The organism is Prevotella sp. P6B1 (assembly GCF_000702825.1).
In the GTDB taxonomy this organism is placed as follows: Bacteria; Bacteroidota; Bacteroidia; order Bacteroidales; family Bacteroidaceae; genus Prevotella.
The window spans coordinates 230,687-288,357 of sequence record NZ_JNKF01000010.1; the positions used below are offsets into that span (position 1 = coordinate 230,687).

Here is a 57,671-nt window from a genome sequence, read left to right on the forward strand (position 1 = left end):
AAGCCTGGTGATCCTAAGGTTGTAAATGTTTATACCGAAGACGATAAGATTCTGGCTGACGGCACACGCGTACCTGTTTATAACGACAAAGACCGTGTTTACCAAGGCACTACCCAGCCACCAATCTACTGGAATATGCGTAATGACTTCCAGTATAAGGATTTCACATTCTCTTTCTCAATGTACAGCTACATGGGTCATAAGAGCCGCGCTGGCTACTGGTTGAATGGCGACAACTCTGGTTCTATGTTTACACAGACTTGTAATACTTACAAGAAAGAATACTGGACACCAGAAAACCCAACCAACGACTACGCACGCTTGAATGCCGTAGGTCCTTCAGGAGTGACCGGTATTGAGAAGGTGTACAATCGCAGTTTTGTACGTCTTGACAATATCACACTCGGCTATACCATCCCACGCGACATTACAAATAAGTGGGGTATCCAGCGTGTACATGTAACTGCTGGTATCCACAATGCATTCACAATCGACAGTTGGGAGTATGGCGATCCTGAAACAGGAGGTTTTGCCAACCGTCAGTTCCAATTCGGTCTTAATGTAACACTTTAAAATGTAGAATCGTATGAAAATCAAAAAGAACAATATACTCCGCGGAGGACTCATGTTAGCCCTTGCGGGAACCATGGTAGGATGTTCGGACGGCTTCCTGGAGCAAGATCCACTGTCATTCTATGAGCCGGCAACTACCTATAGCACAGAGGCTGGTCTGCAAGCAGCTCTGGCACAATGCGACAAACAGTTGAAAACCTATCGTATCGATGGTAACTGGAACAACGTTGGTATCTTTACCAACTACCTGATGTCGGATGTTGGTATGTATGCAAAGACCGATATGGGTGGTGGTTTCCAAGACAACTTTGATGCCAAACTCACACCAACTTCTGGTATGGCAAGTGGTGGCGATGCCAACTACATGCAGCGTTTCTGGGATCAGGGATTCAGCATGGTAAAATACGCCAATACTATCCTCTCCTCCATCGATCAAGTAAAAGGTTTGGATGACGCTACTCGCGATGCCTATAAAGGACGTGCATACTTCCATCGTGCTTATGCCTACTACAATCTGGCTTTGCAGTTCGGCGATATTCCTTTGATAACAAAACTGATTAGTGTGCCCAAGCGCAATTATACATCTGCCAGCAAAGAAGCCATCTTCAAGATGCTGGTTCACGATCTGGAGTTCGCTGTAAGCCACGTTCCATCACAGGCAAATATGAAATATGTCGGTCAGGTCAATCAAGAGGCATGTATGCACTTGCTTGTTAAGTGCTATCTGACTGTTGGCGAATATGCCAAAGCTGAGGCTGTAGCCACAGATTTGATCAATAACCATGGATTGAAGCTGATGACCGATAATTTCGGAACTTGGCAGCCGTCAGGCGCAGAGGAAACCTGGAAGGTTACCCGTAATGTTGTGTGGGATTTGCACCGTACACCAAATATTGCCGACCCTGCCAACAAGGAGACAATCATGATGATCTCTAACTCTAACGACCAGGACTTTACAACTTACAATGTAATGCGTGCCTGTTTTGCTCACTGGAGCAATGGTATCATCCGCGATCCTCATGGATTAGGAGGCCCTGGCAAAAACATTGCCCGTAACAACTGGGAATATAATGCAGAACTCGACTGGGTGCGTGCTGCTGGACGTGGTATTGCCGTGAACCGCACATCATATTTCTACAACAAGACTATATGGATGTACGATGGAGAATATGACTGGCAGGACCTACGCCACAACCGTGAAGTAGGTAACTGGATGGAAATGGAAGACTTCAAATACAACAATAAGAGTTCAGACTGCTATGGCCAGAACTATCAGTTGTATGCCACAGAAGATTATACTGATCCTTCAGATCCCTCGAAGGTTTTGGTACACAAGGGCGACATTCTGTGCTCAGATACTATCCGTAGTTGGTATCCAACACCACTTTACCAGCTCTACATCCTTGATACACCTAATGAAAACAATGATGGTGCCAACCAGTTCCAAGGAGCATCGGGAAAGGGAGCTAATGGCGATATGTATCTGTTCCGTTTGGCAGAGACTTACTTGCTGCGTGCCGAAGCTCGTCTCTATCAAAAGAATGCAACGGGGGCTGCAGAGGATGTAAATGCCATCCGTAAGCGTGCCAACGCTAAGAAGATGTACACCACAGTAAACATCGGTGATATCATGGCAGAACGTGCCCGTGAATTGTATCTTGAGGAGTTCCGTCAGGCTGAGATGGTACGCGTCAGCTGGTGTCTGGCTCGTAGCGGTGTAGCCGATGAATGGGGTAACACCTACGATCTCAACACATGGGACAAGCAGGAAGGTACCGATCTGAATGGCGGAAGCTACTGGTATCGCCGCTGCACCACCTATAATGTATTCAACCACGACTACGGAAAAGGTCAGCAGGGCAACCAGACATTTGAGTACAAGATCAATAAGCACAATCTATTCTGGCCAGTTCCAAACTCTGCTATCACAGCAAACAACAAGGGACAGCTCCGTCAGAACTTTGGCTACGATGGCTATAGCGAAACGATTCCCATGTGGACTGACTGGGAGGAAGCCGTAGCTGATGAGGAGTCTGCTAATTAATCTATAGTTCATACATAATTAGGTTATAAGTTAGTATTTCTAAGGTGGAGGGGCGGTCTATTTAGTCTTAGACTGCCCCTTTTATTAAGAATTAACTTATTGATTCGCGTTTTTTATGAAGATATTCGTATCTTTGCAACGAAACTAAGACAAACGAAATGAGAAAGTTATTATTATTAGCGTGTTTGCTGAGTATAACTGCTATTCATGCACGACACTGGACAGCCAATGAGGTGAAGGATGTCATCCGGCAGGTAAACACCTACTGGCAGACAAACAATCCCGCTGAGGTCCGTTCCTTCTGGGACAATGCCGCCTACCATACAGGAAATATGGAGGTATATAAACTGCTGAAAGATCAGCAGATGCTGGACTATAGCATACGCTGGGCAGAACATAACCAGTGGAAAGGCGCCACTGAGCCCAATCCTGCCAACTGGAAATATAAGAATTATGGCGAAGGACAGGACTATGTACTCTTTGGCGACTGGCAGATATGCTTCCAGACCTATATCGATCTTTATAACCTGGCACCCGATGAGAAAAAAGTGGCACGCGCCAAAGAGGTGATGGGCTATGAGGCCAACTCTAAGGCGAACGACTATTGGTGGTGGGCCGATGCCCTCTACATGGTAATGCCCGCGCTGACTAAGATGTATAAGCTCACCGGCGATACAAAATACCTGCGCAAGCTCTATGATAACATTTGCTATAGCGACAGTATCATGCTCGACAAGGAAACAGGAATTTACTTCCGTGACGGCCGATATGTATATCCAAAACACAAGACCGAGGCAGGTAAAAAGGATTTCTGGGCGCGTGGTGATGGTTGGGTGCTGGCCGGACTGGCCAAAGTGCTGCAGGACATGCCAGAATCGTACGTACGCCAGCCTTTCTTCGTCGAAAAATATGTCAATTTGGCCCGTGGCGTCAAGAGACTTCAGCAACCCGAAGGATACTGGACCCGTTCGATGATGGATCCCCAACAGGCACCTGGTTACGAAACCAGCGGTACAGCTTTCTTCTGCTATGGTTTGCTGTGGGGCGTTAATCATGGTTATCTCTCAAAAAAAGAATTCGGAGCAACCATTGAGAAAGCCTGGAACTATCTGACAACCATCGCACTACAGAGAGATGGAAAGGTTGGCTACGTACAGCCTATTGGCGATCGTGCCATCCCTGGTCAGGTCATCAACGCCAACTCTCAGGCCAACTTCGGCGTGGGTGCCTTCTTGTTAGCTGCATGTGAATACGTAAGATATATTGAACGATGAATCTGTTATTGACGATAACCCTCAGTTTAGCCAGTCTGCTACCACAGGCTGAAGATGCCTTTTGGCGCGACTCCATCCCGCAAGAGATGAAACAGAGCTATATAGCATATGGCGAACAGTACCTGGGCAAAGCATGGACAGCCCTACCATGGACTGTGTTTGCAGAGAACAAGATAACTGGCAATCGCGTGAACTACGAGGGCATCTGCTTTGAGAAACGTCGTCATCTGGCAGCACTCGTTATGGCAGAGATTGTAGAAGGAAAAAAACGATTTACTTCCGATATCATCAATGGTATCGGAAGTTTCTGCGAAGAAACCTGGTGGGGTATCCCTGCCCACTATGGTAAACGAATCCCGCTGCAAGAACTCCAAGAGGTAGACCTCTTTAACGCCGAGACTGCCAGCCTCATCGTCTGGACCAGATATATGCTCGAAAAACAGTTGAACAACTTCTCGCCCGACATCTGTAAACGTATAGACCAAGAGATAGAAAACCGGATTCTGAAACCTGCACTTACCAAAGATTACTGGTGGAAGACTGCCGGCATGAACTGGAACCCATGGATATGCAGTAACTGGCTGGCTTGTGTGCTTATCTGCGAAAAGAACGAGGACCGTAAGGCCGAAGCCATCACCCAAATAGAAAAAGCCACTCAGGCTTTTATCGATGCCTATCCCGAGGATGGCGGTTGCGACGAAGGTCCTGGCTATTGGGACAGAGCAGCAGCCTCGATGTTCGAGGTGCTGAGGCTGCTACCTGACGGCTCATGTTTTGACGCCTCAGCTGATAAAATCAGAAAGATGGCTACCTATACCTATAAAACCTATATCGGTCATGACTACTGCGTGAACTTTGCCGATGCACACGAGAACAAAGCTGTGCAACAGGTCAACATTGTCTATCCATTCGGCTATTGGCTCAACGACAAGACGATGAGGGAGTTTGGAGCCTATCTGGGTAGAACTAAGCAAGTGCTGACCCAGCCTGCCAAGCTCTACGACAAGAGCGGGAACTTTCCTACATTGGGGCGCGAGCTGTTTTTCTTACGGGATATTCGTCATTTCATTGCAGAAAAACCTCAGGAGCCATTAATTAAGGACGCATGGTTGCCTAATCTACAAATCATGACCGCGCGACGTGGTGGCCTTTTTACGGCATTTAAAGGCGGACATAATGGTGAGAGTCATAATCATAACGATGTGGGCTCGTTTGTGGTTTATGCGGATGGCGAACCTTTGTTTATTGATCCAGGTGTAGGCGAATATACAGCCAAGACATTCAGCAACAGACGCTATGAGATTTGGACTATGCAGTCAGGCTACCACAATCTACCTCAGATTAACGGCATCGACCAGAAGGACGGTAAGGATTTTGCTGCCAGAGTCATTAGCCACAAAGATGGTCAGCTGACGCTTGACATCGCAGGCGCATACCCCGCAGAAGCAAAGGTTAAGACATGGAAGCGAACTATATCTGCGATGAAATCAGGTATTATTGTCACAGAGGACTTCGAACTTAACGAAACCACCGCTCCCACCCGTCTGATGCTGATAACCACCAATCGTCATGCATTGAAACATATCAGCTATAACGCCAATCAGCTGGAAGCCTCTATCGAGGATATCAGCAAACAACTCGATCCACTGCTGCAAGGCATGTGGGGACAAGAGATGTATCGCATCGTGCTCACGGTGAAATCATCGAAAACTAAACAACAAATCAGATATTGTATCAAATGAAAAAACTACTCATTACATTCATGCTGACCACACTGGGACTAAGTGCTCACGCTCAGCAAATCACGCTCTCTGTATCCAACCCTACCGACCATCAACGCCAGGAGGTGGTTGAAGCGAATCTACAAACAGTTCAAAACCTATTAGGCATCACCGCTCAAGAGTCGTTCGTCATCAAGAACGGATTCGGACAGGAGCAAGCCTATCAGAAATCGTACGATGGTAAGTTATTGCTGTACGTATCTGTTTTACCCAAGAGTAAAGCAGAATTCACAATTGTCAAGGGCTCTCCGTCAGCGTACAAATCGTTTGTTTTCGGAAAAGCTTATCCTGAACGCATCGATGATTTCGCTTGGGAAAACGATCGCTCAGCCTATCGTGTGTACGGCCCCGCCTTACAGCGCAACGGTGAGAAATCGTTTGGAACTGACGTATGGACTAAAAGTACACAGGAATTAGTAGTAGATAAGCGCTACAAACTACACCTATGGGGTGTGGGACAGCGAGACTCGCTGAAGAAAGCAGGTCACCCCAAGGAGGGCAACGCCATCTATATTGCCAGCTCGTTCCACCACGACCACGGCGATGGACTCGATGTTTATTCCGTTGGACCCAGTTTAGGTTGCGGTGCGCCAGCACTGATGAAAAACGGCGAACTGGTATTCCCCTATTGTTATAAAGACTATAAGATACTCGACAACGGCCCCATCCGCTTCACTGTAGAGCTTACCTACCATCCCAACAGCGACGGCGTTACAGAGCACAGATTAATCAGTTTGGACCGAGGCTCGCATTATAATAAGATAACGGTTTGGTACGATGGCATCAAACAACCTACAGCATGGGCATCGGGTGTTGTCATGAATGGCGACGGTCAACTGGCAATGGGACAGGACTATGTGCTTTATGCCGACCCTACCGACAACCCCAAGGTTAATCAATCACAGATATACGTCGGCACCTTATTTCCTGATGGTGTTGATGAAACTACTATGCTGAAAGGTAATAAGAGCCATGGCATAGGTATTGTCCGCAAATACAAGGGACTGCCATATACTTATTATTTCGGTTCGGCATGGAGTAACTACGATGTCAAGACTTTCGCAGAGTGGCAACTCCTGAGCAACAACTATCTGAAGAATATCAATAATCCACTAATAACAGTCATACAATGAAAAGAATAACAACCCTGTTGGTATTTGGACTTCTATTAGCCATACCAACGCAAGCCAAAAAGACAAAGACCACAGAACAGAATGACCGCCAATACTGGTGCTCGTTAGCTTACAAGATGGCTCAGCCCGTACTGGAGAATATGGCCAAAGGCGAACTGCAGAAGAACATGAAAACAGAATTCTCGCCATCATTCGATAATCGCGACCGTTCAGTAGTCTATATGGAGACCTTCGGACGCCTGATGGCAGGCATTGCTCCTTGGTTATCGCTGCCTGATGACAATACTGCTGAAGGCATACAGCGTCGTCAGCTACGCCAATGGGCTTTAGCAGCGTACAAAAACGCCGTTGACCCCACCTCGCCCGATTATCTCTGTTGGGGTAAGGCAGGTCAGAACTTAGTTGATGCGGCCTATATAGCCGAGTCATTCCTGCGTGCTTGGGACAACCTATGGCAACCACTCGACGAGATTACCAAGCAGCGTTACATCAAAGAGTTCCAAGCCCTACGAAAGATTGATCCACCTTATACCAACTGGTTCCTGTTCTCATCTACCATCGAGAGCCTATTGGCAAAGGCTGGTGCTCAGTACGATGAGTTTCGCGTAAACACCGCCTGCCGTAAGGTTGAAGAGTGGTACGTGGGCGATGGTTGGTATGCCGATGGACCTGTGTTTGCCTTTGACTACTATAGTAGCTATGTGTTCCATGCCATGTATCTTGAGACATTGCAGGCCATGGTCGATGCCAAAGCCAACACACGTATCGACTATCAGAAGTATTACGACCGCGCCTTGAAGCGTGCACAGAAGTTTGCTATCATCCTTGAGCGATTCATCTCGCCAGAGGGCACCTTCCCCGTGATAGGGCGTTCTATCCCCTACCGCACAGCAGCTATGCAGACTCTGGCCTTGATAGCCTGGTATCAGAAGCTGCCTAAGGAACTGAGTAACGGACAGGTTCGCGCTGCCCTTACCAAGGTGCATCACCGTATGTTCGACTATCAGCAGAACTTTAACGATGCCGGTTATCTTACTATCGGCTTCTGTGGCTCGCAGCCCGAAGTAGCCGACTGGTACACCAACAATGGTTCGCTTTATCTCACAAGCCTCAGCCTGATGCCTCTGGGTTTGCCAGCCAATCATCCGTTCTGGACTGATGCCCCCCAGCCTTGGACACAGGTAAAAGCCTGGAATGGTCAGTCTTTCCCCAAGGATCATCGTTGGAGTGATGACATTCGTACCCACGATAAGTGGTAAGCAATTCCAGTTATCCTTACTAAATACAGAAAGAAAAAACGGACCGCCCAATTGGACGGTCCGTTCGCAAATAAACTAACTAATCAATATTTAATCTCTGTATGCAGGGTTCTGATAAGCAATCTTCTCTTCATCACTCATCTCCATACCCTCAAGCTGGTCCTGTGGAATAGGTCGGATATAGTAACCTGCAGGAATTTCGCGCTTAACTGTTTGCAGATCCTTATCGGTGTAACCAGCACCAGCGATACGGTATGTACCAGCACGCTCAGCCCACTTCTGGGTACGAACAAGGTCAAACCAACGGTATCCCTCACCCCAGAACTCACGGCTACGCTCATCAAGAATGAAGTCTATAGTGATAGTGGCAGGAGTTGCAGCAACCATTTCTGCACTCTTATCAATAGAAACAGCAACATTGTCATTCTGATTGAAAGTCTGCTTACCAGCACGGGCACGGAGCACGTTAACCAGTGTCTTTGCATCATCGTTCTTGCCAATCTTAACAGCAGCCTCAGCAGCAATCAAATAGAACTCAGAGAACTTAGCAATGTTCCAAGGACGTGGGCTACCACCATTAACCTTTGAACCAAGACCTCCATCATTATCTGTGCGATAGATACCAATCTTCCAGTTGATGGGGTACTTCTTGCGACTGATGTGGTTAACAGCTACAACAAAGTCAGCACGGCCAGGCATTTCTCCGAAACCAAGCTTGTCATCAGCACCTGTATAGTTGATGTTTTCATCCTCGCTTTCAGGAATCCAACTGAAGTAAACATCATTTGGATAGACCTTCTCACCATTGGCACCATATACAAATGCATCGCTACCTCCTGCCTTATGCCAGTTGGTGTGATAACGCAGTGTGAAAGTTGCATCATAACGAGAGTCGATAGCCTTTACAGCATCTTCCCATACACCACCTTCCATGAAGTTGTCGGCGATAGGAGCCATACGTGTCCAAGGACGTCCAAGAGCCTGAACAGCCTCACGCTGAACGGGGTTGATATAAACAGTTTCACCCTTATCATTCTTTCTATCGGTCTTTGCAATCATTTCTGTATAGTTCCAGGTCTCCATCCAGTAAGCAAAGTTCTCAGGTGAGCCACCATTACCCCAGCCGTAACCAGCACCACCGTTACCAAACTTCTCATTCTCATTGTGATCAGCATAGAGCATAATCTCTGAGTTACGGTCGTTGGTAGCTACATTAACATCATAGAATGTGGGCTGCAATCCATAAGGGCCAGGATTGTCGATAGCCGCCTTGGCCATATCGAAAGCTTTCTGGAAGTAGCTCTGAGCCTGACCAGCGTCGCGGCTGCACTCAGGATAGGTAGGAATATTGTTTGGATTTTCCAACCACCATGCGTATGTCAGGTAAGCTTTTGAAAGGTACAAACGAGCCAGATTCTTGGTTGCAGAACCTGTAAGACGAGGATTATCAGGCAGATCAGACAGAGCCTTCTCCAGGTCACTGAAGATAACCTTATAAACCTCAGGAACAGTGTTACGTACAGAAGTACGAACAGTTGTTGTATTGAATTTCAGTTCGCCAGCACCCAGATCAAGGGGCACACCACCATAGGTCTGCACCAGGATAAAGTAGTCGAATGCACGGAAGAAATAAGCCTCAGCGAGCAGTGCATCGTCGATACCTGCAGCTGCACCATTCTCAATGATACCATTACAGGTATTGATATTTGCAAACAATGTGCCCCAAGCACCACCAGCAACAGTGCTGGTAGAAGTAACAGAACCTACACCAGAAAGGTCGGCATCCTTAAAGTTGCCATCGGCCGACTGGGCGTATGTATATTCATCGGTACCTGTCTCCAGTGTGTTCAGATAATAACCATTGCCATAGAAATAGCGCAGGTGAGCGTAGAGCGATGTCAGACCGCCCTCAATACCCGTCTTCGTTGTGAAGAATGATGGGTCGAAAGTGCTGCGTGGCTGCTCATCGAGCACTTCACTACAAGAGGTGAATGTTGTGGAAAGACCACAGCAAACCAAACCCGCAGCGAGAATAAATTTTATACTTTTAGTTTTCATAACTCTTTATTCTTTAATGATTCATTAGAATGTTACGTTTACTCCAAAGAGGAAGTTGCGGGTTGCAGGTGTGTTATAACCCACAATCGGCATCTTGTGCTTGCCAGAATATTCGCTATAGCCAACAGCAGTGTTCTGGTTAGCCCAAGAGTTGGTCTCAGGATCAAGGCCGCTCTCATTATTGAATGGTGAGAAGAGAACGAATGGATTCTGAACAGTAGCATAGAGGCGCAGACGGCTGATGCCGAGATCCTTAATAGCCTTCAGTTTGTCGAAGTTGTAACCAAGAGTGATGGCACGGATCTTCAGATAGCCAGCATCGAAATAGCCAAGAGTAGAACCGAACTTGGGGTTATCACCATCCTGAATACCACCTGGTTTGGGGTATTTGGCACCTGTATTCTCCTCAGTCCAGTAATCAACGTCAAGGTTGTTACGACGACCTGTCAGCATATTGAGGTAACCATTTGAAGAGTGGATAGCAGAAATCAACTTACCACCTACCTGGAACGCACCGATTACAGTCAGGTCGAAGTTCTTATAACCAACTGTAGTATTGAAACCTCCCATCAGTTTTGGTTCCATGCTGATGATCTGACGATCCTCTGGACCGATCTGACGAGTAGGAATGCCGTTTGCGTCATAGTCGCCAGTATACTTCACCTTAATCATTCCCACATTTCCACCTTTTACCAGAGCCTCGAGATTGGTCTTGCCATCAGGACCTTTAACGATATCACTCTCGTTCCACAGACCTTCATACTCATAGTCGTAGATAACATCGATTGGATAGCCAACGAACCAACGATTGCTCTCATCACGATCCTGACCAGAAGCCAGAGATGTCAACTTGTTACGGTTAGCGTAGAGGTTGATACCGGCATCCCAGCTCCATCCATTCTTGTTATCAATGATGATGCCATTAAGAGTTAACTCCCAACCTTTATTCTCAGTCTTACCAATGTTACCAGTATAGCTGCTTACGCCAGAAGTTGAAGGCATAGTTACATCGAGCAGGATGTCATTTGTTTTCTGAACATAGTATTCGAACGAACCTGACAGACGACCATTGAACAAAGAGAAGTCGAGACCGAAGTTCCATGTCTTAGAATACTCCCATCCAAGATCCACATTAGGCAGAGATGATACATAATATCCAGCCTTATAGGTGTCACCAAAGTTATAGTTACGGATTGAAAGGGTACCCAAGGTTGAATATGGGTTAATAGACTGGTTTGAAGTCTCACCGTAACCTACACGCAGTTTCAAGTTGTCAATCCAAGTAAGATTCTCCATGAACTGCTCACGAGAAATGTTCCAACCGGCACTTACTGCAGGATAGGTGTGCCATTGATGGCCCTTAGCCAGACGTGAAGATGCATCAGAACGGAGGGCTGCAGAAAGCATATACTTATTATCATAAGAGTACATCACACGACCCATCCAAGAGATAAGACCACTCTGCCAGTAACTATAGTTGTTCAGGTTAACTTCGCCTGTAGCGTACGACAGATTATAATACTGCATGTAGTCGGCAGGAATCTCCTGAGCCGAAGCACCTGTAGACTCATATGTAGTCTGCTCGGCAGAATACATAGCTACAACATTCAGGTTGTGCTTCTCAGCAAAGGTTCTATCAAAGGTCAACAGATGCTCAACAGCCCAGTTACGAGTCTGATTCTCTGAGATACTACCACTGTTAACAGCATTTGCATCCTTATTATTGACACCAGTACCAGTGAAGCTGCCACCCTTAGAGCTACGGAAGTTCAGACCTACATTTACACGATAGTTCAGTCCCTCTATCCATGGGCACTTAACCTCTGCAAACAACGTATTGTAAGAACCGATACCTTTGTTTTCGCTCAACCATACATCCTTATCGCGCTCAACAGTCTCTTTGGTTACAACAACCTGATCATCTGCAGGCAGAGTGTTGTAACGCTTCAGATTACCATTCTCATCGTAAGGACTTGAAAGTGGAGATGCGCTAAGTACATTATACATATTGTTTACACCCTGAGTCTTGCGATAGCTGTTATTGGTGCTTAAACCGAAACGGAAGTACTTTCCAACAGTCTGGTCGAAGTTACCACGAACAGAGATACGGTCGTAACCCTCAGTAGGGAGAACTGATTCATCGTGATAGTAACCTGCACCAAAGCTGTAGCTACCACCATTGGTACCACCAGCTACGCTGAGATCATGATTATGGCTTACACCTGTCTTGTAATACAGATCCTGCCAGTCGGTATTAGTATTCTCGTTCTCATCGAGTGAGTTCTTATACTTACCAGCATACTGACGGAACTTGTTGAACGTAGGACCATCCATCATAGGATACTTATGGAAAACCTTCTTAAAGCTTACATAGCCATTATAGGTAACCTTTGCAGGGGTACCCTGAGCACCCTTAACGGTTGTGATGATGATAACACCATTTGCACCACGAGAACCATAGATAGCGGTAGCAGAGGCATCCTTCAGGATATCCATCGACTTGATGTCGGCTGGATTGATATCTGAAAGCTGACCCATGAATGGAATACCATCGAGCACAATCAGGGGGTCGTTACTTGCACTCAGTGAGCGCTGACCACGGATACGGATCTGCATTTCATCACCAGGTTTAGAACCTGTCTGTGTCATCAGCACACCAGCTACACGACCCTGCAGAGCCTGAGCAGCGTTGGTTGCAGCAATCTGGTTCAGTTTCTCACCACCGATGTTGGCTACAGAACCCGTAACGGCCTCACGACGCTGGGTACCATAACCGATAACAACCACCTCGTTAACGATGTGACCGTCTTCCTTCAGATTAATCTTCAGGTTATCGCCGGCCTTGATTTCCTGCGATACATAGCCAACATAAGACACTACAAGCGTAGCACCTGGCTTAACATTAAGAGTGAAGAAGCCATTGAAATCGGTAACAGTACCATTGCTGGTACCTTTCTCCTTGACCGTGGCACCAATCAGTGGACCCTGTGTGTCGGATACATAACCGGTTGCCTGCTTCGTTTGCTGAACGGAAGCTACTGATTCGGTAGCTGCCGAAGCCTGCTGTGCGGTGACCATGCTAAAGAAGCACAATCCTGCAACTAAGGCTGTTTTCTTTGCTTTGAAACTCATACGTTTGGTTTGTTAGTTAATAATTAATTTGAACGATAAAAAAATCTGCCGCAAAGATAGGCAGATTCTTTTTTAGGGGCTTTAACGTATGTTTCGTTTCATTTCATTTTTGTATCAACCTTGATTTTTAGGCCCTTTTTGCTCCATATACTCAGTGGGGGAAAGACCAAACTGTTTGCGGAATACCGTTGAAAAGTGAGCCAGATTACTGAATCCTACGGTGTAGGCCACTTGTGTAACGTTGATTTTCTGCTCCTCCAAGAGACGCGCAGCTTGCTCTAAACGGATGTTTCTGACAAACTCGCTAACCGACAATCCTGTCATCTCCTTCATTTTACGGTGTAGCTGAGCACGACTGACGCCAACCTCTCTACTCAACATCTCGACACTGAAATCGCTATCGTCCAAATGTTCATTCACCACCTTCATGATACGTTCCATCAGCACCTCGTCGTTTCCTTTCACCTGTACCTCTTCCACCTTATCCTTCTGCTGCTGGGAACCTGAGTATTTACCTTTTAATCGGAGATTTTTACTAATCAGGTTGTTTATCACCATGTGAAGTTCTTCCATATCGAATGGTTTAGCCAAGAATGCATCAGCTCCTTTCTCCAAACCTTCCAAACGATTGGCTACGGCAGCCTTCGAGGTGAGCATGACAACAGGGATATGATTGATATTCATATTGGTCTTAATCAAACGCAAAAGCGTAAAGCCATCCATCTCTGGCATCATGACATCGCTTACAACCAGATCGAACTGCCTTTCTGCTTCAACACCTAACAGTATTCGGAGTGCATCGCGGCCACTGGTAACAGGTGTGATATGATAATAAGCACCAAGTTCTTGAGAGATATAGTTACCAATCTCTTCATCATCGTCGACAATCATGACCCGATAATTGGTTTGTGCTCTCTGTCGGGTTGTTTTTTCTGTCTCTTCAACTATCAGCATCTCTTCTTTCTTCAGATGCTCGTAGCCTAATGGTAAACGTACTGTAAAGACACTTCCTTGATCGTCAATGCGAGCAGCAGCCTCAATAGTGCCATGATGCATCTCCACCATCATCTTACAGAGATTCAGTCCAATGCCAGTGCCTTCTATATGCATACTTCGAGAGCTGTCACCCTGATAGAATCTATCGAACAGTCTGGTAGGGTCGCCTTTGATACCCATACCATTATCTATCACTTGCAGTACAGCAGTTGTTCCATGCTCTTCAGATACACGCACCTCAATCTCTCCTCTGTCAAAAGTATACTTGAAGGCATTAGACAGCAGATTATCAATTACCTTATCAATGGCCTTACGGTCGAACCACACATTGAGTTTATCAAGTGTGGGTGTATAGCGGAAGGTGATATCACGTTCCTTGGCAGTGTACTCATACGATTTCAACAGATTGCCAACATACTGCACCATATCCGTCTCCTGACATTGTAGCGTCATCTGCTGTTTGTCCAGTTTACGAATGTCGAGTATCTGAGTCACCAAGTTCTGTACACGCTGGGCATTATGCTCAATCGTTTTCAGATCGTTCTTCACATCTGGATCGAAATCGCGCTTCATCAACTTATGTAGCGGACTCATAATCAGTGTTAGCGGTGAGCGGATATCATGAGTAGCATTAATCAGGAACTTCATTTTCTCCTCATCCAGTTCTTGCCTACGACGGCGTAGATAGTTCCATACTAATGCTCCGAGTAATCCTATAACACCTAATATATAAATAAGGTACGCCCATGAAGAACGATACCAAGGGGCATGCACAATGATATGATACACCTCAACATCTGTATAGATACCGTTATCGTATGCCCTGACTTCAAGGATATATGAACCAGGCTGCATATGCGTAAACGACACCGTATTGCGGCCGGCATCCGTCTGTCCCCAGTCATGTGTGCCGTTTAAGCGGTATTCATAGATAACGTTTTCAGCATTGGCAAAGTTTAACGACGAAAACTCTAAAGAGAAAGTATTATCGATGAAATCGAGTTCGATATGTTTACTGCTTGGACGTGCCACACCACCTACATAGATGCCAGTGAGATGTACTTGTCCGATATCAGAATGAACCCGCTTAAGTGCTTCTGGACGAAAAGATGTGATGCCGTCGCTGAATCCGAACCAGATTCTGCCATCGACAGTACGCATATTCACACCACCCACGTATTCGCGACTGGCCAGACCATTGCCATACAGATAGCCCACGAACTGACGATCGGCAGTCTTGTACTGCCATAGTCCCATTGTGGTACTGATCCACAGGTCGCCCAAGAAATCCTCAACGATACCAACAACCACCTTATCGCTCATACACTTTTCGGCAGTGAAGGGTTTAGTCTGTTTCTCTTTTTCGTCGTAGATATAGAGTCCCGTATTCGTTCCAAAAAGCAACTGATGGTTACTTGTTTCACAAACCGATTCCACAGAATTATAGTCGAGGAGAACCTCCCAACCGTTTGAACGGAAGCTGTCTTCCATCGGATCGTAACAGTTGATGCCTGAAGAGGTACATATCCAGAGCTTACCCCTGCTATCCATCATCAACTTTTTTATCCAGTCGTTGTGTAAGCGCCCCTTCGGACCATCACCGTCATACATACTAAAATGCCTCTGCTCACCAGTGTTCGTATCAAGCAGGAAGAAACCTAAAGAATAGACAGAGAAAAACAGCCTTCCCTTGCCATCGTCGGTAATGGTATTAACAAAACCACTCTTGAATGACGACTTCAACTGTGACTGTCCGGTATAAGGATTATAGGCATAAAGTCCCGCATTGGTACCGATCCAATATTGTCCCAATCCATCGCGATAAATCAGATAGGTACCTTCTGGCGATTGAGGATGAGCAACGATACGCCCCTGTGCATCAAAGCCAAAAACACCATTATTCTGGACAGCACACCAGGTCATGCCATTATCGCCTGCACAAATAGACGTCAGCGAACCACCCGTGCTAATATGCTGATCAACAAACCGCCACGAACGGAAAGGCGACTGCTGCTGAGGAATCAGCAACAGGCCACGATTCTGACAGCCCACCCATAGGTTTTCCTGCTTATCCTGAAACAGAGCCCAGATGGTAGCAGTGTTCAAGTCCATCGAAGCCGTCTGATGGTCATAACGCTTCATCCTGCTCTCTCCCCGAGGCACCCACCACAAGCCGTTACCCATGGTTCCTATAAACAGATTCCCGTTTTTATCACACTTAGCAGTACGTAACAGCAGATCCTTGCCACGCAACTCACCTGGATCGATAAAGTCGGTCATCATTTTTCCATCCCGATAGTATAATAAACCGTGATTACAAACAATCAGCACCCCACCCTGATAACCAACGAATCCTGTCACCATACCATAAGGCGACATGAATTCCTCGAGTCTGCCTTTGGGCGAACGCCGAATAATGGAATTACCATGTCCTGATTTCCAGAAATAGCCTTTATTATCGATATAGATGTAGCTAAAGTAGTGGTTGTCCGCTTTAGCATAGCCTTCAAGCATCTTGGTGGAATTATCGCGTGTATCCAATCGGAACAATCCATAACCGGCAGTTCCAACCAGCAGATGATGGGCATCTTCCTGAACAATTGAATTGATTCTCGGTACACTGGTAGCCCCTTTCATCTCAACAGATTCAAAACGATTCTCATTCGGAATATAACGGTTCAGACCCAGCTGAGTTCCCACCCAGAGTGTACCGTCAGCATCTTCAAACAGATAAGAGATGACATTGCTGTTAATGGTATTCTTATTACCGCTCTCATGCAGATAATTGGTAAAACGATAACCATCATACTTATTCAGGCCATACTCTGTTCCAATCCAGATATAACCTTCCTGATCCTGACATATCTGAGTAATCTGGTTGCTCGACAGTTTCTCTGAGGTGTAGAAATGCGATTGGGCATGAACTGTCCAGGCAATAATGGTGGTTATAGTTAGAAGTAATTGACGTTTCATTAGTTTTGGTTTTAAGTTTCCATACCAATTGTTATAAATAGAATATACTCTCAGGTCCCATATTGAACAACAGATCTAAGACTGACAGATTCGGCAGGAATCCATGCTTAGCAGCATAAACCTGATAATAGGGTTTAGCCACAAAGTCTGGATCGGGTACCGGGTGTTTAGGGTTGATCATATCACGATAATCGCATACTGCAACATGAGCATAACTCTCCGTCATCGACACATGCGGACGTATATCGATGAGTTCACACATCTTGCTGCAGATAGCCTCATTGAAATCCTGAAGATAATCCCAACGTTTCTCAAAGAACGGATGGATATCATCCTGATAATACTCAAAGAAGGGCGATTCGCCATAAGCACTCTGCAAAGCCATCCAGTGCAGATGACGCCAGTTGCCATGATCGCTGATGCGGATGTCCTTGATAAGTGGTGAGTTACTACGCTCAACAGGTACCGTCAATGCCTGAACACCATTAGTTGTCGCTATCAGGCAACGATTGCGATAGGTTTGCTTTTGGAAGCTCTCCCATTGTTCTATCAGTACATCGTCAGCCCGATGCAGTTTCTGATACCACTGCACCGGGCCGAAGTAGGTTGTACTGAGCAAAACCTGCATAGGTCTGGCTTACTTAATATGATCAACAATATTGCCGATACGACTCCAACGAATGCCTGAGAAGCCATTGCGATCGGGATCACTCGACCACCAGATAAAGATAGGCTTACCTACGATATGATCCTCGGGCACAAATCCCCAATAGCGAGAATCGGCCGAGTTGTGACGGTTATCACCCATCATCCAGTAATAATCCATCTTAAAGGTGTACTTATTGGTTTCCTGACCATTGATGTAGATTTTACCATCACGTACCTGCAGGTCGTTACCTTCATAAGCACGGATAGGACGCTCATAAATGGGCAGATTGTCGAGTGTCAGCTGGATGCTCTCACCTTTCTTAGGAATCCAGATCGGACCATAATTATCACGTGTCCAATGTAGATTACCATTCTGCGGATACAGGCTCCATTCCTCAACATCATTATGAAACGAGATGCGCTCTACCAGATCACTGCATTTCTTCATCGCTTCTACCACACGATTAGTCAGTGGCATATATCCATTATTGTTGAGCGATACCAATTCCTCGCGAGTGATGTTCCACTCTTCCATCTCTTCGTCAGTAAAATGGCGCTTCAGCTTCAACTCATACGTGTACTGCACGTTGTCGGGCTCCTTATTGGCCTTACCATCCAAATATACCACATGATTCTTAATCTGCAGCGTCTGTCCAGGCAGTCCCACACAACGCTTCACGTAGTTCTCCCGACGATCAGTTGGACGGGTGTCAATCTCACCAAACTCCTGACGATTCTGCTTAATCACATTCTTTCCTATCTCATAGACCTCGCTGTACAACTTCAGTCGTTGTTCAGCAGAAAGGGAATCGGGGTTGGGCATATTTGGATAGCTGCCAAGACCATAGCCATAGCACAGATTGTAATACTCTGTCTGATAGTTCAAGGCTGTACAGATGGTATCGCCAGCGGGATAGTTGAACACAACGATATCATTCAACTGCACGTTGCCTAAGCCTTTTACACGGCGATAGTCCCAGTGGGGCCACTCTATATAGCTCTTGCACTCCACAACAGGCAGGGTATGCTGAGTAAGCGGCATGGTCAATGGTGTCTGTGGGATACGAGGACCGTAGCTTACCTTTGATACAAACAGGTAATCGCCGGTCAACAACGACTTCTCCAACGAACTTGATGGAATAACATAGTTCTGGAAGAAGAACTGATTGATGAAGTAGACGGCCACCAGTGCAAACACCAGGGCATCAATCCACGACATCACGAACTTCACGGGCTTTTCAGCCTCTTTCCACCACTGCCATTTTATCTTCTTGGTGATATACACGTCATAGATGAAAGGTATCACCAGCAGCCCCCACCAACTTCCTACCCAATAGAGGAAGAGCAGATACAGTACCAGTACGCCAATAAACTTGGCCCACTGTACCTTAGGGTCGAATTCTTTCTTTTTTACCATTATTGCTAAGGCTTAGAATTTAAACATATCGCTGATAGTCAGCAAACCCTGATGTTCCTTGGTGTACTCGGCGGCCAACACGGCTCCAAGTGCAAAGCCCTTACGGCTGTGTGCATCGTGGGTAATGGTAATCAGGTCGGCATCACTATCGTAACGTATGGTATGAATGCCAGGCACTTCACCACGACGGATATGGTCCACGCGCAGATACTTGGCATCGGTAGTATCCTCTTTCCAAGCTTCCTTGCGGTCGATGTTATTTACGATTTCTTCGGCCAGGGTAATGGCTGTTCCACTGGGATGATCGAGCTTATGCACATGGTGAGTCTCTTCCATCTCCACATCGTACTGAGGGAATTGGTTCATAATCTTGGCCAGATAACGGTTTACAGCAGAGAAGATGGCCACGCCGATAGAGAAATTTGATGCCCAGAAGAGTGTCTTTCCCTCTTCAGAACAAGCCTTACGAACTTCATCTCCGTGCTCAGTCATCCATCCGGTTGATCCACTAACTACTTTTACGCCCTTGGCCCATGCCTTCAGATAGTTGCCATAGGCAGCTTGTGGAGCCGTAAACTCGATAGCCACATCTGCTGAGGCGAATGCAGGCGAATCAAAATCCTGTTGATTATCGATATCGATAATACTTACAATCTCATGGCCGCGGTCGCGGGCAATTTGTTCAATCATCTTGCCCATCTTGCCGTAGCCGATCAAAGCTATTTTCATAATTAATTCGAATTAAAACGCCGCAAAGATACTACTTTTAATCAACAAATACCCATTTTCAACAGAAAATAACTAAAAAATTTGCTGATATTAAAATAATGTAATACTTTTGCACCCTCGAAGAGAGTATAGAATTCTATTTCAGGAAATGAGAAAATCTATTTTTGACTTACTTGAACGTAAGGGGAAACAGCCGATCAGCATGCTGACGGCTTACGACTATCATACAGCCTGCACCATGGATGAGGCTGGAATCGACATGATACTGGTTGGCGATTCGCTTGGCAACGTAATGCTGGGCTATGAGAATACACTCGCTGTGACTGTTGAGGATATGATTCATCATGGCGCCGCAGTGGTGCGTGGTGCCAAGCAGGCTATGGTTGTTATCGACATGCCGTTTATGTCGTACCAGGCATCGGTAGAGGATGCTGTGCGCAATGCAGGCCGCATTATGAAGGAGACAAACTGCCAGGCCGTGAAGCTTGAGGGCGGTGCCGAATATGCCGACCGCATCAGAGCCATCGTGAATGCCGGCATCCCCGTGGTGGCTCATATCGGGCTCACTCCCCAGTCGGTTAACGCGCTAGGTGGCTATAAGGTTCAGGGCAAATCGCTCGAACAGGCTCAGAAACTGCTGGCTGATGCCAAAGCTGTGGAAGAGGCTGGCGCTTTTGCCATCACGCTGGAGTGCGTGCCTGCCGAACTGGCCAAGTTGGTGACCGAGCGCAGCGGAGCGCTCACTATCGGCATTGGCGGTGGTAATGGTTGCGACGGCCAGGTGCTGGTTTATCAGGACATGCTGGGTTACACCGATGGTTTCACACCCAAGTTTGTGAAGAAGTATGCCGACCTGCACAGCGTGATGCTCGAGGCCTTTAAGCAGTACAAGCACGATGTTGAGACTCGCGAATTCCCATCTAAAGAACAAACATTTGCTATCAACGAAGAGGTGATAGAAAAACTATATTGAGATATGAAAGTTGTAAAGACAGTAAAGGAGGTAAGAGAGATTGTAGCTGGTTGGCGTAAAAAGGGCCTGAGCGTAGGACTGGTGCCTACGATGGGATTCCTGCACGAGGGTCATCAGAGCCTCATCAGCAAGTCGGCCAGTCAGAACGACCGTACGGTGGTTTCTGTATTCGTTAACCCCATCCAGTTTGGTCCAAACGAGGATCTGGAGGCTTATCCACGCGACTTGAACCGCGACATGCAGAAGGTGGAAGAGGCAGGTGGCAACCTGATTTTCAACCCCGAGCCTGCCGAGATGTATCCTGGCCACTTTACATCATTCATCGACACCACCGAGACGACCGAACTGCTTTGCGGTGCTGTGCGCCCTGTTCACTTCCGTGGTGTGTGCACCGTGGTGGGCAAGCTGTTCAACATCGTTTGTCCTGATCGTGCTTACTTCGGACAGAAGGATGCCCAGCAGCTGGCTACCGTGAAGCGCTTTGTGCGCGACCTGAACTTCCCCGTGGAGATTGTGCCCTGCCCTATCGTTCGCGAGGACGACGGACTGGCAAAGTCGAGCCGTAACACCTACCTGAATGCAGACGAGCGCCAGGCAGCGCTGATTCTTTCTAAGAGTTTGAAGCTGGGAAAGCAGGCCATCGAGGCTGGTGAGCGCGATGCTCAGAAGGTGATCGACATCATCCGCCAGAACCTGCAGACAGAGCCTATGGCTCGTATCGACTACGTTGAGGTGGTGGACTTTGAGAATATCCAGCGCACAGCGCGTATCGAGGGCGAGGTGCTGGTGGCTATCGCTGTGTATATCGGTAAGACCCGACTGATTGATAACTTCATCGTAAATATTTAAGTTTGGCATGGATATAACACTACTGAAGGCAAAGATTCATCGCGCTGTGGTTACCCAAGCCGATTTGGATTATGTAGGCAGTATCACCATCGACTCTGATTTGCTGCGTGAGAGCGGCATCTTGGAGTATGAGAAGGTTGAGATTGCCGATATCGACAACGGCAGTCGCTTTGCCACCTATGCCATTGCTGGCGAGGCCGGATCGGGCATTATCTGCCTGAACGGTGCCGCTGCCAAGTGCGTGAACGTAGGCGACAAGGTGATCATTATGGCCTACGCCACTATGACTCCCGACGAGGCCAAGAACCACAAGCCTACCGTGCTGTTTGTAGATGAGCACAACAAGCTGGTGCGCAAGGCCAACTACGAGAAGCACGGCCTGCTGAAAGAGCAATAAAAAATTAATAGCAATAGTGTTATGCTGACAGGAAAGACCATCGTACTGGGCGTTACGGGCGGTATTGCTGCCTACAAGAGCGCCAATCTGGCCTCGATGCTTGTTAAGTTGCATGCCGATGTGCATGTGATCATGACTCAGAACGCCACCAAGTTCATCACGCCGATGACTTTCGAGACACTGACCAACAACAAGTGCATCGTGGATACCTTCGACCGCAACTTCTCGTTCGACGTGAAGCATGTGTCGCTGGCCAAGCGCGGCGACTTGTTTGTGGTGGCTCCCTGTACAGCAAATGTGATTGGCAAGCTGGCTCACGGTATCTGCGACGATATGCTTACCACCACCATGCTGGCCACACGCGCTCCTAAACTGATTGCGCCCGCCATGAATACCGGCATGTGGGAGAATCCCATCCTGCAGGACAATCTGCTAAAACTAAAGGGCTATGGCTATCACGTTATCGATCCCATCATAGGCCGGCTGGCTTGTGGCGATACAGGCACAGGCAAGATGAACTCTGAGGAGGTGATCGTAGAGCATATCCTAACGTTTATGGTCAAGGAGCACGACTTGAAGGGCAAGCGCTATCTCATTACCGCAGGTCCTACACAAGAGGCTATCGACCCTGTGCGCTATATCACCAACCACTCATCAGGCAAGATGGGCTACGCCATCGCCAAAATGGCCCGTTTGCGTGGTGCTCAGGTCACACTGGTATCAGGCCCCGTAAACATCAAGCCTTTCGAGGGCGTTGAAGTGGTGCCTGTTAAGAGCGCTGCCGACATGTTCGAGGCTGTCACCACACGTAGTAGCGAGGCCGATGTGGTGATTATGTGCAGCGCAGTGGCCGACTACACACCAGCCGTATATGCCGACCAGAAGGTGAAGAAACACGAAGGCGACCTACAGATTGAACTCAAACGAACACAAGATATTCTTGGTTGGCTGGGCGAGCACAAGCCCGCCAACCAGACTTTGGTTGGATTCTCGATGGAAACGGAGAATCTGATTGAGAACTCACGCGCCAAACTCCTGAAGAAGCATGCCGACCTGATTTGCGCCAACTCGATTGCTGGCGGCAACACGGGCTTTGCAGTTGATACCAACAAGGTAACGCTCATCAGCGGTCAGGAGGTAAAGGAACTGCCATTATGCTCTAAGGAAGAGACTGCCGACCTGATTCTAGCTTACATTCAAACACTCGCGTAGCATATGCAAGTACTTATAGATATCGGCAATTCTACCGTAGTAGTTGCTTTGGCTGATGGTCAAGGTAACATCTCAAACACCTGGCGTTTCAAGACTAAGAAGGAAGAAACGGCCAGTTTCTTCCGGTACGAACTGCGCCAAGGTCTGCGCAAGTACGGCGTAGAGGCTGCTGATATCCAGCAGATTACTATTTCATCGGTAGTGCCAGAGGTGAACGACGATATGGCTCAGGCCATTACCGACTTGACTAGTCTGCAGCCCCATTTCTTCTCGATTGCCGATGCCCAGGGCATTATCACGATAGATGTTGAGTCGCCCGCCCAGTTGGGCAAGGACCGACTGGCCGACGCCATTGGCGCTGCCTGCTTCTATGGCGTGCCTGCCATTGTGATCGATTTTGGCACAGCTACCACCATCGGCGTTATCGACGAAAACAAGGTGTTCCGCGGTGGCATCATCATTCCTGGCGTAAAAACATCTATGAACGCCCTCAGCGCACGCGCCTCACAGTTGCCTGCCATCACTATCGAAAAGCCCCAGCATCTCATTGGTCGCAACACCTTAGAGTGTATGCAGAGCGGTATCGTAAACGGCACCGCCGCCATGATCGACGGTCTTATCAACCAGATACTCCCCACCCTTAACGGTCAGCCCCATATCATCGCCACTGGCGGCATGTCGCGCACCATCGCCCAGCACTGCCACCACCAGATAACCATCGACCCCTACCTGCTCTTCAAAGGACTCTTAAATAGGACATGAAATATATGATACAACTGAGCCGCTGGCTCGCTTCAAATGCCTCGCTGTTTATCATCCTTATTGCGGTGGTCACATTCTTTGTGCCCGATATGTTTCTGTGGGTTCGCGGCACCACACAGACTGTGATTCTTGGCATTATCATGCTGACGATGGGACTTACACTGACTACCGACGATTTCCGCATACTCGCTCGCCGACCGTTTGACATCCTGATTGGTGCTTGTGCCCAGTTCTTCATCATGCCCTGTGTAGCATATGTACTGGTGCATGTATTCCGTCTTGAGCCAGCTTTGGCATTAGGCATTCTGCTGGTGGGCTGTTGCCCTGGAGGCGTTTCGAGCAATATCATGTCGTATCTCTGTCATGGCGATGTAGCTTTCAGCGTGGGCATGACTTGTGCCTCTACTCTGTTGGCACCTGTGATGACGCCCCTACTGATGGAATTGACTGCTGGCGAAATCATCGAAATAGACGCTATCGGCATGTTTCTGAACATCCTTATTGTAACGATTATCCCTGTTGGAATCGGCTGTTTTCTTAACTATACCTACTCCAAAAGTCAGCACTTCCCCACAGTCCAGTCGCTGATGCCAGGTCTGAGTGTTACCTGCTTAGCTTGTATCGTGGGTGGTGTCATTTCGACTGTTCACGACGATTTGATAGCTCGTGGGCTCTGGCTCTTCCTTTGGACGTTTGCTGTTGTCTTTTGTCATAACACGCTGGGCTATATTCTTGGCTATACCTCGGGGCGACTGGCTGGTTTTTCTAAGGCCAAGAAACGCACCATCAGTATCGAGGTAGGTATGCAGAATGCGGGTCTTGCAACGGTGCTTGCTGGCAATTTCTTCGCCGCCCAACCTTTAGCCGTCCTCCCCTGCGCCATCAGCTGCGCCTGGCACAGCATCAGCGGTACCATTATCGCAGGCCTCTTCCTGCGCCGCGATAACATATAAATCATGGTCTGAAATAGATACTCACCAACAGTTCGCGGCCTCGGATGGGCTGTGATAATGAGTATTTCATCAACTGCGTATAAGTGGTATAAGCATAATGATCCACATTAAGCATGTTCTTGAGCGTAAAAGTGAGTTCGAAGTTTGACCGGAGTTTCCAGATGGCTTTAGCATCCAATAGGAGATGATCGGTGTACTGGTGCCGCACGATTTCGTTGTGATAATATTCGCCGACAAATGAAAGCAACAGCTTCTTAACTGGCGAATAATAAAGCGAGAAACTATGCTCAAAACTCTGAAGGCTGTTGGCAGCCTCATTCCCCATACGCAGCCTGCTATTGCCATACTCCAGTTCGTACTTCCAGTTGAGTTTCTTAAACAATGTACCGTTGATGATAGCATCGAGCGACAGGAGATTATTTCGATAAGCCGTCAACACTTCACCTGTAAACATTTCGCGATCGTGCTGTAGCCAGTTGACATAGAGCTTAAACATGCCACCCATGAATGGCAGCATGGTCTCGATATTACCATTTACAAGCCACGAACTACTATGGTTAGGACAGAGCATCAATCCATTTATCAACCAGTCGCCATCGAACGACTGGATAGACACAAACGGATTCTTGTTCCACATACGGGTGGCAGTAAGAAAGCCAAATACCCCATTAGAAGAATTCTGATAGAAAGCAGATAACGCCACACTCTTGCCCGTGGCTGTGCCATATTCAGTAGTGCCACGCGTCATAGTGCGATAGTTCGTCATCAGCTGTCCGCCAAAGTGGTTACTGATATTGTAAGGATTCTGACTGATACCGCCTGTGAGCGACAACGAAAGATTCTGAATGCCTCGATACGATACACCCAAGCTACTACCATAATTCAAATCATCGCGCTTGCTATCACCAAAATCGTAGTGATAGTAGCTCAGTGGTAGGCGTAGGGTAAAGTTGAAATGGCGATGCGGATATTTCAATGTAGGTGTCAGATAGGCCTGATACCTACGGCTACGATCGTCGTTCAGACTGCGATCAAGGTAGTTTATACCACCTTCCATCGCCACAACAAAAGCCCCTACGCCCAGGTCGTAGTTCACATGCTCATCGCTATAGAACGCGTGCCGCCTTAGTGCCTGACGGTAGTTGGCACCCTCCCTCACCACCAAGGTATATTGCGGCAGCCACGTCCACTGGTTCTGCGAATTGACCGTCAGTGCGTTCTTACCCTTGCGATGGATGTACTCCAGTGAGTTGCTGAGTTGATGACGAGGCAGATAGAGGTGCTGGGTGGCATCATAGGTACCCCCTGTAAGCACATCGCCCCCATCCCAGCCCAAATCCGTACGCAGCACATTGTTCAGGTAGTCACTATCGCGATTCACTTCGATGGTCATCTTGGCAGCCAACCGCTCTATACCAGCCATACTATGCAAACGGTCTTCGATCATACGGCTACCTGCCGACTGAAAATATTCCGTCTTCGATTCGTACTCATGGTGCTGGCGATCCGTAAGATACGACACCTGGGCATCGAGCGTGGCATCGCGACCAATACCAAAAATCCAGTTGGTAGATAGCAGATGTGTTTTATTGAACAACGTACGCTGCTGCTCCAGTTCCGACTGTTTCCCTGCGGGCAGCGCCAGATAGTCGGTCTCACTGTATGTCTGCGATTTTCTATCTAAGATGTCGATATGTTCTCGGATGTCGCGCTGCAGGTCCTCGCCAGTATTGTTGGTCTTATAGGTAGAAATCATCTGCCATTGTTTATTAAACATCATGGTCGTGAGGTTACCATTCCATAGTTCTGGTGTGCCCAAGGCTGCATTGATAGTCGTAATGAGATGCGACTTCGAACCGTCTTTCAGTTTCAGGTTGATAGCAGCCTGCTCTGATTCCGAGAGATTCTTTAGGGCTTTTACAGGCTGGTGATTCGTCATCACCTCAACGCTACTCACATCCTTATGCTCTACGCCCTTCGTGGCCAGTCCATATTTGCCTTGCAACAGATCCTTGCCTTCGATATAGAACTTATTGATGGGCATGCCGTTATACGACACCTTACCATCTTCGGCCACCTGTATGCCTGGCATCTTTTTCAGCACATCACCAATGGAGCGATCGCCGTCTTTAGCAAAGCTAGCCACGCTATATACTAAGGTATCGCCCCGTTGGCGAATCTTCTGAGATTTGATCTTCACCTCTCTCAGTTCGATAGCCGACTGCACCAAGGTTACATGATATTCCGTTTGTCCAGATACAAAAGGAATGGTCTTTTTCTTATAGCCAATGATTGAGAAATGCAGTGTAGCAGGATTTGAAGTGGCTGTAAGCATATAGGTGCCATCGGCTTTGGTTTGTACAAAGCTTTTGGTTTTGTTGTCTTTATCTCTTGCCGACACAATTACTTTAGCCAACGGTTTCCCACTCTGGCTATCCGTAACACGTCCTATCACCCTTATCTGAGCTGAACAAACAAGGGTAGAGATGACTAAAAAACAGGAAAAAGCTAATATCCTTATCATCAAGGGGTTATTCATTTAATATCAAATTCAGTGTATTTGATGAACAAATTCAGTGAATTTGAACAACAATTTCAGTGAATTTGTTTTTTAATCTAAGTGAATTTGTTCGATTACTTATAGTTTAACTCTATCAGATCATAGGGATCTTCGGTCTCCTTTGGTGGATAGCCAAGCATCACATCATCAGCATTGGCCTTCTTAATAAGCGCTAATCTCTGTTTCCACATCTTCTTAAGTAGATCAATTCGATCGGTACGCTCATAGCGATCGCCATTAGGTGGTTCGCTATGATAGATGCGTTGTTTATCAGGCATCTCTATCCCCCGGAGTTCCCAACAGTATTCATCGGCACTATCTCTGACTGCCAGAATCAGTCCTGGCAAACCATGAAACTTATACGGTCCATCATTGATAGGAATCTCTTCTGTGAACCAAGCCGTATAGTGACGCCCACGCCAATCGCATTCTGCCCGCTGACAGGGGTAGCCAAGTATTACAGAGGTATCGGGCAATATCTCCCAGGCCTGCGGTTCCATGGCTTCTGTATAGAAAATCCGCCTGGACGTCACCCAATCCTGAACCGTCAAGCTATCCTTGGGATAATGCTTATAGATTTTTGTGTCTTCTCCTTTCGGCATGATAGCCATCATCATTGCAAACGATTCATCCTTGGTCTTTCCTTTGGCTTTCAGCCCTGCTCTCACCCGCCGTTGGTACTCTTCCTTAGCCTGTGGCGTGGTGTAAAAGAGCGAATCTTTCTGAAAGCCATTATAACTGTAGTATTTAGACAGATGATTGCCTATCGCCAGCAGAAACGTCTCATGCTCCTTAAAATGGCGAGAACGGACGAACATATAATCCGTGTACTCGTAAGTACACACAATCTGAGCAGTATCTATCACCTGCCAATGCCAGAAAGTCTCCTGTATCTGGGCTGAGACGGGGCTGATGCGACAAAAGCACAACAGCAAAACGAGGGTTAAGGGCTTTGCTTTCATATTTCTGATTAGTTTGATCCGTCTTTTTTAAGTATTATCTTCTGGTCAGTCATATCGCTCTTTACCTGTATGGAGACTGTGGCCACACCAATATTCAGAAAATCTACCACAGTACCTTTGGGTACTTTAAGCGAGAATTTACCATCAAAATCAGTTATCGTACCTGTTGTACCGTCATATACCTTTACAGCAGTTCCTGGCAAGGGATTGCCTTCTTCGTCAACCACCGTTCCTGAAATCGTCAGCAATGCGGTTTCCAGCTGAGGTTCCGTGTTTTGGGTACTTGGCTGTTTATGAGACTGAACTACAGGGGCTGGTACCACCTTCTGTGGCGCTTGAGCCTGAATGGTATCAGTAACAAGATGGCTGGAATCGAGTTCAGGTGCCTGATAGTGAATAATCGTCTGAGCATTCAAGGCTAAGGTGATGGCTACAACGGGAAGCAGATACAGCACCTTGAGCAATCGTGAAGGCTTGGAGCGATGGCGCGCCATCATCTGAAAACGTTTTTTCAGTGTTTGTTGACTGATGGCATTGGCCAACTTACACTCCAGTTTGGCATTAGCTCTATCCATCAGCAGGTTCAGATAGTGGTGTGCATCTACGCCACCCGAAAGCACACTGGCATCGGCCTCATACTCATGAACAGCACGTAACTCACTGCCTATCAGCCAGATGGCCGGATTAAACCACTGCAGGGCAATCGCCAGTTCCATCAGCAACAGATCGAATGAGTGATAGCTATTGATATGTGCCCGCTCATGAACCAAGAGAGCCGAATCCTGCAATTGATAGTCGCGACGCGAAAACACAATGGTGTTCCACCAACTGAACGGAGCAATATTCTGAGCGCAAACGGCAATGGTGGTACCATCCGCTTGCGGGTGCTGCTCGCAATGGCTAATCAACTTATTCAAACGATAGATGCTGATAGCAGTATGGAGCAGTTTCAATACTACGCCTGCAAGATAAACGAGGAATAGCCATAGGAGGGGATTACCGTAAGTTGCTGAGGGGCTATCCGATACAATACCAGCTTTAACATTAGAGCTAGATACAGACATGGATGCAGCCACAACCGTTTTGTGCAGGGTGATTTCGCACAGCGGAAGGATAAAGGCTATCAAAACCGACAGGAGCAGGATAGCCCGATTAAAGCGGTGGAAAGTCTCACGTTCCATTAGCAAGCGATAGAACAGATAGAACACTGCCAACAGTATCGCCACCTTACCTATATATAATAGAAACGCCGTTATCATCGTTTTGCCTCGATTTTTGTCATCAGTTCTTTCAGTTCTGCCAACTCCTCGTCGGTATATTGCTCCTTTTTGGCAAAGAAGCTGACAAGCGATGTGAATGAACCGCCAAAAAACGTATCCTTTACATCACTGATAAACGAGTAGGTATAATCTTCCTTGCTCACCAACGGCGAAAAACGATTGGCCTTACCTACCTTTTCTGGCTTTACAAAACCTTTTTCGGTCAGAATCTTCATAAACGTCAAGATTGTTGTATAAGCTGGCTTAGGTTCAGGATAGCGGTCGATGATGTCCTGAATAAATCCCTGCTGTTCTGGCAAGCTCCACAGGATGTTCATCACCTGCGTCTCGCCCTTGGTTAGTTGCTTCTTTTTCTCTTTCATTGTTATGACGTTTTAAGTTTCGCCTGCAAATATATACTAAATATTTAGTAGTTCCAAATTTTATCAACTAAACTTTTAGTATTTAACATCATTTAGCTCAATTATTTGGTGGTTTCACCAGCAATCACTATCTTTGCAGCGCAGGAAGTATAGATAAACGATGAAACAAGAAGTTAATCCGCAGGAAACCAGCAGGGCAAATGCTTTCAGTCTTTGGATGAAGTCGCCCGTGCCTATGGTTACGTTTACCAAGACGTTCGATGTAACGCGACTGTATAAGGTGTGCAAGCGCAGGGGTGTGAAGTTTAACACGCTGCTGTGCTGGTGTATGGGGCGTGCCGCCAGTGAAAAGTCCGAGTTCTACCTGCTACCCGAGAACGGCAAGCTGTACAAGTACGACCGCTTGGCCATCAACGTGATTGTCAACCACAAAAAGGGCGATATCTGTTCGTGCGATGTGCCTTATAGCGATGATTTTGAGCAGTTCGCTGCCGATTACCAGCGGATGACACAGACAGCCATCGACACTTGTGAGAGCACATTCGATGAGGAGGCGATGATTATCGGTACCTCGGCCATGACGGGTACAGAACTCGATAGCATCGTCAACCAATACAGCGGCATTTTCAATAATCCCTTCCTGGCGTGGGGCCGCTATCGCAAACGTTGGTTCAAGGTAACGCTTCCCATCTCCATGCAGTTCCATCATGCCCAAATGGATGGCGGTCATGCCGCCAGATATCTCGAGGATTTGCAGCAAATCATCAAGCAGCTGTAACCCTAAGTTCCAAAGCTGGGAACTACCAGTTATTTTCGACAAATGAGCAGAACGATCCCAATACTCCAGCATCATAATTTCTGCTACACGTTCTAGCATAAAAGTGTCTATAACACCAAATTTTCGTGTTTTACCACTTCTTCTACTTTCTGATAATGTACCTCATAGGTAACCGACAATTTGGGATGTATGTTCATCATTACCACATCATCATACGGAGAGTGCGCTGAGCACTGGAGCGCATCTCCTTGATTTTATCGTTGTACTCTTTGTTTTCAGTGGCTTCGAGGAACTTATTGAAATAGTCACGGGCTTTGTCACGCTGTTTGAGGACAAAGTAGCACTGAGCCATCTGGTAGGTAAGCTCGTTTACATCTTTTTCCTCAGCATAACGCATACATTCCTGTAGTTCCTCCAAACGGAAATCGGGTTCCGACTTTAACCTGAAAGCCTCAGCCAATTCCTTATGCAGACGAAAAAGTGTCTGGCGATCAGGCATCAGTAGTTTTTTGGCCTCATCGAGATATGATAAAGCCTCAGCGCCAAGACCAACCTTGTTGCTCACAATACCTAATACAAAGAGACAATAAGGATGATGGTCGTTCTTTTCGTAGGCACGATACAGATAGTCGTAGGCAGTGGAGTTGTCGCCCATACGCTGATAGGTCAACCCGAGGGTGTAGAGGGTGCCAAAACAGGTGTCGCCGATAGCCTCCAGTTTTTTCAACTCCAGTTGCGCCATATCGTAGTTGCCCATGTTATAATAAGCCTCACCTAATTGGCGGTTGATGAGGATATGGGTTGAATCTTGTTCAACGTACTTACGACAGATAGTGATGACCTTGTCAGGGAAACTCTTCCAAGCGATATCACCCTGCCAACCTTTATTCAGGCGTGGGGTATAATCGGCTATCAAAGCAGCATCATAAGGATTGTTTTTCAGCATTTCATCGGCCCAGTAGGCCAAAGAGTCGTTCTGTCCCAGCTGAACAAAGTTATTGTAGTACAGGCGCATATCCTCAGTGTTCAAACTGTCGGCAGACATCTGTCGCAGACAGTCGAGACTCTTGTTGAAATAGCCACGTGATGCTAAGCGAACGGCATCTGCACGGAGTCTCTCAAGTGTTTGAGCTGAGATAGTGAATAGCGAACAGTTGATAGTGAATAGTGTTATAAAGATTCGTTTCATTGGCATTTCTCCTTTTCTAATAATGCTTTGATTTTATCGATTGCCAGCGTAATACTGATGTTCTTGGCGATGATACGGCCAGAGCGGTCAACGAGATAGTTATGAGGAATGGTCTGAATTTTAAGTTGTTGATACTCTGGATATAATGCTCTTTTCTTATCATCATAGGCGTAATAGTTGTAAATCTTGTAGGGGCGATCAGTCTGTCTGGCGTCCTTGTTTCGCAAATCCTTTTCCTTAACGGTGCTCCACCACTGCTTACGATTCTCGTCCATACCTATCAAGCATACTACCAGATCATCACGGAACTCCTGTGCGGCATAGCGGATATTGGGCATCTGAGCCATACAAGGCTGACACCACGAAGCCCAGAAATCAACCAATAAGTATTTTCCGCGAAAATCATTCGTATTCTGCTTGGGACCATTATAGAGTCGCAGATTCATGTAATCACCCACTTTCAGCGGTTTCATCGTAATGGTTTCATCCTTCTTGAATCGCTCGCTATAAACACGCAGTTCCAATGCTCCCCAGATTTCAAAACTCTGTGCTGACATATAGGAACCCATAGTACTATCATTCACAAAGGCTTTCATCGGCGGATAATCAGGAAAACGCTTCAGCAGAGAGTTCATCATCGCATCAACCTCTTCCTCTTTACATGGATACATCGTAGGGTATCTACGGAAGGAATAAAACACATGGCTTGCCGCATCAATCACCGAATAGGGGCTATTGCCAGTACAGGCATAGTCCATGATAAATCGCTCCATCTTGGCTTCCTCCATCTTAGCCAGCAAATTAATCGAGTCGCGTTGTGCATCACTCAAGTCATATAGACGCGCTTGACTGTTCTGGTTAAGATATTCCTGACGGATACTATCCTTTTGAAGCTCAAACCTAACCATCTCAAGTGTAGAAGGCGACCCCTCTACTTTATCTATATAGCGGAAACGGAAGCCATCGTCCTCATCACCAATATGGATCGTTAAGCTATCACCGCCCTTCACCACAACGGGCACACACTGAGGTCCACGACGCTGGAAGAGCAGATTTACATTATACTCATAAGGCACAAAGCCATGCATGGTACCCACCCGATGCTCAGCATCGAAACTGATTGAGTCGTGTAGTTGCATCTCCTTCTCAATCATCGAGTACATATACAGTTTCTGAGTTTCGCTGGCAATAGCAGAATCAATCTTCACCGTCACCGCAAACCTGTTTTCAGGCACCCCCACCCACTTCTGGGCAGAAGCACTGATGGTCTCGAACGCCAACAACGTTACCAGAATGATACTTCTCATATTTTCGTTTTTTGTTTAACGGCGCAAAGTTACATAAAAAAACGATAACCAGATGCAATAAATGTTTGAAATTTGTTTGCATCTTTGTGACAAACAAGACAATTGTGCCATTTTTTTTGTATCTTTGCAGCGTTTTATCAAAGTAAGAGTCATGGAGATAGTTATTATTGGTTCTGGAAATCTGGCCACGCAATTGTCGCTGGCACTGAGTGAAGCTGGACATCATATCCAGCAAGTATATAGCCGAACAGCAGAGCATGCTAATGAGTTAGCCGATAAGTTAGGGTGCACATACACCACATCCATCGATGAAATCAGCCAAAATGCAGATATGTTCATTATCTCCGTCAAGGATGATGCCATCAGTAGATTAGCCGAGAAAGTTGGACGTAATGCTAAGAATGGCATTGTGGTACACACAGCAGGCAGCATATCAATCGACGTACTGAAAGGTAAGGCACAGCACTACGGCATACTATACCCCATGCAGACATTCTCGAAAAACAGAAAGGTGGACTTCAAACCGATTCCTTGTTTTCTTGAGGCATCGGACGAGGAAACCCTCAGCGTTATCCGCTCGTTGGCAGAAAGTATATCTGACAATGTGGTGCTGGCCAATTCGAGTCAGCGCAAAAAAATTCACTTGGCAGCCGTGCTGGCCTGCAACTTCACTAACCACTGCTATCGCTTAGCCGAAAAGGTTCTTAAAGAAGAACAAATAGACTTCAAGCTTTTCCTTCCACTTATCGATGAAACGGCGAAAAAAGTATCAGAACTAAATCCAAAACAGGCCCAGACTGGCCCTATGGTACGCTACGATGTAGGCGTGATGAACATGCAGATTGACCTATTGAACGATGAACGTACCAAGCAGATCTATCGGTTGATGGCCGAGAGCATTCACGAAGATGCTACATCAGCAGATGATACATTCCACCCGCAAAAGGCTTGACCACACCTTTCATCTCAAGCTGGAAGAGAATGGCGGTTAGCTGACCGATAGAAATTCCACTCTTGACACTCAGGATATTTAATTGCAAATCGTTGGTTTGCTGTAGCAGACTCACGATTTTCTGTTCATCATCTGATAGATCAGGGAAAAGTTGGCGCTCGATACCTTCAGCCAGAGCCTGCTGACGAATCACATCATGCTGCCACCCCATAGCATTCACAAAATCTTCGGCACTGGTAATCAGCGCAGCCCCATTATCGCGAATCAAATGATTACAACCTTCGGAATACGGCAAACCAATATTGCCAGGAAAAGCAAACACCGCCCGATCGTAGCTCTGGGCTATCTCGGCAGTAATCAGACTACCACCTTTAGAAGCACTTTCAATCACTATTGTTGCGTCAGAACAACCGGCCACGATACGATTACGACGCACAAAGTTAGGTTTATCAGCATTGGTCAGGGTCATAAACTCAGTCAGTAACCCGCCATGTTCTACGATTTTTGCAGCCACATCACGATGATGATAGGGATAAATCTGATCGAGTCCGTGAGCCAATACTGCCAATGTATCGTATCCCTGTTCAAGTGCCTGCTTATGCGCACAGACATCCACACCATAAGCCAGACCACTCACAATAAGCACTTGGGGACACATCTCATGCAACTCTCTGACAAACTTGCGGATAATATCTTCACCATAACGCGTCATGTGACGTGTACCAACAATACTGATTATCTTCTGTTGATTCAAGTCTGCATGACCTTTATAATATAGCACTAACGGTGCATCAGGACATTCCTGCAGCCGTTGAGGATAGTCGTCGTCCATCAACGAAAAAGCTTGAATGCGAAGCTCTTCCATATATTTCATTTCAGTTTCTGCCCGTTTCATCGCATCGCCCCAGTCTTTTAGCGCCTCAATGAGCCGTGGCGTACATCCTTCAATGATATCACCGATTTCATTTCTGTGCTCATACAGATTCTGTGCACTGCCTGCAGCCCTGTATAGTTCTAAGGCCTGCTGAAAATTGAAGTTCGTCAGACGCGTGAGCGCCATTGCATAGAAAATTTCCTGGTTCATAAGTTTATTTGCGTTTAAGATATTCGTAACCAAAGCGACAACGCAAACAGTCTTTCTTATCGCAATATTCCTTTTTGAGCTGTATCAGAGCTTGCGAGTCACCAGCCGTCTTCACAGGCAATCCCACCTGTAGCCACATGCGGATGATATGATTGTTCTCAGCCTTCATTTGTTCCAGAAAGTCGAAGGCTCTATCACAAAGCACTTCTTTGGAGCAATGCCGTCCATAAGCAAACAACATAGGAATTGCCGTGTTGATAGTCAACAGATTAATGGATCCGTACGACAGATGTTTCTCGTTTTTAGAACTGGTAGAGCCAAATGTATAGTGCGTCTCCCAATAAGGGGTGACGTGCGAACTGAGAACATTTTTCAATTGGTCGAGAGAATCACACTCTATCAGCTGACTCAGCCCCGCCTTTTGCTGGTAATACAGATTGGCCAGCTGGGATATTCGGATATGCGGGAAGTTCTGAGGGCGCAGTCGCAAGAATCGCCACAACTTAAAATCAATCGGTCTCATCGAGAATTTATGCGCTAGATACTGATACTCGTTACGCAAACGGGCAAAGTAGCCGTCGTTGAGTGCCTCCGTCTGATAATACGCTGGTATAGCCTCAAGTTCTAGTAATCCAGCCTGTCCCATAAAGATGGCTTCAATCTGGAACAGGTCATCTCGATGGTGAGCAACCGCATTGAGCGGAATGTTACGTGCCCACTGCTCAAACACATCACCGTTGATGCCAAATCCATAGTTTCGTGCCAAAGTCATGAAATAGGCACCCTCCCATGATCCATTGCAAAGTTTAACCCGCTCACGGATATCCTCAGTTTTGCGTTCCAGACGCTCCGTCTGCAGTGCAGCCATCCATGAATGTACCGCCAGCGATGGCAAGTCAGGGATGATCTTATAGCAAGCAGGGTACTCCTCTGTCCTTTTAAGTTCATCGTAATGCGCTTGCACATGCTGTGGCACATCCAGCTGAACCTGAGGCACATACTGTCCGTTGCTCTTCATCACTTCCGTATCTAGCACCTTCGCCACATGCAGAATCACATTATCGTAGTCGCGATTCTTATCGTGACCATGCTGATACCAGTCGCTCGACTTGTCGTGGATTTCCACATTGCCTGCCCACATCGTGTCGTTGATTCTGATTTTGGCATTGACAAAATCAGGTCCGGAATCGTGATTCATTCTACCAGGGTCAATCACCTCTACGAGTTGACCGTCACTCGTTCTCAGCTCTTTGAGCGGAAAGAGTTTCAACTTCCAAGTGTAATGGAGTAACTGTTCCATCTTGACAAATTTAGTTCGATAGTAATATTTTGCGTACAAAAATACATTATTCCTATGAATCAACCAAATTTTATCAGAAAAATGTTTAACTTTGCAGCCGAAATGAAGATTGGAGAGATAGAATTTGGTGAAAAACCGGTGTTTTTGGCACCGATGGAGGATGTGACAGACATTGGTTTCCGACTGCTGTGCAAGCGGTTCGGAGCTGCTATGGTATATACGGAGTTCGTCAGTGCCGAGGCACTGATACGTGATGTCAAGTCGACGATATCAAAACTAACCATCAGCAATACCGAGCGACCTGTAGGCATACAAATCTACGGCCGCGATGTAGAGGCTATGGTCGAGGCTGCCAAGATTGTAGAACAAGCTGGTCCCGACTTGATTGACCTGAACTTTGGCTGTCCTGTAAAAAAAGTGGCAGGCAAAGGTGCTGGCGCAGGTATGTTGCAAAACATCCCCAAAATGCTTGAGATTACCCGTAAGGTGGTGGATGCCGTGAAGCTTCCTGTAACAGTAAAAACCCGTTTGGGTTGGAACCACGAGCAGCTCATTATCACCGAACTGGCCGAACAGCTACAGGACTGCGGCATTAAAGCACTTACCATTCATGGACGCACACGCAGTCAGATGTACACAGGCGAGGCTGATTGGACGCTAATTGGCGAAGTGAAGCGCAACCCCAAGATACATATTCCTATCATCGGCAATGGCGATATCCACAGCTTAGACGAGGCTGATGAAGCTTTCAAGACTTATGGTGTAGATGCCGTGATGATTGGTCGTGCCACATTTGGTTGCCCATGGATTTTCAGTCGTGAGCAACTGGACTTCAATCAGAAGCTTGATATCCTCGAGGAACTTCTGCGGATCAACGTAGAACGTATTGACGAGAAGCGAGGCATCCTCCATACCAGAAGACACCTCGCTGCCACTCCTATATTCAAGGGAATACCTGATTTCCGTCAGACACGTATCGCCATGCTGCGAGCAGAGAAAATGGATGAACTCCTGCAGATTCTCGAAGATACGCGAAAAATGCTGGGATAATCCTTTATTTTTTTAGAACCAATTCATTAACGAACGCAGATAGGCTGTCAGTTCGCCAGCCATCTTCTCATCCTCATACACATTGGGATGCCAGTCGTTGCCGTACCACTCATCACCAGAGATGGGTGCCATATCAAAACGGTACACCTCAGCATCGCCCGCCTTCCTGGCTTCGGCCACAACACCATCGAGCAACTGCTTCACCTGCTGCAACTCCTTGTTGTACAGCATCGAGCCCGACAGAAAAACAATCTTAGCCTGGGGATTATGCTGGCGCACCAGCTGCAACAGCTTCTGATAGCCCTGCTTGAGCAACCTCAAATCATAGTTGTTGGTCGACATATCGTTGGTGCCCAGGTTGATACACACCACATCGGGCTGATAACGGGTGAAATCCCACTTCTCACGTAAAAAACTGGCCTCCTGGCGCAGTTTCAGGTCATAAGCATAGCCTGTATACTCATATTGAACAGGCATGCACGAACGAGGCGAACCGCTCTTAGCCTCGCCATAGTTGCGATAGGCACCAATGCCGCTACGAGCCACCACCCAGTGCTGGGCATCCAGGTTGCGCGCCGTGATCGAGGCATAGCTGTAGTAATGATTCTCTGTGGCATAATCGAAATGCTCCTCTTTCTTCAATCCTTCGTTACCATAGCCACAAGTGATAGAGTTGCCGATGAATTCAATCTTTCTTGAAGGCAAAGCAGGCGCATCAACCAGTTTTTTGCCCTTATCGAGCACAAAGCCCCAGAACTCAGGATAGAACTCGTAACCCTCAATGACATACATCAGTTTAACCGTATGCACGCCATCGGCCAGCGCGGTGGCCAGCGTAACCACCGAATCGCGCTCACCACGAAACGCCACCTTGAAAGGCTCGGCCTTGTCTATCTGCGCCATGAAATAGCCGCTCTGAGGCTTAGCCATCATACGAAGAGAGGTTCCCTCAAAGGCAGCGATAATCTGAACACCAGGAAAATTGAACGCTGGGCGCTCAGGGTTGGTAAAACTTATACGTCCGGTGTACTGAATATGCTTATCAGTAGGACGGATGATACTTCCCTGAACGGGTACTGTTTTAATGGCCATCAGCTGTTGGCACATCATTGCCACGAAGGCAAGAATAATTACTTTTTTCATATAATTTTAGCTTTTGCCTGCAAAAATACAAAAAGTTTTCGTATCTTTGCGCCGTTAATCCAAAATATTTTTAATTATGCAAGGAATAGGACTCATATTCGGTATAATCGTTGCATTGGCGGTTATCGTCATCGGTTATTTCATCTCAACCCAGCGTACACTGGTAAACCTCGATGAACTGTGCAAAAATGCCCTGAGCCAGATAGAGGTTCAGCTCAATTCGCGTTTCGATGCGATTATCGCTTTAGCCAAGACCGCTGCCCAATATGCCAAGCACGAGAGTGAAACCATCATCCAAACGGTTCAAGCTCGTGGTGGTAACGCTCCTGCAAATACACCAGCAGCCATCAACCAGCAGGCCGATCTGTTAGGACAGATGATGGGGCGTCTGAACGTCGTAGTTGAACAATATCCAGAACTGAAGGCCAGCGATCTGTATGCCAAAGCACAGGACGGACAGAAGGAATACGAAGAGCATGTACGTATCTCACGCATGGTTTATAACGATACCGCTACCAAGATGAACCGCATGGTTCGTCAGTGGCCTTCAAGCATCGTCGCTTCGATGCTGCACTTCGACATGAAGGAATATCTTAAGGTAGACAACGAACAAAAGAAAGAGTATCCTAACCTCGACGAAGCATTCAAGAAGTAATGAACGAGGATTTCGACATACGCGAAGAACGCTTCTCGCAGGGAGAGAAAGACTTTGAGAATGCTTTAAGACCGTTGAGTTTTTGTGATTTCAGCGGTCAGAAGAAGGTTGTTGAGAATCTAGAAGTATTTGTCGAAGCAGCCAAGTATCGTGGCGAGCCACTCGACCACACATTACTGCACGGTCCTCCTGGACTGGGCAAGACCACTCTCTCGAATATCATTGCCAACGAATTGGGCGTAGGTTTCAAGATTACCAGCGGTCCTGTACTGGATAAGCCAGGCGATCTGGCAGGCATCCTCACATCGCTCGAAAAGAACGATGTGCTGTTTATCGACGAGATTCACCGTTTGTCGCCAGTAGTCGAGGAATATCTCTACTCGGCAATGGAAGACTACCGCATCGACATCATGATTGATAAAGGCCCCTCGGCACGCAGTATCCAGATTGACCTGAATCCGTTTACTTTAGTGGGAGCCACCACTCGCAGCGGACTACTGACAGCTCCGCTCAGAGCGCGTTTTGGTATAAACATGCACTTGGAGTATTACGAACCCGAAACGCTGCAAACCATCATCGAGCGTTCGGCAGGCATCCTTGGAGTACCCATCACAGAAGATGCCGCCTTGGAGATTGCAGGTCGTTCTCGTGGAACGCCCCGTATTGCCAACGCCCTATTGCGCCGCGTACGCGACTTTGCTCAGGTGAAAGGCAATGGTATGATTGACACCAAGATTACTCGTATAGCCCTAACGGCTCTGAATATCGATAAGTATGGTCTTGATGAAATCGACAATAAGATTCTGCTGACCATCATCGATAAGTTCCGTGGCGGTCCTGTAGGCATTACCACCATCGCTACCGCCATCGGCGAGGATGCAGGAACGGTAGAGGAGGTTTACGAACCATTCCTGATTATGGAGGGCTTTATCAAACGTACCCCTCGCGGCCGTATGGTTACCGAACTGGCCTACAAGCATTTTGGCCGCAATCCGTACGGCGGAAACATTATGCAACCCAATCTGTTTGACTGATATGAGAACAGGAATATTTGTGGGGAGTTTCAATCCCTTCACCATTGGTCACGATTCCATCGTGCGTCGCGCTTTGCCACTCTTCGACCGTTTGGTCATTGGTGTGGTAGGCGACAATGTGCACAAGCCTGATATGCCATCAGCTGAAGAGCGCATGCAGGCCATCAGAGAACTCTATGCAAACGAGCCACGCATCGAGGTAAAGCCCTATCACGGTCTGGCAATGGACTTCGCCAAAGCAGAAAACGCCCAGTTCATCGTGAAAGGCGTGCGAACTGTGAGCGACTTTGAATACGAGCAGTGGCAGGCCGACTTCAACCGCAAGTTGGGCGGCATAGAAACCATACTGCTTTATACTGAGCCAGAACTGGCCAGCATCTCATCGAGCGCCGTGCGCGAACTACAGCACTTTGGTGTTGACGTCAGTGCTTATCTACCGAAAAAACTATAGCTAATATGATTATATACGAAGCTGAAGGGGTAAAGTTCCCCAACATCAAAAAACGAGAGACCACCAATTGGATTCGCCAGGTGGCAGCCAGTTACGGTAAGAAAGTCGGTGAAATCGGATATTTGTTTGTAAACGACGAGAAAATTCTCGAGGTGAACAACCAGTTCTTAGGTCACGACTACTACACAGACATCATCACCTTCGACTATTCAGAAGGTAAGACTATCAGCGGTGACATCTACCTTTCTGTAGACACCGTGTTTACTAATGCCGATAAGTTTAGTCGCCCTTACGACGAGGAGCTACACCGTGTGATTATCCACGGCATTCTGCATCTGTGTGGCATCAACGACAAGGGGCCAGGCGAGCGAGAGATTATGGAAGCTGCCGAAAACAAGGCCCTCGCCATGTTAAAGGATAACAAGTAGGTATTAAGAAAATATGAAGAAGAGTTTAATTAAGTTGGTGAGCTGCTGCTCACTGATTGTTGGCGCTCTCACGCTGCAAAGCGGGATAGCCAGTGATGTCATGACAAAGGATAACGGCATGACCGTCATCAACACCACCACTCTGGGCAAGGATGTACAAGGTTTTCTCGGCACTACCCCAGTGAAGATTTATATACAGAAGAACAAAGTCGTTAAGATTGAGGCCCTGAAGAACCAGGAAACCCCCAAATATTTTCTCAAGGTGAAGAAAGCCCTGCTGGAAAAATGGAATGGTTTGAAGGTCAAGGATGCCAAGGCCCTGAAGGTTGATGCCGTTACAGGTGCCACCTACTCTTCCCAGGCAGTCATCGAGAACGTTAAGCTTGGACTCGATTACTATCAGAGTCACAAGTAATCTCTAATAACAAAGAATTCACCCTCCCGCATTAATGCAGGCGATTATGGAGAGAAAATACGCACTATTCTTTGATATAGACGGGACCTTGGTGAGCTTCGAGACTCACGAGATTCCGCCTTCTACTATTCTGGCTATGACGCAGGCCAAGGCCAATGGGCACAAGGTATTCATTGCTACAGGTCGTCCGCCACTGATTATTACCAATTTAGGTGCTATCGAACACCTGATTGACGGCTATGTGACAACCAACGGCGCTCTATGCTTTGTGAACAATGAGGTGATTGCCTGTAAGTCGATTCCTCAGGACGAGGCGCGACTGGTGGTTGAGGACAGTATCGAAAAGAACTACGGTCTGATAGTAATTGGCGAGAAGGATGCGGCAGTACTCGATCCCAATGGTGATGTTGATCTGATTTTCCGTCAGCATCTGGCTGTAGAGAACTTGAATCTGGCCAAACCCGTAGAGCAGGTGCTACAACAGCGTATCTTACAACTGACACCATTTTTCGACAAAGATTACGAACAGGAACTGATGCTCCGCCTGCCAGGATGTACCTCTGGTCGCTGGCATCCGGCCTTTACAGACGTAACAGCTTTAGGAGCTGACAAAGGCGAGGGCATATTGACAATGGCCAAGCACTTAGGCTTGGACCCAGAATACACCATGGCCTTTGGCGATGGCGGCAACGACAGCACGATGATTCGTCGCGCAGGCATTGGCGTGGCTATGGGTAATGCAATTGACGAACTTAAAAAAGAAGCCGACTTCGTGACAACAACTGTCGACGAAGACGGCATCCGATATGCCTTAAGCCACTTCGGCTTGATTTAGTTCCCCTTATCTGGCAATCACCTGAAGTGCCCGTTTCACCATTTCGTTTTCTTCGTTGAACACGGAATAGTATTCGCTCATATCCCAGATATCACGTGCTATCAGGGCCTTGAGTTGTAGGCGCAGATGAGGCAAGGTTTTATTGAGTTCAGCCTGATCCCTGGGCTTAACATTCTGCTTCTCGCCCTCTTTCAGGATAGCATCGATAAGACTCTGAGGTACCTCATAATTCTGTTTGAATTCTGCAAACGACAGCCAAGCCTTCTTCAGTTTCTTGCGATTGCTGTCCACATAACGCAGGTTCTGTTGAATAATAACACTCTTTGCTGCCAGCTCACGATGGAACTTAGTGTAGATGGTTGTATCGAGCGGGATGTATTCATCGGGCATGATACCACCACCGCCATAAACAATGCGATGCTGACGAAGTGTCTCAAATTTCAGCGAATCAACAAAGTGAATGCTATCTTGATTAGTCAGTTCGCCACTTTTCAAGCGGTTGATAACATCCATAGCATAATCCTTATTATCGCCCTTGGTATAGGGTTTCTGAATGCATCGGCCCGAGGGCGTGTAGTAATGTGCAATTGTAAGACGTATCATCGAGCCATCGGGCAGATCAAGCGGACGTTGCACAAGTCCCTTACCAAAGGTACGACGACCCACCACTACACCTCTGTCCTGATCCTGAATGGCACCAGTAACAATTTCGGCTGCTGAGGCGGTATAACTATCGACCAGTACAACTATCTTACCATCGCGAAAAACGCCACTCCCATCGGCCTTATAATCCATACGAGGCACCTTGCGCCCCTCGGTATAGACAATCAGGTCGTTACGCTGTAGAAACTCATTGGCAATATCAACAGCTGCCTTCAAGTAACCGCCACCATTCTCCTGCAGATCGAGTATCAGATGCTTCATACCCTGATCACGCAACTTCTTTAGGCCTTCCATGAATTCCTGATGGGTGGTAGCACCAAAGTTGCCAATACGGATAAATCCTATCTGTGGACGAATCATATAGACCGCATCGACCGACTTGACTGGAATTTTGTCCCTGACAACGGTAAAAGTCAGACGGTCCTTGATGCCCTGACGAACCACGCCTAACTTTACTTTAGTACCCTTTGGGCCACGCAGGCGCTTCATAATCTCCTCCTTCGACATCTTGACACCAGCGATAGCCGTATCGTTTACCGACACGATTCTGTCCCCTGCAATGATACCCACCTTTTCAGAGGGACCGTTGACAACAGGCTGGATGACCAGAAGCGTGTCCTCAATCATATTAAACTGTACGCCTATACCCTCAAAGTTACCACTCAAGGGCTCGTTGGCCTCTTTCACTTCCTTGGGCGTCATATACGAGGAGTGAGGGTCGAGCTTGTCGAGCATACCACGGATGGCATCCTCAACCAGTTTCTTCTCGTCAACACTATCAACATAGAGATTATTAATAGTAATCTCAGCAATATTCAACTTACGCAACGGTGAATCGTCGGCGTTATTGATACGGAACTGTGCCTGGGTGCTCATCGCAATCAAGCACAGACATATGGATACAAATACCTTATTCATAGATATCTTCTTCAGGGCGGTCTTCCTCAACCACCAGATTATCGATAATAAAGTTCTGGCGCTCCATGGTGTTCTTACCCATGTAATACTCCAGCAACTTAGCTACTTGGTCTGTTTTATGAAGCGTTACCTGCTCCAAACGGATATCGGGACCTATAAAACCAGCGAACTCATCGGGTGAAATCTCACCAAGGCCTTTGAATCGGGTAATCTCCGGATCAGGTCCCAACTCCTCAATGGCCTTCTGGCGCTCCTCGTCGCTATAGCAATAGCGCGTGATGAAATCGCTCTTTTTGTCTGATTTGGCATCGGCCTCAGCTATCACCTTCTTATTCCTGATCTTAGTACGACGGTTGCGCACACGGAACAGTGGAGTTTGTAGCACATAAACGTGCCCCTTCTTGATGAGCTCAGGAAAGAATTGCAGGAAGAAGGTGATGATGAGCAGTCGGATGTGCATACCATCCACATCGGCATCGGTAGCCACAATCACCTTATTATATCTCAGTGTATCCAGACTTTCCTCAATATCAAGAGCTGCCTGCAGAAGATTGAACTCTTCGTTCTCGTAAACCACCTTCTTGGTCAGGCCAAAGCAGTTAAGCGGTTTGCCTCGCAACGAGAACACTGCCTGTGTGTTAACATCGCGGCTCTTGGTGATGCTTCCGCTGGCCGAGTCACCCTCGGTGATGAAGATGCACGATTCCTCCTTGCGGTCGTTTTTCACGTCACTGAAGTGGATACGGCAATCGCGCAATTTGCGGTTGTGCAGATTGGCTTTCTTGGCACGCTCACGAGCCAGTTTGGTAACACCTGCCATCGCCTTGCGATCACGCTCGCTCTCCTTAATCTTATTCTCCAATACCTCGGCAACATCCTGATGAATGTGCAGGTAGTTATCAACTTCAGTCTTGATGAAGTCGCCCACATATTTGTTGATGCTGACACCACCCTCAGGAGCCATCGTGAGCGAGCCCAACTTAATCTTGGTCTGACTCTCGAACAAAGGTTCTTCGACATTGATGGCGATGGCTGCTACAATACCTGTACGGATATCTCCGTATTCATATTTTCCATAGAACTCTTTGATAGTACGGGCGATATGCTCTTTAAAAGCACTCTGATGCGTTCCACCCTGAGTGGTGTGCTGACCGTTTACAAAAGAGTAGTACTCCTCACCATACTGGTTAGCATGAGTAAAGGCTATTTCGATATCCTCGCCCTGCAAGTGAACAATCGGATAGAGCGCATCGCTGGTCATTCGATCCTTCAGCAAATCCTCCAATCCATGACGCGACAGGATACGGCGGCCATTGTACATAATGGTCAGTCCGATATTCAGATAGGTATAGTTGCGCAGCATGTTTTCTACGATTTCATCGTGAAATTGGTAGTTCACAAACTTCGTAGCATCGGGTTCGAAATAAATATAAGTGCCATTCTCATCCTGTGAAGGTTCCGTAACATCGCTGATCAGTTTTCCACATTCGAACACTGCCTTGCGCACCTTACCGTCACGATAGCTATGTACCTCGAAATGACTACTCAATGCGTTGACAGCCTTTACACCCACACCATTCAGTCCGATAGACTTTTTGAAAGCCTTTGAGTCGAACTTACCACTGGTGTTCAGGATACTCACCGATTCAATCAGTTTTCCCTGAGGAATGCCTCGACCATAGTCACGCACGGATATTCGCAGATTGTCTTCTACGTTTACCTCAATCCTATCGCCCGCCTTCATCTTGAATTCGTCGATAGAGTTATCAAATACTTCTTTCAACAGCACATAGATACCGTCTTCAGCGGATGAGCCATCGCCCAATCGGCCAATGTACATGCCCGGACGCAAACGGATGTGCTCCAAACCCGTAAGGGTCTGGATATTACCTTCGTCGTAATTGACGCTTTGAGGATTAATCTGGTTGTTATCTTCGTTCATAGATTCTTTTTGAAACATCTTCTACGTTTATGCTGGGTGTGCTCCAAGTACTGCCACTGGCTTTGTACCTTCTCGTTGGTCTCCATCTCAACGTTGGTCTCACCCCATTTGAAACCATACTTCTGATAAATGGGAATGAGATCGTAGAACAACAAGGCATTAGCACCCTTCTGCTGATATTCTGGCAAGATACCAACCAGCATCAAATCGACACACTCAGCCTTGTGGAACTTGAGTGCCCGCAGGCAATGCCACCAGCCAAACGGCCACAGACGTCCCTTATGGCATTTCTGCAAAGCACGTGTCATTGAGGTGATAGAGATTCCTACACCCACAATGTCATGGTTAGGCGTATTCCAATCCTCAATCAGACAAACGAGGTTCATATCGAGCATGGGGAAATACATTTTCAGGTACTCGTCTATCTGAGCTTCTGTCATCTGCGAGTAGCCATAGAGATGACCAAAGGTTTTATTGACCACATCAAGAACCTTACGTCCAACCTGCTCCTTGCCAAACACCTGACTACGCTTGGGATGAGTCGGATGCAAGTTGTATCGTTTCATCACCAACTCTGCTATCTTCTTGAATTTCTCTGGCATGCCTTCTTTGGGCACGATTAACTTAAACTCAACATAGTCGTTATCCTTCTCCCAACCACCTAATTGCTCCAAATGTTTAGGATAATAAGGGTAATTATAGATGGTAGCCATAGTACCCATCTGGTCGAAGCCCTCAAGGAGCATACCTTCCGGATCCATATCAGTAAAGCCTAACGGACCAACAATCTCTGTCATCCCTTTCTCGCGCCCCCACTGCTCTGCGGCCTCAAACAGCGCCTTACTCACCTCAATATCATCAATGAAATCAATCCATCCGAAGCGGACACTCTGACGTCCCCATTTCTCGTTGGCACGATGATTGATAATAGCGGCGATGCGACCAGCAATCTTGCCATCCTTATAAGCCAGGAAATATTCTGCCTCGCAAAACTCAAAGGCTGCATTTTTATCCTTACTCAGGGTATGCAAATCGTCGCTGAACAAATTGGGCGCATCATATTGATTTCCCTTATACAGTTCGTAATGGAAGTCGATAAAAGCCTTAAGACTTTTCTTGTCGGTGACTTTTCTAATTTCTACTGCTGACATATTCTCTCTTTGTTCGTTAAGCTTATAAAACGATGCAAAGATAGGAAAAAAGCAGGAAATAACAAAAAATATTAAGATATTTTTCGGCAAACCAGCAGCAGATGGCCCCTCTCCACACTGGTTGTAGCAAAAATATACACCTCGCCTCCATCTTTCAGTTTCAGGCGCTTACGCAGTTCTGCCACCGAAAGGGGAAAATTCCTTGTAGCGATGTTAGCATGCGTGATTCCAGATAAAGCCGTCTTCAGCTCCTTTTTGTTCATCGAACAGATACGCTCAATTACAAACCCACGACCTGGGAAACCAGACACCATCTTATCCGACAAAAACAAATGGCTATTCTTATCAGGTTGGCCCATAGCAAAACGCTGACTTATCTGTCTAAAACAGCCTGCTTTCATTATTGAAGCATGAGGCTCATACAGGAAACAAAGTTGTGATGGCAGCTGATAAAAATCACTGATTTCATCGTTAGCCATATAACGAAAAATCTGCTGATCGTTCACACAGAACACCTTTAATGGTTCGGCACTGCGCTCAGCCACTAACAAGAGTTCTTTGCACTCATTGCCAACAGATACAATATGTACCTGGCTAACATGTCCAACTTCTGCTACAGCCTTCTGCCAGTCGAGCATAGGCGACAATTTAATCATCACACGAGGTGCTTTCTCCAGCATTTCGTCAATCATCTCCAGCACGTTAGGTGTACAATCGGCTATGCCGTAAGTACGACCGCCATGCTCATCCCTACGAGCCGGATCAATAAAAATCAAGTCAGCCTTGTCTAACTGGTGCAGAAAATCCACACCATCGCAGTTTACGACCTTCACATGACGCAAGCCAAGACTGGCGTAGTTCTCAGATGAAATGGCACACAATGATGCCATACGCTCAACATGAACAGCCTCAGTAAAGCCTGCTGACATAAATGCCATGTCCACACCAAAGCCTGCGGTCAGATCTACGATTTTTGCTCCTTTTCCAGCTATCTGGGCTTTATAGCGAGCCGTTTGTTCACTCGAGCACTGTTCCATCGATAGATGTGGCGGATATACTATGTCATCGATAGCTGCCCAAGAAGGTATTTTTATCTGCGCTTTCTGTCGGCCTGCTATTTGTTGAAGGGCGTACGCCATATCGACCTCAGGATGTTTCTTCCCAAGGAAAGCCAACTGGCGCACGTCCTCGTTGGCATGACTACGAATAAACTCGCATGTTGCCTCGTTCATATTCTTAAAGTGATGCCATAAAATTCTCAAATAGCTGGCGGTTACAACCAGGGGTGATGATATGATGGTTACCAATCGGCTGAGTCAGGAAATAATGAGTCTGCAGGTTATCTTTCAGTTGTATAACCTGTTGTGTACGACACAAATCAGGCTTGGCCTGATTCCTTACCAACTCACCTTCTGCGATAAAACTGCGCTTGAGATCGCCAGACACCTTGAACACCGTCACTGGTCCCAGATTCATAAAACCTCTGATTCCAACGCCTATTCCAGACTCAAAATGCGTATCCAGTTCATAGCGCTCCACCATATTCAGTGGTATGGTGCAGTGAGCAAACAGCATCTCACCTGTCTCTGGGTTAATCTGCGATGGATTGGCTTGAAATCCAGAAACGTCAAGCAGTGCATGAGTGATAGCCATTGTCAGCATAGCCGGAACATCACCTTCACAACCTGCGACGACACCTTCAGCATTCAACTTGGCCAATGCCCAACAACCCGTATTGCGAACAGCTGTCAGGAGGTCGAAGCATCGGAGCGTGAAGCCATTCAACTGATATTGATCCACAATGGTCTTCAGCGCCCCATAGATACGATCAGGCATATCGCCTTCGGTTATCTGGTCGATGCCTGCCAGCAGCTCCTCAATGGGCACTTCCACCAGATCGATACCCAACTTGGTTTTCACCACTTTTGGATCAGCTACGCTCGATATCAACCAGTCGGAAGGCTGACCGATGATACCAAATCGGGTACCATTCAGCCTACGTTTGGCCTCTTGAACCTTTACTAACACCTGCAACCGACGGGCTATATAGTCGGCACTACCATGAATGATTTCGCCTTGAAGATAGTTTTGTTGCAGATAAGAGAGAATTTCCATCGATGCAGCCAGCGAATTACTCTTGCCCGATGTGAGCAAATAGAATGGCGCCTGAGACTGTTGGCGCAACTGCGGTAGCAAACGCTTAAAGATACCCTCGGTGCCTCCGGTACGTACATAGATAACAGATAATGTACTCTTGCCGAAGTCGGCATAATCACTGCCTTTCAAGGTGTAATCAATACCAAGGCTACCCAGAAACTCCTGGGTCACAGCACCAACGGCATTTTCATCGTGTAGCTCAGACGTGAGCGTATAAATAGCTATATCCATAAGTTGCATATTTAAATATCAATAGGAATCACCAGTTTCATCGTGATGTTACGTCCCATATTATATACACCCTGACGTCCTGTTAATACGTTGAATTCGGCATATTTCAGTCTACTCAGGTGGTTCTGATAGGCCTTATTCAACAAATTGTCGGCTGTAACATAAAACTCGGCAATCTTCTTTTTACCTATCTGGATGTCGGTTCCTGCCTGCAGGTTCAACAACAGGTAGCTGGGTGTATATGTCTCGGTTTGATCAGCACAGTAAATATGACTCTGTTTCAAGTAACACTCGATACCAGCCGAAACATATAAGTTATTCAGTTTCAGACTATTCGTGGCATGTGTGGCATGCTGGTGATGTCCCACTGTCGGATGTGAATGGTGCATCAACTCCCACTTTAGTTCAGAAGTCCATCTTGGTGCAGGTGTAAATGGTAGATATTTAGTCTCCGCCGACTGGTGCAACAATTGGGCATCGACAAACGAGAACGTATTGCCGAAATGAACTGAATGAACGGGATGGAAGTCGATAACAGCCTCAAATCCCAATAATCGTGCATCACCCTGTGTATAAGCATAAGTAAGATATCCCTCCTCTATCTCTTCTGGCAGGCGATGGGTAAAAATGTAATTATCAATGCGGTTAGCAAACAATGCCAACTGGGCTGAGACAAATTCTGAGGTTAAATCGATGCCAAGATCAGCCTGCAAGCTGTATTCTGCCTTCAGTTTCTGAGTACCCAATTCATAGCGAATAGAGCCTTCGTGCACACCGTTAGAAGCCAGCTCACTCATGTTGGGCGTACGGAAGCCACGAGCCAAATTCAAACGCAAATTCCACTGGTCGTTGATATTACAGACAGCACCAATACTACCGGTAAATCCGTTGAAATGGCGACTAAAATCAACAAAACGAATCTCACCGTCCTCCATCAGACCATCACCATACAACCGACGATGATCATAGCGAAAGCCTCCATTAAACGTCCATTTGTCGCCTATCTGCTTGGTGGCCGTAGTATACAGACCGAAATCGAACAGACGATAATCTGGAATCAGATACTCCTCGCCCTTGTTCACCGAGCGCTGGTACATACCACCGATACCTGCCGACAACTTCCAACCATCCCACTCGTGAGTCACGTAGCGCACATCATAAGTCAGCGTATGCATCTTGAAATATAGTTCGTATTCATCAGCACTCTCCTCAAACTCCTGTCTACGGTTCTGCTGATAACCGATAATGGCTTTCAGATAGCCATTAGCAAGGTTAATTGAGTTGTCGCTCACCAACTTAAAATGTTTTACCTGTTGGAAAGGCAGGGTCTTGCTGTAGGAGGTAAGTGGCGAGTATTCTGCGATTAAATCGCCCGTTTCCTCATCTCGCTCACCTTCAATAATACTTGGTGTCAGGTGATAAGCTGTAGCCGTGAGGCGCGAATGTCCCCACTGCTTATTCATACCTAGCATCAGGCGGCCTGCACGCTCACGAAACTGCGAGCCAGGCACATAGCCATCGTACTTATTCTTATATGCGTGAGCCATCTTCTCGCTATATCGCGCATCCCATACAAATCCCTGTTGATTGCCAGCCATCGAAAGATGATAACCAAACAGCCCATTGTTTGACTGATACTCTGTGCCCGCATGTGCTTTCATCTCGCCCTCGGCCAAGGTAGGTTCTTCGTGCAGAATGACCACACCAGCCATTGCATCGGATCCATACATCAACGAGGCAGGACCTTTCAGAATCTCTACTGAGTTTACAGTGCTACCATCAACCTCTATGCCATGCTCGTCGCCCCATTGTTGTCCTTCCTGTCGTACACCTTCGCTTATCACCACCACACGGTTATAGCCCAAACCACGGATAATTGGTTTCGAAATTCCGCTACCAGTCGTTATCTGACTGACACCTGGCTGACGAGCAATGGCATCAATGATATTGGTTGACGCAGTAGCGTGCAACACCTTGGGGGTAACAATACTAACAGGCGCCGTAGCATGTTTCAATTTGGTATCGCCTGTAACGCCTGTTACAATCAGGTCGTTCAGTTTCAAATGCTTATAAAAAACATCGCTTGAATCATTCGGATGTTTATGTTCACGTTCAGTTTGTGCCAAAGCCGACATGCCTATAGCCAGCAAAGGCAGGATGATAAATATCTTCTTCATTCTGTTTTCTGTCATTAAATAAAAGTTCTGCATAAAAATCTCTAATTATGTAAACAGAATGAAGGGAGGCGCACGAGAAGAATTCTGGCGACTGGCACGACTGATGATACAGCTACAGCCACGACGCCACACCATTATGACAAAACTAACAGGAATAACTATAGTCAACACCTCAGCCATTGTATAACCAAGACCAATAAACTGACATATCACGCAATCGTGTACGCCATCATCGGCAGTAGAGAAGTGGCCAGAGTGATGTACATGATGGGCGCATTCCGTACAACCTGCAGCCGGATTCACCACCTCATGGTGCCGGTGCAGTCCGCACAGCAACATCATCGATACAAACACCGATAACAATGCCCAAGCAGTTACTCTTCTATTCCTTTGTTTTGCCATTTGGCTGCAAAGTTACAAAAAAAATGTATTTAAGGGATAAATAATACTGCTTTTTTGTACCTTTGCAACAGAACTAACAACATAACAGATATGAAGAAAGTATTATTATTAGCCTTGCTGACAGGCTGGATGATGACGGTCAGCGCACAAATTAATGTACCAGAGGCACCACAGCTGGAGTTTGCTCTGCAACTCAAAGTCACACTGGGTGAAACTTTCGGCATCGATAACACCCAGCACGGACGCCGTACAGTCATTCCCATCACAGGTGGTACATTTGAAGGACCAAAACTAAAGGGTACCATCATGAACGGCGGAGCAGATTACCAGCTGAACACAGAAGGCCGTACAGAACTTGAGGCCATCTACTGTATCAAGACTGATGACGGCATCTACATCCACGTGCGCAACCGCGGTATCATCGCCAATGGCAAGGACGCTGACGGCAAACCCACTTTCTACTTTCGCGCAGCACCACAATTCGAAGCACCTGCTGACAGCAAGTACGGCTGGCTGAACAATTCACTGTTTGTCTGTGCACCCACCTTCTCAGACGAGTTTAAGGGTATAATACTCAACGTTTGGCGCATCAAATAAGTCAACCTAAGAAGAACAGACTCACACCTACCACAGAGATGACAGCACCCACAACTGCACGCCAAGTTATCTTCTGGTGGAACAACCAATACGATGGCAGCAATATGATAATAGGTGTCATCGCCATTAACGTGCTGGCAATGCCAGCTGCTGTATATTGTACTGCCATCAGCGAAAAGCCTACACCTACAAACGGACCGAACACGGTGGTAGCAGTGGCAACTGCCAAGCCCTTACGATCGTGCATAGCTTCGCGCAGAGGCTCTAACCCCTTGCGGAAGTACAATAACAGCGAGAAACCTATAATACCCGCTACACAGCGATAGAAATTAGCACTGAAAGGCACCAGCCATTCAGGCATACCTGTGAGCGAAGCCTCATAGTGGTCCATACCAATCTTGCTGAGCACCAAACCGATACCTTGACACATGGCGGCACCAATAGCGAAGAGTACACCATTGAGTGGCAATTTCAGTCCCACCTTGTGATGCTCGCCACGACCCAATACCGAGATGCTGATGCCCCCCAGTGTAATCAGCATAGCCAGGATGCTCATGGCGTTCATCTGCTGGCCGAGAGTGATCCATGCCATCAGGGCGGCTGAGAGCGGTGCCAGCGTCATGAACAGCTGTCCGTAACGCGAACCAATGATGATATAACATTGAAACAGGCAGAAATCGCCTATCACGTAGCCTACCACACCCGACAGCAGCATCCAACTAGCAGCCTCGACCGAAGCGCCTGGGGGCATGATGCTACCTGTTACGACAAAAAACAGCACCAACGAAAACACCAAGGCAAAACCCATACGCAGCACATTCAGCGTAAGGTTACCCAGTCGTTTACTACCAAATTCACTCAGAAGCGCCGTAGCAGTCCATGAAAAGGCTACGCCAATCGATATCAATTCACCTATGTAAGTCATTGCTTAGTATAAATACGTTAAAACTTCAGGCTGCAAAATTATACAAAAAATCGTTAAATAAGCAATTCTTGATGCAGGATTTGCCATTTGTTCAAGTTATTTAAGAAAAAACTCATACTTTTGTATCCACTTTAAATAAAATCGAACAATGAAAGTAAGAATCAATCGCTGGTATAACACCATCCTCACAGCCTTGCTGTCGCTGTTAGGTTATGGTTGCTCTTCGGAGAATTCTGTAGAAATGTACGGTGTGATGATGTATGGCGTTCCCTCGGCCGAATATAAAATATCGGGCACAGTTACCGACGAGGGCGGCAAGGCAGTAGAAGGCATCAAGACTTCAGTGAAACAAATATCAACCTATGAGGATAAGACTCATGCGTTTAGTATCGACTCTGTGATGACTAATACTGCAGGCCACTATGATGTGACGGTGAATGTTTTCCCTCTGAATCAAGAAATCAAGCTACTGGTTGAAGATGTGGATGGCGATGCCAATGGTGCCTACCAAAACGATACCATCGACATTGACTACAACAACGCCCAGAAGATAAAAGAAGGCGATGGTACGTGGAACAACGGCACTTTTACGATTAAGCAGGATATTAAACTGAAGAAGAAATAATGAACCCCACTCCCCTCACACTTCGCAAAAAGCTGGCCTTAGAACTCTGGCGACAGAAGGAAGAAATGGTTCGCAAGGAGCATCCCCTGCAACAATTGTTCTGGGAGTGTACACTGCGTTGCGATCTGAAATGCCGCCATTGTGGCAGCGACTGCAAGATGAAATCGGAAAGTCGTGACATGCCTAAGGAAGATTTTCTGCGAGTACTCGACAGCATCGCCCAGAAAACCGATCCACACAAGGTTTTTGTCATCATATCTGGTGGAGAGCCACTGATGCGACAGGACATTGAGGAATGTGGTCGTGCGATATACGATAAGGGATTCCCCTGGGGAATGGTAACCAACGCCCTGCATCTGACACCCCAACGCTGGCAGAATCTGCTACGGGCAGGCATCCACTCGATGGCCATCAGTCTGGACGGCTTAGAGGATAACCACAACTGGATGCGTGGCAACACGCAGAGCTTTCAGATGGTGAGCAACGCCATCGATATGCTGGTAGCCACCAAAGGGTTTGTATTTGATATCGTAACCTGCGTGAACCGTCGAAACTATACGCAGCTGAACGACATTAAGGAATTCCTGATTTCAAAAGGTGTACAGCGCTGGCGATTGTTTACTGTTTTCCCAGTAGGGCGTGCTGCACTCGACCCAGATATGCGCCTGACCAATGAGCAGTTTCGCGGGGTGTTTGATTTCATCCGTGAAACAAGAAAGGAGGGGCGTATCTGCGCCGATTATGGATGCGAAGGATTTCTTGGCAACTATGAGGGCGAGGCCCGCAGCAGGTTCTTCAGCTGTCAGGCCGGCATTACCGTAGGTTCAGTAATGGCCGATGGCTCCATAGCAGCCTGTGCCAGCATACGTGCCGACTATCATCAGGGCAACATCTACGAGGATGACTTTATGGAGGTTTGGGAGAACCGCTATACACCCTATCGCAACCGCGAATGGATGCGCAACGGCGAGTGCAAGGACTGCAAATACTTCCGCTATTGCCAAGGCAATGGTATGCACCTACGCGATGCTAACGGGCATCTGCTGTTGTGCCATCTGAAACGTCTGCAACAGATTGCTGAGTAACTTCTACCGAGTCGCCAGCAGCACGGCTGAAAGCGACACTCAGACTATCTGCCATCTCCTCACGATAGTCACAAGGTTTTGTACCATAACAAGCAGTAAACACAAATGCCACAGAACTGAAGCCAAGCAGCGTCAGCATCTTGTTGATGGCCTTAAGCTTAAACTTTTTAATTTTCATTTCTCTTGCTTTAATACCATATCCACACTTCCCACAGCTAATAATCTCTGGCGAGCTTCATCGTAACTAATGCCCAGCTCATCAGCTATCATGCGGGTGCCGCGATCAATGAGTTTCTCGTTGGTGAGCTGCATTTTCACCATACGATTGCCCTCTACACGCCCCATGCGTATCATCAGGGCAGTAGAAATCATATTCAACACCATTTTTTGGGCTGTACCACTCTTCATACGACTGGAGCCTGTTACAAACTCTGGTCCAACAATCGTCTCTATAGCATACTCAGCGACTGCAGCCAGAGGGGTATTGTGATTGCTGGTTATACAACCGGTAAGCAAACCCTGCTGACGGGCGCCCTCGATAGCACCTATCACATAAGGCGTAGTACCTGAGGCTGCGATACCTATCACCGTATCATCGGCGGTAGGTTGATAGCGCATCAAGTCGTTCCAACCCTGCTCTTTATTGTCCTCAGCATGCTCTACAGCACGTCGTAAGGCCTCATCACCACCAGCAATCAAGCCTATCACCCTACCGGGCTGTACACCATAGGTTGGTGGCAGTTCGCTGGCATCAAGCACACCTAAACGCCCGCTGGTACCTGCGCCCACATAGAAGAGCCGTCCACCGCGTTTCATTCTTTGTTCGATGGTCTGCACCAATGCCTCTATCTGTGGCAGCACATGCCCCACAGCCTCGGCCACCAACCTATCCTCCTGATTGATGCACCTCAGCACCTCGCTGACCTCCATCTGCTCCAAATGGTCGTAATGCGATGCCTGTTCTGTAATCTTATCCTTTATATTCATCAGATATAGGCCTTAAAAGCCTCGTCGTACTCAGGACTGTTTGCCAAACGACCATTTACAAGACAAACCAATTCGATGTCACCCTTCCACGAAAGTTTCTCGTCGCTGGCACGATAGATTGCCTGGTGAAAAACGTACTTGATTCCCTCCTTGGTAAGAGCAAGACGAGATATAAATTCGTCGTCGCAGCGCAAAGGAGTTTTATACTGCAGATTCATACGAGCAACAACAGCATCAATGCCCTGATTATGGAGCTCAGCAAAACTTACGCCCAGGCTACGAAGGAACAAATGGCGCGTATGTTCGGCGTAGTGTAAATAATTAGCATTGTTAACAATGCCCTCTATATCGCACTCATAGTCGCGCACTTCCATGCGGGTTTCGAAAATATAGTTCATAAGTGTTTCAATATGTCTTTAAATTGCGTAATCTTGATTAGTCGCTCATGCTCGATATCTTCTGAATGTTCGAGTTGCCAAGTAACATGGAAAGGAATGTGAATCGCCCAGGCACCGATATTGAGTGCTGGAGCGATATCACTCTTCAGCGAATTACCCACCATCAGCATCTGATGAGGTTGGATGTCCAAGCGCTGACAGAGCTGCTGAAACTCATACTCTGTCTTATTCGAGGTAATCTCCACATGCGAGAAATACTTATCCAAGTGACTGCGATGCAATTTGTTCTCCTGATCCTGCAACTCACCCTTCGTAAACACCACCAAACGGTAAGGATAGGCTTGTAAGCGCTGCAGGGTTTCCTCTACACCAGGAAGCGGCATAGCAGGCAGATGTAACAAAGATTTGCTATGCGTCAGCAGTTCTGCTAACTCAACATCTGAGAGATGACTTCCGCCCACACGG

General features: G+C 47.0%; 51 protein-coding genes (2 of these 51 running past the window's edge). 24 read left to right on the plus strand and 27 right to left on the minus strand.

Annotated elements, in window-relative coordinates; genetic code table 11:
* The 6 genes from T495_RS0101935 to T495_RS0101960 form a co-directional block, all read left to right on the plus strand.
* Nucleotides 1-573, plus strand: partial view of a TonB-dependent receptor gene (locus T495_RS0101935; protein ID WP_231495045.1) — the 3' end only. The gene continues 2,643 nt to the left of window position 1, outside the view; 573 of the gene's 3,216 nt are visible here — the last part of the coding sequence; its start codon lies off the left edge, out of view; it ends in the stop codon at nt 571-573.
* A 13-nt stretch (nt 574-586) separates the two neighbouring features.
* Nucleotides 587-2,617, plus strand: a complete 2,031-nt coding sequence (locus T495_RS0101940) for a RagB/SusD family nutrient uptake outer membrane protein (RefSeq protein ID WP_033147394.1) — start codon at nt 587-589, stop codon at nt 2,615-2,617.
* A gap of 158 nt (nt 2,618-2,775) precedes the next feature.
* Complete coding sequence (locus tag T495_RS0101945; RefSeq protein ID WP_033147395.1) at nt 2,776-3,891, plus strand: glycoside hydrolase family 88 protein; 1,116 nt, start codon at nt 2,776-2,778, stop codon at nt 3,889-3,891.
* Entirely contained in the window at nt 3,888-5,633 is a 1,746-nt protein-coding gene (locus T495_RS0101950; protein ID WP_033147396.1) for a heparinase II/III family protein, read from the plus strand. Before T495_RS0101945 ends, T495_RS0101950 begins: the two co-directional genes overlap by 4 nt.
* Nucleotides 5,630-6,805, plus strand: coding sequence for a DUF4861 family protein (locus tag T495_RS0101955; protein WP_033147397.1), 1,176 nt, complete (start codon nt 5,630-5,632; stop codon nt 6,803-6,805). Before T495_RS0101950 ends, T495_RS0101955 begins: the two co-directional genes overlap by 4 nt.
* Nucleotides 6,802-8,064: a DUF2264 domain-containing protein gene (locus tag T495_RS0101960; RefSeq protein ID WP_033147398.1), complete on the plus strand. Its 1,263-nt coding sequence runs from the start codon at nt 6,802-6,804 to the stop codon at nt 8,062-8,064. The genes T495_RS0101955 and T495_RS0101960 overlap by 4 nt, the downstream gene beginning before the upstream one ends.
* 90 nt (nt 8,065-8,154) lie before the next feature.
* Here T495_RS0101960 and T495_RS0101965 read toward each other — a convergent pair whose 3' ends face one another.
* The 6 genes from T495_RS0101965 to dapB all read right to left on the minus strand — a co-directional run bounded on the left by T495_RS0101965 (nt 8,155) and on the right by dapB (nt 20,017).
* Nucleotides 8,155-10,122 carry a RagB/SusD family nutrient uptake outer membrane protein gene (locus T495_RS0101965; protein ID WP_051651801.1) on the minus strand — a complete coding sequence of 656 codons (1,968 nt, stop codon included), beginning with the start codon at nt 10,120-10,122 and terminating at the stop codon, nt 8,155-8,157.
* Nucleotides 10,123-10,146: 24 nt separating this feature from the next.
* Nucleotides 10,147-13,200, minus strand: a complete 3,054-nt coding sequence (locus T495_RS0101970) for a SusC/RagA family TonB-linked outer membrane protein (protein ID WP_369793223.1) — start codon at nt 13,198-13,200, stop codon at nt 10,147-10,149.
* Nucleotides 13,201-13,368: 168 nt separating this feature from the next.
* Entirely contained in the window at nt 13,369-17,223 is a 3,855-nt protein-coding gene (locus tag T495_RS0101975; RefSeq protein WP_033147399.1) for a two-component regulator propeller domain-containing protein, read from the minus strand.
* A gap of 31 nt (nt 17,224-17,254) precedes the next feature.
* Nucleotides 17,255-17,851, minus strand: coding sequence for a WbqC family protein (locus T495_RS0101980; RefSeq protein WP_028902824.1), 597 nt, complete (start codon nt 17,849-17,851; stop codon nt 17,255-17,257).
* 9 nt (nt 17,852-17,860) lie between these two features.
* Complete coding sequence (gene lepB, locus T495_RS0101985) at nt 17,861-19,288, minus strand: signal peptidase I (protein WP_028902823.1); 1,428 nt, start codon at nt 19,286-19,288, stop codon at nt 17,861-17,863.
* A gap of 12 nt (nt 19,289-19,300) precedes the next feature.
* Entirely contained in the window at nt 19,301-20,017 is a 717-nt protein-coding gene (gene dapB / locus T495_RS0101990; protein ID WP_028902822.1) for a 4-hydroxy-tetrahydrodipicolinate reductase, read from the minus strand.
* 148 nt (nt 20,018-20,165) lie between these two features.
* Between dapB and panB the strand changes: the two genes are divergently transcribed.
* From panB to T495_RS0102020, 6 genes are read left to right on the plus strand one after another with little or no spacing between them, the layout of a single operon-like run.
* Complete coding sequence (panB, locus tag T495_RS0101995; RefSeq protein WP_028902821.1) at nt 20,166-20,990, plus strand: 3-methyl-2-oxobutanoate hydroxymethyltransferase; 825 nt, start codon at nt 20,166-20,168, stop codon at nt 20,988-20,990.
* A gap of 3 nt (nt 20,991-20,993) precedes the next feature.
* Nucleotides 20,994-21,839: a pantoate--beta-alanine ligase gene (gene panC, locus T495_RS0102000; protein ID WP_033147400.1), complete on the plus strand. Its 846-nt coding sequence runs from the start codon at nt 20,994-20,996 to the stop codon at nt 21,837-21,839.
* A 7-nt stretch (nt 21,840-21,846) separates the two neighbouring features.
* Complete coding sequence (gene panD / locus T495_RS0102005) at nt 21,847-22,236, plus strand: aspartate 1-decarboxylase (protein WP_033147401.1); 390 nt, start codon at nt 21,847-21,849, stop codon at nt 22,234-22,236.
* A 21-nt stretch (nt 22,237-22,257) separates the two neighbouring features.
* A complete protein-coding gene (coaBC, locus tag T495_RS0102010; RefSeq protein ID WP_033147402.1) occupies nt 22,258-23,448 on the plus strand; it encodes a bifunctional phosphopantothenoylcysteine decarboxylase/phosphopantothenate--cysteine ligase CoaBC in 1,191 nt (396 codons plus the stop codon).
* A gap of 3 nt (nt 23,449-23,451) precedes the next feature.
* The gene (locus T495_RS0102015; RefSeq protein ID WP_033147403.1) at nt 23,452-24,210 is read left to right on the plus strand and encodes a type III pantothenate kinase; all 759 of its coding nucleotides are present in this window, start codon (nt 23,452-23,454) and stop codon (nt 24,208-24,210) included.
* Between the two features lie 5 nt (nt 24,211-24,215).
* Complete coding sequence (locus T495_RS0102020; RefSeq protein WP_231480176.1) at nt 24,216-25,163, plus strand: bile acid:sodium symporter family protein; 948 nt, start codon at nt 24,216-24,218, stop codon at nt 25,161-25,163.
* Between the two features lies 1 nt (nt 25,164).
* Here the strand turns inward: T495_RS0102020 and T495_RS0102025 are convergent, their stop codons facing one another.
* The 4 genes from T495_RS0102025 to T495_RS0102040 form a co-directional block, all read right to left on the minus strand.
* On the minus strand, nt 25,165-27,687 hold the full coding sequence (locus tag T495_RS0102025; protein ID WP_197020320.1) for a carboxypeptidase regulatory-like domain-containing protein: 2,523 nt from the start codon (nt 27,685-27,687) through the stop codon (nt 25,165-25,167).
* Between the two features lie 110 nt (nt 27,688-27,797).
* Nucleotides 27,798-28,685 carry a GLPGLI family protein gene (locus T495_RS0102030; protein WP_081831970.1) on the minus strand — a complete coding sequence of 296 codons (888 nt, stop codon included), beginning with the start codon at nt 28,683-28,685 and terminating at the stop codon, nt 27,798-27,800.
* An 8-nt stretch (nt 28,686-28,693) separates the two neighbouring features.
* Entirely contained in the window at nt 28,694-29,944 is a 1,251-nt protein-coding gene (locus T495_RS0102035; RefSeq protein ID WP_081831971.1) for a carboxypeptidase-like regulatory domain-containing protein, read from the minus strand.
* Nucleotides 29,941-30,327, minus strand: a complete 387-nt coding sequence (locus T495_RS0102040) for a BlaI/MecI/CopY family transcriptional regulator (protein WP_028902812.1) — start codon at nt 30,325-30,327, stop codon at nt 29,941-29,943. Before T495_RS0102040 ends, T495_RS0102035 begins: the two co-directional genes overlap by 4 nt.
* Nucleotides 30,328-30,487: 160 nt before the next feature.
* On the opposite strand from T495_RS0102040, the gene T495_RS0102045 reads away from it, so the two are divergent.
* Nucleotides 30,488-31,105: a CatA-like O-acetyltransferase, family 2 gene (locus T495_RS0102045; protein WP_028902811.1), complete on the plus strand. Its 618-nt coding sequence runs from the start codon at nt 30,488-30,490 to the stop codon at nt 31,103-31,105.
* A 199-nt stretch (nt 31,106-31,304) separates the two neighbouring features.
* On the opposite strand, the gene T495_RS0102050 is transcribed toward T495_RS0102045, so the two are convergent.
* Complete coding sequence (locus T495_RS0102050; RefSeq protein ID WP_033147407.1) at nt 31,305-32,294, minus strand: lipopolysaccharide assembly protein LapB; 990 nt, start codon at nt 32,292-32,294, stop codon at nt 31,305-31,307.
* On the minus strand, nt 32,291-33,601 hold the full coding sequence (locus tag T495_RS0102055; protein WP_028902809.1) for a TlpA disulfide reductase family protein: 1,311 nt from the start codon (nt 33,599-33,601) through the stop codon (nt 32,291-32,293). Before T495_RS0102055 ends, T495_RS0102050 begins: the two co-directional genes overlap by 4 nt.
* A gap of 136 nt (nt 33,602-33,737) precedes the next feature.
* On the opposite strand from T495_RS0102055, the gene T495_RS0102060 reads away from it, so the two are divergent.
* Nucleotides 33,738-34,553 (plus strand): Rossmann-like and DUF2520 domain-containing protein, encoded by an 816-nt coding sequence (locus T495_RS0102060; protein WP_255347587.1) that lies wholly within the window; start codon nt 33,738-33,740, stop codon nt 34,551-34,553.
* Here the strand turns inward: T495_RS0102060 and dprA are convergent.
* Entirely contained in the window at nt 34,513-35,637 is a 1,125-nt protein-coding gene (gene dprA, locus T495_RS0102065; RefSeq protein WP_033147409.1) for a DNA-processing protein DprA, read from the minus strand. The two genes, T495_RS0102060 and dprA, sit on opposite strands and share 41 nt — an antisense overlap.
* Nucleotides 35,638-35,641: 4 nt before the next feature.
* Nucleotides 35,642-36,937, minus strand: coding sequence for a DUF2851 family protein (locus tag T495_RS0102070; protein ID WP_051651802.1), 1,296 nt, complete (start codon nt 36,935-36,937; stop codon nt 35,642-35,644).
* A 102-nt stretch (nt 36,938-37,039) separates the two neighbouring features.
* On the opposite strand from T495_RS0102070, the gene dusB reads away from it, so the two are divergent.
* On the plus strand, nt 37,040-37,987 hold the full coding sequence (dusB, locus tag T495_RS0102075; RefSeq protein ID WP_033147669.1) for a tRNA dihydrouridine synthase DusB: 948 nt from the start codon (nt 37,040-37,042) through the stop codon (nt 37,985-37,987).
* Between the two features lie 12 nt (nt 37,988-37,999).
* On the opposite strand, the gene T495_RS0102080 is transcribed toward dusB, so the two are convergent.
* A complete protein-coding gene (locus T495_RS0102080; protein ID WP_033147411.1) occupies nt 38,000-39,130 on the minus strand; it encodes an SGNH/GDSL hydrolase family protein in 1,131 nt (376 codons plus the stop codon).
* Nucleotides 39,131-39,206: 76 nt separating this feature from the next.
* On the opposite strand from T495_RS0102080, the gene T495_RS0102085 reads away from it, so the two are divergent.
* From T495_RS0102085 to T495_RS0102110, 6 genes are read left to right on the plus strand one after another with little or no spacing between them, the layout of a single operon-like run.
* Nucleotides 39,207-39,785 (plus strand): LemA family protein, encoded by a 579-nt coding sequence (locus T495_RS0102085; protein ID WP_028902803.1) that lies wholly within the window; start codon nt 39,207-39,209, stop codon nt 39,783-39,785.
* Nucleotides 39,785-40,819, plus strand: a complete 1,035-nt coding sequence (gene ruvB / locus T495_RS0102090; protein WP_033147412.1) for a Holliday junction branch migration DNA helicase RuvB — start codon at nt 39,785-39,787, stop codon at nt 40,817-40,819. The genes T495_RS0102085 and ruvB overlap by 1 nt, the downstream gene beginning before the upstream one ends.
* Nucleotide 40,820: 1 nt before the next feature.
* Nucleotides 40,821-41,270: a pantetheine-phosphate adenylyltransferase gene (gene coaD / locus T495_RS0102095; protein WP_033147413.1), complete on the plus strand. Its 450-nt coding sequence runs from the start codon at nt 40,821-40,823 to the stop codon at nt 41,268-41,270.
* A 5-nt stretch (nt 41,271-41,275) separates the two neighbouring features.
* Nucleotides 41,276-41,698 (plus strand): rRNA maturation RNase YbeY, encoded by a 423-nt coding sequence (gene ybeY, locus T495_RS0102100; protein ID WP_033147414.1) that lies wholly within the window; start codon nt 41,276-41,278, stop codon nt 41,696-41,698.
* A gap of 13 nt (nt 41,699-41,711) precedes the next feature.
* On the plus strand, nt 41,712-42,113 hold the full coding sequence (locus T495_RS0102105) for an FMN-binding protein (RefSeq protein WP_028902799.1): 402 nt from the start codon (nt 41,712-41,714) through the stop codon (nt 42,111-42,113).
* Nucleotides 42,114-42,159: 46 nt separating this feature from the next.
* Nucleotides 42,160-42,948 carry a Cof-type HAD-IIB family hydrolase gene (locus tag T495_RS0102110; protein ID WP_033147415.1) on the plus strand — a complete coding sequence of 263 codons (789 nt, stop codon included), beginning with the start codon at nt 42,160-42,162 and terminating at the stop codon, nt 42,946-42,948.
* Nucleotides 42,949-42,954: 6 nt separating this feature from the next.
* Here the strand turns inward: T495_RS0102110 and T495_RS0102115 are convergent, their stop codons facing one another.
* The 7 genes from T495_RS0102115 to T495_RS0102145 all read right to left on the minus strand — a co-directional run bounded on the left by T495_RS0102115 (nt 42,955) and on the right by T495_RS0102145 (nt 52,589).
* On the minus strand, nt 42,955-44,529 hold the full coding sequence (locus T495_RS0102115) for a S41 family peptidase (protein ID WP_033147416.1): 1,575 nt from the start codon (nt 44,527-44,529) through the stop codon (nt 42,955-42,957).
* Nucleotides 44,522-46,471 (minus strand): DNA topoisomerase IV subunit B, encoded by a 1,950-nt coding sequence (locus T495_RS0102120; RefSeq protein WP_033147417.1) that lies wholly within the window; start codon nt 46,469-46,471, stop codon nt 44,522-44,524. The genes T495_RS0102115 and T495_RS0102120 overlap by 8 nt, the downstream gene beginning before the upstream one ends.
* On the minus strand, nt 46,468-47,622 hold the full coding sequence (locus T495_RS0102125) for a hypothetical protein (RefSeq protein ID WP_033147418.1): 1,155 nt from the start codon (nt 47,620-47,622) through the stop codon (nt 46,468-46,470). Before T495_RS0102125 ends, T495_RS0102120 begins: the two co-directional genes overlap by 4 nt.
* Before the next feature lie 71 nt (nt 47,623-47,693).
* On the minus strand, nt 47,694-48,854 hold the full coding sequence (locus tag T495_RS0102130; RefSeq protein ID WP_028902794.1) for a class I SAM-dependent methyltransferase: 1,161 nt from the start codon (nt 48,852-48,854) through the stop codon (nt 47,694-47,696).
* A 4-nt stretch (nt 48,855-48,858) separates the two neighbouring features.
* A complete protein-coding gene (locus T495_RS0102135) occupies nt 48,859-50,010 on the minus strand; it encodes a hypothetical protein (RefSeq protein WP_033147670.1) in 1,152 nt (383 codons plus the stop codon).
* Between the two features lie 11 nt (nt 50,011-50,021).
* Complete coding sequence (locus T495_RS0102140) at nt 50,022-52,187, minus strand: TonB-dependent receptor (protein ID WP_231495032.1); 2,166 nt, start codon at nt 52,185-52,187, stop codon at nt 50,022-50,024.
* A 45-nt stretch (nt 52,188-52,232) separates the two neighbouring features.
* Nucleotides 52,233-52,589 carry a hypothetical protein gene (locus T495_RS0102145; protein ID WP_155950028.1) on the minus strand — a complete coding sequence of 119 codons (357 nt, stop codon included), beginning with the start codon at nt 52,587-52,589 and terminating at the stop codon, nt 52,233-52,235.
* A gap of 90 nt (nt 52,590-52,679) precedes the next feature.
* Between T495_RS0102145 and T495_RS0102150 the strand changes: the two genes are divergently transcribed.
* Complete coding sequence (locus tag T495_RS0102150; RefSeq protein ID WP_028902790.1) at nt 52,680-53,186, plus strand: DUF3237 domain-containing protein; 507 nt, start codon at nt 52,680-52,682, stop codon at nt 53,184-53,186.
* Nucleotide 53,187: 1 nt separating this feature from the next.
* Here the strand turns inward: T495_RS0102150 and T495_RS0102155 are convergent, their stop codons facing one another.
* Entirely contained in the window at nt 53,188-54,111 is a 924-nt protein-coding gene (locus T495_RS0102155) for a DMT family transporter (RefSeq protein WP_033147419.1), read from the minus strand.
* Between the two features lie 148 nt (nt 54,112-54,259).
* Here T495_RS0102155 and T495_RS0102160 point away from each other — a divergent pair, with 148 nt between their 5' ends.
* Complete coding sequence (locus tag T495_RS0102160) at nt 54,260-54,736, plus strand: radical SAM-associated putative lipoprotein (protein ID WP_033147420.1); 477 nt, start codon at nt 54,260-54,262, stop codon at nt 54,734-54,736.
* Entirely contained in the window at nt 54,736-55,821 is a 1,086-nt protein-coding gene (locus T495_RS0102165) for a TIGR04133 family radical SAM/SPASM protein (RefSeq protein ID WP_033147421.1), read from the plus strand. Before T495_RS0102160 ends, T495_RS0102165 begins: the two co-directional genes overlap by 1 nt.
* Here T495_RS0102165 and T495_RS15740 read toward each other — a convergent pair.
* The 4 genes in view from T495_RS15740 to T495_RS0102180 are tightly spaced (each overlapping or abutting the next) and all read right to left on the minus strand, a layout consistent with a single transcriptional unit that may run on beyond the window.
* Nucleotides 55,766-55,999 carry a hypothetical protein gene (locus T495_RS15740; protein ID WP_028902786.1) on the minus strand — a complete coding sequence of 78 codons (234 nt, stop codon included), beginning with the start codon at nt 55,997-55,999 and terminating at the stop codon, nt 55,766-55,768. The genes T495_RS0102165 and T495_RS15740 overlap by 56 nt on opposite strands.
* Nucleotides 55,996-56,808, minus strand: a complete 813-nt coding sequence (gene murQ / locus T495_RS0102170; protein ID WP_081773232.1) for an N-acetylmuramic acid 6-phosphate etherase — start codon at nt 56,806-56,808, stop codon at nt 55,996-55,998. The genes T495_RS15740 and murQ overlap by 4 nt, the downstream gene beginning before the upstream one ends.
* The gene (locus T495_RS0102175; RefSeq protein ID WP_028902784.1) at nt 56,808-57,206 is read right to left on the minus strand and encodes a thioesterase family protein; all 399 of its coding nucleotides are present in this window, start codon (nt 57,204-57,206) and stop codon (nt 56,808-56,810) included. Before T495_RS0102175 ends, murQ begins: the two co-directional genes overlap by 1 nt.
* Nucleotides 57,203-57,671, minus strand: the 3' portion of a protein-coding gene (locus T495_RS0102180) for an HAD family hydrolase (protein WP_028902783.1). Its footprint extends 224 nt past the window's final position; only the last 469 of its 693 coding nucleotides appear in the window; its start codon lies beyond the right edge, outside the window; the stop codon is at nt 57,203-57,205. The genes T495_RS0102175 and T495_RS0102180 overlap by 4 nt, the downstream gene beginning before the upstream one ends.

Coding starts and splice junctions, on each gene's coding strand:
- T495_RS0102145 (WP_155950028.1), bottom strand. CDS start 52,589: ATGGCAAAACAAAGGAATAGAAGAGTAACTGCTTGGGCATTGTTATCG.
- T495_RS15740 (WP_028902786.1), bottom strand. CDS start 55,999: ATGAAAATTAAAAAGTTTAAGCTTAAGGCCATCAACAAGATGCTGACG.
- dusB (WP_033147669.1), top strand. CDS start 37,040: ATGAAGATTGGAGAGATAGAATTTGGTGAAAAACCGGTGTTTTTGGCA.
- T495_RS0102115 (WP_033147416.1), bottom strand. CDS start 44,529: ATGAATAAGGTATTTGTATCCATATGTCTGTGCTTGATTGCGATGAGC.
- coaBC (WP_033147402.1), top strand. CDS start 22,258: ATGCTGACAGGAAAGACCATCGTACTGGGCGTTACGGGCGGTATTGCT.
- T495_RS0102130 (WP_028902794.1), bottom strand. CDS start 48,854: ATGAACGAGGCAACATGCGAGTTTATTCGTAGTCATGCCAACGAGGAC.
- panB (WP_028902821.1), top strand. CDS start 20,166: ATGAGAAAATCTATTTTTGACTTACTTGAACGTAAGGGGAAACAGCCG.
- T495_RS0101945 (WP_033147395.1), top strand. CDS start 2,776: ATGAGAAAGTTATTATTATTAGCGTGTTTGCTGAGTATAACTGCTATT.
- T495_RS0101950 (WP_033147396.1), top strand. CDS start 3,888: ATGAATCTGTTATTGACGATAACCCTCAGTTTAGCCAGTCTGCTACCA.
- ybeY (WP_033147414.1), top strand. CDS start 41,276: ATGATTATATACGAAGCTGAAGGGGTAAAGTTCCCCAACATCAAAAAA.
- T495_RS0102155 (WP_033147419.1), bottom strand. CDS start 54,111: ATGACTTACATAGGTGAATTGATATCGATTGGCGTAGCCTTTTCATGG.
- T495_RS0102135 (WP_033147670.1), bottom strand. CDS start 50,010: ATGGATATAGCTATTTATACGCTCACGTCTGAGCTACACGATGAAAAT.
- T495_RS0101955 (WP_033147397.1), top strand. CDS start 5,630: ATGAAAAAACTACTCATTACATTCATGCTGACCACACTGGGACTAAGT.
- coaD (WP_033147413.1), top strand. CDS start 40,821: ATGAGAACAGGAATATTTGTGGGGAGTTTCAATCCCTTCACCATTGGT.
- T495_RS0102160 (WP_033147420.1), top strand. CDS start 54,260: ATGAAAGTAAGAATCAATCGCTGGTATAACACCATCCTCACAGCCTTG.
- T495_RS0101960 (WP_033147398.1), top strand. CDS start 6,802: ATGAAAAGAATAACAACCCTGTTGGTATTTGGACTTCTATTAGCCATA.
- T495_RS0102040 (WP_028902812.1), bottom strand. CDS start 30,327: ATGAAAGAGAAAAAGAAGCAACTAACCAAGGGCGAGACGCAGGTGATG.
- T495_RS0102120 (WP_033147417.1), bottom strand. CDS start 46,471: ATGAACGAAGATAACAACCAGATTAATCCTCAAAGCGTCAATTACGAC.
- T495_RS0102140 (WP_231495032.1), bottom strand. CDS start 52,187: ATGAAGAAGATATTTATCATCCTGCCTTTGCTGGCTATAGGCATGTCG.
- T495_RS0102050 (WP_033147407.1), bottom strand. CDS start 32,294: ATGAAACGAATCTTTATAACACTATTCACTATCAACTGTTCGCTATTC.
- T495_RS0102175 (WP_028902784.1), bottom strand. CDS start 57,206: ATGAACTATATTTTCGAAACCCGCATGGAAGTGCGCGACTATGAGTGC.
- T495_RS0102150 (WP_028902790.1), top strand. CDS start 52,680: ATGAAGAAAGTATTATTATTAGCCTTGCTGACAGGCTGGATGATGACG.
- T495_RS0101940 (WP_033147394.1), top strand. CDS start 587: ATGAAAATCAAAAAGAACAATATACTCCGCGGAGGACTCATGTTAGCC.
- T495_RS0102045 (WP_028902811.1), top strand. CDS start 30,488: ATGAAACAAGAAGTTAATCCGCAGGAAACCAGCAGGGCAAATGCTTTC.
- T495_RS0101970 (WP_369793223.1), bottom strand. CDS start 13,200: ATGGTCACCGCACAGCAGGCTTCGGCAGCTACCGAATCAGTAGCTTCC.
- T495_RS0102110 (WP_033147415.1), top strand. CDS start 42,160: ATGGAGAGAAAATACGCACTATTCTTTGATATAGACGGGACCTTGGTG.
- T495_RS0102015 (WP_033147403.1), top strand. CDS start 23,452: ATGCAAGTACTTATAGATATCGGCAATTCTACCGTAGTAGTTGCTTTG.
- ruvB (WP_033147412.1), top strand. CDS start 39,785: ATGAACGAGGATTTCGACATACGCGAAGAACGCTTCTCGCAGGGAGAG.
- T495_RS0102165 (WP_033147421.1), top strand. CDS start 54,736: ATGAACCCCACTCCCCTCACACTTCGCAAAAAGCTGGCCTTAGAACTC.
- T495_RS0101975 (WP_033147399.1), bottom strand. CDS start 17,223: ATGAAACGTCAATTACTTCTAACTATAACCACCATTATTGCCTGGACA.
- T495_RS0101980 (WP_028902824.1), bottom strand. CDS start 17,851: ATGCAGGTTTTGCTCAGTACAACCTACTTCGGCCCGGTGCAGTGGTAT.
- T495_RS0102035 (WP_081831971.1), bottom strand. CDS start 29,944: ATGATAACGGCGTTTCTATTATATATAGGTAAGGTGGCGATACTGTTG.
- T495_RS0101965 (WP_051651801.1), bottom strand. CDS start 10,122: ATGAAAACTAAAAGTATAAAATTTATTCTCGCTGCGGGTTTGGTTTGC.
- T495_RS0102080 (WP_033147411.1), bottom strand. CDS start 39,130: ATGAAAAAAGTAATTATTCTTGCCTTCGTGGCAATGATGTGCCAACAG.
- T495_RS0102105 (WP_028902799.1), top strand. CDS start 41,712: ATGAAGAAGAGTTTAATTAAGTTGGTGAGCTGCTGCTCACTGATTGTT.
- T495_RS0102055 (WP_028902809.1), bottom strand. CDS start 33,601: ATGAGAAGTATCATTCTGGTAACGTTGTTGGCGTTCGAGACCATCAGT.
- dapB (WP_028902822.1), bottom strand. CDS start 20,017: ATGAAAATAGCTTTGATCGGCTACGGCAAGATGGGCAAGATGATTGAA.
- T495_RS0102020 (WP_231480176.1), top strand. CDS start 24,216: ATGATACAACTGAGCCGCTGGCTCGCTTCAAATGCCTCGCTGTTTATC.
- panD (WP_033147401.1), top strand. CDS start 21,847: ATGGATATAACACTACTGAAGGCAAAGATTCATCGCGCTGTGGTTACC.
- murQ (WP_081773232.1), bottom strand. CDS start 56,808: ATGAATATAAAGGATAAGATTACAGAACAGGCATCGCATTACGACCAT.
- T495_RS0102030 (WP_081831970.1), bottom strand. CDS start 28,685: ATGAAAGCAAAGCCCTTAACCCTCGTTTTGCTGTTGTGCTTTTGTCGC.
- panC (WP_033147400.1), top strand. CDS start 20,994: ATGAAAGTTGTAAAGACAGTAAAGGAGGTAAGAGAGATTGTAGCTGGT.
- T495_RS0102125 (WP_033147418.1), bottom strand. CDS start 47,622: ATGTCAGCAGTAGAAATTAGAAAAGTCACCGACAAGAAAAGTCTTAAG.
- lepB (WP_028902823.1), bottom strand. CDS start 19,288: ATGGTAAAAAAGAAAGAATTCGACCCTAAGGTACAGTGGGCCAAGTTT.
- T495_RS0102070 (WP_051651802.1), bottom strand. CDS start 36,937: ATGGAACAGTTACTCCATTACACTTGGAAGTTGAAACTCTTTCCGCTC.
- dprA (WP_033147409.1), bottom strand. CDS start 35,637: ATGAACCAGGAAATTTTCTATGCAATGGCGCTCACGCGTCTGACGAAC.
- T495_RS0102085 (WP_028902803.1), top strand. CDS start 39,207: ATGCAAGGAATAGGACTCATATTCGGTATAATCGTTGCATTGGCGGTT.
- T495_RS0102025 (WP_197020320.1), bottom strand. CDS start 27,687: ATGATAAGGATATTAGCTTTTTCCTGTTTTTTAGTCATCTCTACCCTT.